This is a genomic window from Planctomycetota bacterium (assembly GCA_038746835.1).
Classification (GTDB): Bacteria; Planctomycetota; Phycisphaerae; order Tepidisphaerales; family Tepidisphaeraceae; genus JBCDKH01.
In genome coordinates this window covers 1-53601 of record JBCDKH010000005.1, presented here as the reverse complement: position 1 = coordinate 53601, position 53601 = coordinate 1, and the positions used below count along the sequence as shown (strand labels likewise).

The window sequence follows — 53601 nt, the reverse complement described above, 5'->3', positions numbered from 1 at the left end:
ATCGCCTTCGACAACGTCGACAAGACGGCGAAAATCATCGCCCACTCAACGATTACGAACGACGTCAACGCCGCGTACGACGAAGCCTGCCGCGCAGTCGACGATCTGTTCGACGAGGTCGACCGGTTCGCCGTCGGACGGGCGAGTGAGGAGATCGACCTGCGTGATCTGCCGACGCTGGCGATGGAGGAGAACCGCACTCGTGATGATTACGAACAGGCGGTCGCGCGGGGCGTCGAGTACATCCACGCTGGCGACATCTTCCAGTTCGTGCCGTCGCTCCGACTGCGAGCGCGAAGCAACGCAAGGCCGTTCGATGTCTATCGCGCCTTGCGTGTCGTCAATCCGTCGCCGTACATGTTCTACTTGAAGACGCCGGCCTGCACGCTGATTGGCAACTCGCCGGAAATCCTCTGCAGTGTCCAAGGCGGGAAGGTAACGAGCCGGCCGCTTGCAGGAACTCGGCCGCGTGGCAAGACGCCGGTCGAAGACGAGCAGCTCGCGTCGGAACTTCTTGGAGACGCGAAGGAGATGAGCGAGCACGCGATGCTTGTCGACCTTCACCGCAACGACGTCGGCCGGGTCAGCCGGGCCGACACGGTCCGCGTGACCGAGCAGGCGGTCGTCGAGCGGTACAGCCACGTCATGCACATCAGCTCGAACGTCGAGGGCGAGCTGCGTGAAGGGCTCGACGCGTTCGACGCTTTGCGTGCGAGCCTGCCGGTCGGAACCGTCAGCGGTGCTCCGAAGATTCGCGCGATGCAGATCATCGACGAACTCGAGCCGACACGCCGTGGCCCGTATGGCGGGGCGGTGGGTCACGCGGATTTCGGTGGCGATCTCGACACGTGCATCGCACTCCGCACGATCGTGCATCACTCCGGCGACTGCTTCGACGTCCAGGCCGGCGCCGGGGTCGTGGCGGACAGTGTGCCGGCCAAGGAGTTCGAGGAGTGCCGCAACAAGGCAGAGGCGATGCTTCGTGCCGTCGCCGCGGCAGATCGCGGCTTTGCCAGCACATTACAGGACGGCGCGTAACCTTTGCCGGTGCCGATCGACCCCCCGAGCCTGCTAGTCGCGACCGAGCAATCGGACGCGCAGGAGTTCCTCGCAACCGGTGGGCGGATCTTGCTGGTTCTGATCGGGGCGATCGTGCTCCTGCTGATCGGCCTGTGGGCCAAGCGGCACTTTTTAGACGATGACGAGCCCGAGGGGATCTCGATGAGCGGCTTCGGCATCGGCGAGCTGCGTCGCCTGCACAAGGACGGCAAGCTTTCCGACGCCGAGTTCGAGCGTGCCAGAAGCCGGCTCGTCGCGACCGCCAAGCGGGAGCACCTCGAAGATGAGGCTGAGGCCCCACCAGCCGACCGGCCGCGCGGGAAAAACCTCGACCTGATCCGAGATCTCGAGGAATCGTGACATCTGACGGCGTGACGAGGCAGGTCTGCCACGTTGTCGGGTGCGGCGGAACGTCCGGTAGCCGTGGCTTGTGATTGATCGGCTAGCGGTTCGGGTCGGCCACGTTTAAGGTGGGGGCGATCGACGTGCAGGAGCTTCCCCAGCCGGGCCGATGTTCCTCATGCGATGCCGCAGGCGCGTGCCGAGGCACTTTTGAAGTCCATCTCAACTTCCCGAGCCCAACGCACGATCAAACCCAAGACGGCGGCTTTTCGGCAGGCACGTGACCCTTCCCGAATCGCCGCTCCCAGGTCGAGGCCGTTGCCCGACCACCAACGACGCCCTGTGGCGTGGCTTTACCCCCTTCAAACACATGGCCCAGCGACGACGCCCGGACCCGAAGCAGCCCACCAAGCCCGAGCCTGCCGTGTCCAACGGCAGCGACGTCGAGGCCATGCGCGGTGACGGACGCGACGGCGACATTGGCATTCCCACGCCAGGCACCTTCGGCGGCGACGTCGGCAACAACGAGCACGGCCACGGCGGAGGTGGCGGCGGAGGTGGTGGCAACGGCGGCGGCGGTGGCGGGTTCCGAGGACGACGCGTGACCACCTGCTCCTTCTGCGGCAAATCCTCCCGTGACGTCGGCCCGATGGTCGAAGGACCCAACGACGTCTACATCTGTTCTAACTGCGTCGACCTGGCGCACAACATCATCCGCCAGGAAAAGCGCAAGCTCGCCACGGCCTCGCCGCTGTTCGAGAAGATCCCGACGCCCCGTCAGATCTGCGAGCACCTCGATCAGTACGTCGTCGGCCAGGACGATCCCAAGCGTGGCCTCTCGGTCGCCGTCCACAACCACTACAAGCGGTTGATGGCCATCCAGTCGGACGAGAAGGCCAAGGACGAGGCCGAACAGGCCGGCAAGAGCGAGGCCGACGCGAAGGTCGGCGTGGAGCTCGACAAGAGCAACGTGCTTCTGATTGGCTCGACCGGCAGCGGCAAGACGCTCATGGCCCGCACGCTGGCCCGCATCCTCAACGTGCCGTTCGCCATCGGCGACGCGACCACGCTCACCGAGGCCGGCTACGTCGGTGAGGACGTCGAGAACATCCTCCTGCGTCTCCTCCAGGCCGCGGACTACGACCTGGACGCCGCCCAGCGGGGCATCATCTACATCGACGAGATCGACAAGATCGGCAAGACCTCCGGCAACGTTTCCATCACCCGCGACGTCAGCGGCGAAGGCGTGCAGCAGGGTCTGCTGAAAATGCTCGAAGGCACCGTCGCCAACATCCCGCCTCAAGGCGGCCGGAAGCATCCGGAGCAGCAGTACATCCAGATCGACACCTCGCAGATCCTCTTCATCTGCGGCGGCTCGTTCGTCGGACTCGAAGACATCATCCGCCGCCGCATCGGCAAGCGGAAGATCGGGTTTGCCAACGAAGGCACCATCGGCAAGACGGCCGAGCTGGAGCGGGCGGAAGTCCTGCGTCAGGTGCAGCCTGAAGACCTCGTCGAGTTCGGCATGATCCCGGAATTCGTCGGTCGACTCCCCGTCACCGCGACGCTTGAGCCGCTGGACGTCCCGGCCCTCATCAACGTCCTGACGACGCCGAAGAATTCGATCGTCAAGCAGTACGAGCGGTTCTTCGAGCTCGAAGGCAGCACGGTTGAGTTCACGCCAGGTGCGCTGGAGCTGATAGCCGAGCGTGCCCTGAAGCGTGAGACAGGTGCCCGTGCCCTGCGTGCCGTGTGCGAGGAAGTGATGCTCGACATCATGTACGACCTACCCGACCAGCCAGCCGGCAAGTACGTGATCGACGAAGATGTCGTCGAAGGTCGTGGCAAGGTCTTCCAGCACCCTGCAGCGAAGAAGCAGCGCGAAGGACATCGTCGCAAGAGTGCTTGAGTCGCGCTCGACTCGAACCTGGACTCCTTCAGTACCTCAACCGAAGCCGTGTCCAGAGCGAAGCGTCGGACCGGGTCTGACGAGGGTTGAGCAGGCGCAACTGGTGTGCTTCCCGGACCCGACGCGACGCTGCGCTCTGCGTGCGGCTTCGGTGTTTCCTTCAGATCGATGATGTCAATGCTCGCGCAGTTCGGACGCGGGCATCTGTTTGATGACGGACGTGTGACACGAGCAACCGGTGTGCGCCCGACGCGACGCGACGCGACAGCACCGGGAGTTCCGCTCCCGTTCGAGGCAGACGCAGCAACGCCAGCACCGCGGCAAGCCCGTCGGAGTCGACCACCTCGACGTCGCCCGGAACGTCCTGGCCCACGTGGAGCGCGGCGTCCGACGGACTGAACGTGATCGTCTCTCCATCACGCAACGCCTGAACGATCGATGCCCCGTCGGCCGCGCGGCTTAGATCGGGGAGGATGCCCGCTTGACGAATCAGATTGAGCACGAACGCAAGCGTCACCGCCTCGCGTTTCTGTCGATCCTCGAGGCGTGCTATGAAGCGCTGAAACCCGTCGAAAAGCTTCGGAACGGGTTCGTGCTGTTCGATCAATCGATCCACGAGCTCGGCCGCGTAGCTGGCGAGATGCACGGTCCGCAGGCTTCGCCGAAGGTGTCGGTGACGGTCCAGGAGCTTCCACTCCGTCATCAGCGACAGCTCGCGTTCCGGCACGTGGGCGAAGAGGGCGTGGCCGAGGTCGAGCGGTTCGATGCCGCCGTCGAACTTGCTCTTGCCAAGCTTGGTGCGACGGCGGGCACCTTTGACCAGGAGTCTCACGCGCCCGCGCTCGCGGCAGAGGATCGAGACGACCTGCGACGTCTCGCCAAACGGCGTCGAGCGGAGGCAGACGGCATCGTCACGGGCAAGCGGCACGGCTCGCCGTTACGGTAGCGGCCGCCGATGCCGCAACGCCCGGACAAGCTGCTCGCCGTGGTCGGCGTCGTCGCGATCTTCACCGTGGTCTTGGTCATTCGTGTCGTCGCACCCAGCGACATCAACGGCACCGACCAGATGCGGACGATGAGCTACACGCTCGACATGGCCATCCGCGGGGGCGAACGGTTGATCCTGCCGGTGGACTCGTGGAGCTTTCCGGCCACCAAGCCGCCGCTCTACAACTGGATCGGCCTGCCGTTTCTCGAGTGGCTCGGACCGTCGACGTTCGTCTACAAGCTTCCGGCGATCCTGACGGGCCTGCTGGCCACGGGCGTCGTGGCCATCGCCGGTTGGCAGATGGCCAAGCCCGAGGACAGGCTCGGCGTTTCCATCCTCGCGGCAACGGCGTTTTTGACGGGCGAGACGATTGCCGAGCGGCTCTACTACGCCCGGCCGGACATGCCGCTGATCGCCATGACCGCCGGGGCGTTTCTGGTCGCGACGACGATGCTGCGCCGCGTGGCCGATGGCGATCGGCCGTCGATCGGGTGGGCGGCAGCCTTCTGGCTGTTTGTCACGCTCGGCCTCCTTGCAAAGGGTCCGCCGGCGCTGATTCCGGTCGGCTTTGCCGTCGTTGCCGCGAAGGTCTGCCTCGGCTCGTGGCGACACGTGAACGTGCTTCGCTGGTGGATTGGCCTGCCAGTCTCGGTGGCGATCTTCGGCGGCTGGCTCGGCTGGGCGGCGTCGATCGACGGCGATCATGCCGGCAGCGTCCTCGTGGGCGAGGAGGTCAGCCGCGTCAGCGAAGGCGCGGCCCGGATCGCGAAAGACGTCTACCGCATGCCGAAGTACTTCGTCGAGAAGTTTCTGCCGTGGTCGCTGCTCTTCTTCCTCGGCCTGCCGCTGGTGCGACGCGGGTCGAAGCGCTGGGACGGCCCGACGGGTCCGGCGGTGCTGTACGTGCTCATTTGGCTCGTCGTGCTGACATTGCCAGCGAGCAAGCGGAGCGTCTACCTCGGCCCGGCCTACGTCGCGGCGGCACCGGTCGCCGCGATGGGCACGTTCTGGCTTTTGAAGCGTTTTCGTCTGCCTCAACCGCTCGCGGTTGTGCCTGCCGTCGCCGGCTTTGCACTCTGCTGGTGGCATTTCATGATCGCGAGCCTTCCCGCGACCACACTGCGTGGCGAACGGCTGGAAACGTTCGCCCGGCAGATCGAGCTGGTCGCGGGCGATGACGAGATCTTGTTCGTCGACGCCGGCAATAATCCGTTGCAATCGCTCCTATCGCGCCACATGGCCGCAGACAAGCCAAGTATGCCGCAGTGGGTCGTCACGCGGCACGTTGACGAGTTCGCGGACGAGCCGATCGTGTCGGAGGAGATCTGGGACGGCGTCGGCGGCAACGAGGTGAAGGGCAACACGATGCGCCTCATCCTGCTGCCGATCGACAAGTGGACCGGGAGGGATTCGAACCCTCGACACTCCGGTTAAAAGCCGGATGCTCTAACCAACTGAGCTACCAGTCCTTGCAGGCCCGGGATGGGCCGCTGCTGCACACTAGGGCGGTTTTCGGCTGCGGACACGTTGCGTTCATCTTGCACGCGTCCCTTCAGATGTTAGATTATCGGACAGCCGCAAGAGGCGGCTTGTGTCTTCTGGAGGCAACATGCAGAGCGATCCCGTCCCGACGACTCGTCCGGCTTCTACTCGGCCAGCGGAGCAGGCCGCCAAGCCGGTACCGCGACCGTCTGGACCGTTCGCACCGCAGCCCAAGGCCCGCGATCCGAAGATCGACGCCCGCCATTGCGGACACCTTCTTCGCCGCGCTGCCTTCGGGCCGACGCCCGACCAGTACGAGCACTTCCTACCGATGACGCCCGAAGAGCGTGTCGACGCTCTGTTCGACTTCGACCCGGCCTCCGACGTCGGCGGACTCAACGCCTTTCGCGAGCAGGCACGTGCACTCTTCGACATCCGTCGCAACATCAACAGTGTCGTCGAGTGGTGGTTCCACCGAATGATGCAGACGCCGTTCCCGCTTCAGGAACGCGTCGCACTCTTCTGGCACGATCACTTCGCAACCAGCGGCTCAAAGGTCGGGCGGGCCGACTGGATGTTCGACCAGACTGAGCTCTTCCGCACGCACGGCCTGGGCAGCTTCCGCGACCTCGTGCTCCGCGTCGGCCGACAGCCCGCGATGCTGCGTTGGCTCGACGGCAACAACTCGCGGAAGGCGAGCCCGAACGAGAACTACGGCCGCGAGATCATGGAGCTCTTTTGCCTCGGCGTGGGGCAGTACGAGGAGCGCGACATCCAGGAGCTCGCCCGCGCCTTCACCGGCTGGCGCATCCGTGGCCGAAGCAGCGACTTCAACAAAGGCAACCACGACGACGGCGAAAAGGTCCTCTTCAAGGGCAAGCCTTACGAGCAGCGTGGCAACTTCAACGACGAGCAGGCCGTCGACGCGATATTGAAACACCCGGCGGCCCCACGATTCATCGCAAGGCGGTTGCTCGAGACCTTCGTTCATCGCGAGCCGAGCGAAGAGCACGTCGAGTACTACGCGAATCGCCTTCTTGCCGAAGACTGGCAGATTCGCCCGGTGCTCAAACAGATGCTCGCGAGCCAGTTCTTCCACTCCGAGGCGTCGCACCGAGCCCGGGTCAAGTCGCCCATCGAGCTGGCCGTCGGCGCGTGCAAGGCGGCGAGTGCGAATCCACGTGCCGGTTTCTTGCGTGACACGACCGGCCGAATGGGTCAGCGACTTCTCTTTCCGCCCAACGTTGCAGGTTGGGAGGGAGGCGCTGCGTGGATCAACTCGACGACCGTCATCGAGCGGTTCCGCTTCTGCCGGCAGCTCGGCGAGCACGGCTTCAACGAATTCGTCGAGAGCGGTCTGCGCTCGTACCTGCAGGGCTCGAAGCTCCAGTCGGCCGACGATGTCATCGACGCATTGGCCGTTCTGATGCTCGACGGCGAGATTGACGATGACCTTCGCGTTCGAATGCGCGACTACATGAACCTGAATCGCGAGAACAAGCCCGAGGACTTCCGACTCGATGGTCGGCGGTACAACGACAAGGTCCGTGGCCTCGTCCAACTCCTTGCAAGCAGCCCTGTCTACCAGCTCGCCTGAGCCTTACCACACTGATCCGATGAAGAAGCCCTCCTCGCGTCGTGATTTCCTGAAGGTCGGCCTGGGCGCGCTGCCCGCGATCAGCCTCGGCGGTACCGTTCCGCTGCTCATACCGAAGCTCGCCTTCGCCGACAACGAGACGCCGGGAACCGTCGTTCCCAAGGACAACATTCTCGTCGTCCTTCAGCTCTCCGGTGGCAACGACGGTCTCAACACCGTCATCCCGCACGGCAACGACATCTACCACAAGGCTCGCCCCGTCATCGCCCTGAAAGATGGGCTCCACAGACTCGACGACGACTGGTCGCTCAACCCCGGAATGGGCGCGTTCAAACAGCTCTGGGACGACGGCGAGCTGGCCATCATTCCGGGTTGTGGCTACCCGAAAGCCAACCGCAGTCACTTCGAGTCGATGGCCATCTGGCACGCAGCCGACCCACACGGCGGTGACGGCACGGGCTGGCTTGGGCACTATCTCGATCACGTCATCAAGGGCACGCGCAATTCGTCGATTGCTAACAACCCGCTGCTCGGCATCAACATCGGCCGAGAAGCGCCGATGGCGGTGATCTCGCCCAACGTCACGGTGCCGAGCGTCCAGCGCATCGACGACTTCGGCCTGTCGTTCCAGCGGAGCAGCAGCTTCGACAACAAGCTCGAACGCGAGATCATCACCGAGCTTCAGAAGCTCAGCGGCGAGAACCCGCAGCAGGACTACTTCGCACGTCAGGCAGCCGATGCGATCATCTCCGCAGACGAGATTCGCAAGGCCGCCGGTCAATACGAGGCCGACGCCAGCTACCCCGGCGGTATCGGTCAGCGGCTGCGTCTGATCGCCCAGCTCATCGGTGGCAACTTCGGCACGCGACTCTTCTACGCGGAGACCGGCGGCTACGACACGCACGCCAACCAGGTCCAAAGCCACCAGAACCTTCTCGGAAACGTCGCCAACAGCGTCAAGGCCTTCTTCGACGACCTCAAGGCCAAGGGCATTGCGGACAAGGTCACGCTGATGATCTTCAGCGAGTTCGGCCGGCGTGTTGATCAGAACGCCAACGACGGCACCGACCACGGCGCTGCCGGCCCGATGTTCGTCGTCGGCCCCAAGGTTCGACCTGGCTTCCACGCGCCGCATCCGTCGCTCAGCGATCTTGGCCGCGGCGACCTGAAGCACACGATGGACTTCCGCCGCGTCTACAACGGCATGCTTCGCGACTGGCTCAATGCCGATCCGTCCGAGGTCATCAAGGGCAACTTCGATCCGCTGCCGCTCATCCAGGGTGTCGGCTCGCCGGCGACGCGTCCGAGCACGCGGCCTGCGTGACGATCAGTCCAGTCTCGGAAACAGCGGAGATCCGGCACCGAGCTGGTGCCCGGCCGTCGGTGCGGATTGCCGTAAATCGTCGAACGTCCGGTCGGCGGTCTCGACCCCGAGCTGCTCCAAGCCGGCGGCGGCCTTGCTCGGCAAGACCGGCAGCAGTGCGACGAGCGTCTGGTAGAGCGCCGCCGTCGCAGTGGCCAGAACCGCGTCCAGCCGGGCAGACTGCGACTCGTCCTTGGCGAGCTTGAACGGCTCGGTCTGATCGATGTACGCGTTCATCTTCCGCGCCAATTCGACCGGGAGCGTGACGGCGTCTTGAAGACGCAGCTCCGTCCACGCCTCGGCCACTTCATCGCCGAGTGCGTTTGACGCTTGCAGCAGCTCTTCGTCCTGCGGTGTCGCGCCGTCTCGCGATGGCACAACGCCGTCCCGGTACTTGCCGGTCATCTTGAGAACGCGGTTCAGCCCGTTGCCGACGACGTTCGCCAGTTCGGTGTACGCCCGTGTCAACTCGTCACGTTGCCAGTCGAGGTCCGACCCGAATGGGGCCGCGCGGAGCATGTAGTACCGCACGGCATCGAGCCCGAACCGCTCCGTGACTTCGCGTAGCTCACTCAGGCCGACGAAGTTGCCGAGCGACTTGCTCATCTTGCGTCCCTCGCTCGTCCACCAGCCGTGGGCGTAGACCTGCTTGGGCAAAGGCAACCCGAGGCTCATGAGGATGCACGGCCAGTAGACCGTGTGGAACCAGAGGATCTCCTTGCCGATTAGGTGCACGTCTGCCGGCCAGAACGCTTCGCGCTTGTCGTCGGAGTCGAGGGCGGTGTAGTAGTTCGGCAGGGCATCGACCCAGACGTAGAGCACGTGGCCAGCATCACCCGGCATCGGCGTGCCCCATTTCAGGCTGCTCCGCGTGATCGACAGATCGCCGATCTTGTCGAGGTCTTTCAGGTCCTGGAGGATCTTGTTGCGTCGGCTGTCGGGCTGGATGAAGCCGGGGTTGGCTTCGATGTGCTCGACGAGCTTCGGCACGTACTTGCCGAGCTTGAAGAAATACGTCGGCTCCTCGTACTTCACCAGCGGCCGGCCGGAGACTTCCGACTTGTAGTCGTTGGCCTTGGCGTCGGTTTCGGTGACGAAGGCTTCCTCGCCCTCGTCGTACCAGCCGCTGTAGCTGCCTGAGTACACGTCGCCGTTCGCCTGGAGTTGCTCGACCATCTTCGTGACGGCCTCGACGTGTCGCGGCTGCCGCGTGTGGATGAAGTCGTCGTTGCTGATGCCGATCTCGGCGAAGTAGCCCTTGAACTTCGCTGTCATCTCATCGGCCAGCGTTGCCGGCTCGACGCCGAGCTCCTTCGCCGTGTTGTCCATCTTCTGGCCGTGCTGGTCGGTGCCGGTCAGAAGCCATGTCCGATCGCCCGCGAGGCGATGGAATCGGGCAACCGCGTCGGCGCAGATCGTCGTGTAGGCGTGGCCGAGGTGCGGCTCGCCGTTGGGGTAGTAGATGGGCGTGGTGATGTAGAACGTGCCGTCAGACATGCGGCAGGACGTTAGCGTGTACCGATGGCAGTCGGGCCGATGCTGTGTTCGCCGTGGTGGCTCCTGCCGGGACTGGCGGTGACGGCATGGCTGCTGTGGCGACGCCTGCCGTGGACGGCGGTCGTGGCAGTCCTGCTGACACTGGCGTTGTCCGGGCCAACCTGGCGATACCGCGCGACTCCGACCGTTGCGGTGTTTGTCGACCTCTCGCCGAGCACGCGCGGGACCGACTGGCGCGAGCCACAGCAGTTGACGCGGCTGCTCGACGGGCTGCCGGCAACCGTGTCGTCTCTCAGTGTCTTCGGTGAGAGCGCCGTCGAGACGACCCTCGACGAGTTCGACGGCACCGAGATCCCCGCCCGCTCGACAGCGCTCATCATCGACGCCGCCACAGACGCCGCCGTCGTTCTGACGGACGGCCTGCTGGACCTGACGTCGAACGTCGACACGCACTTCTTGGTCGACCCAACCCTTGACGATCCAGACGACACGGCTGCCGTCCGACTTCAACGCGACGGCAGTCGACTCCTCCGTCAGATCCGAATCGGCCGCGGACTGCGTGGCGAAGTTGTCGAAGGCACAGACGAAGCAACGCAACTCATCGCCGGCGACGGAACCGATCGCTGGCCGGAGAACGACGTTCTCACACTTCCGCCGGCTGTCGGTGACGGCTTGCAGCGGCTCGTCATTGGCGGGGCGATGGACGGCTTCGATCAAGCGGAGCCGATGACGCCGGCTTTGCTGCGTCGCGCGGGCGTCGTCGTTGTTCGTGAGCGCATCGACGCCTCGACTGGCGACTTGCTGCGGACCTTCGTCACCGACCTCGGCGGCAGTGTGGTCTGGGCGACCCATGAGCTACCACCGATGTCGCTGCGGCCAGTGCTGCCCCTGTCATACCAGCCGCCCGAGCCACGTGAACCGTGGACGCTGCTCGTCGATGTGAGTGGCAGCACCGCCCGACTCGGCGATGCGATGCAACGCGCGGTCGAAATTGCCGCGACAGCACTGCCGGATGCGACGCCGGTCGACGTCATCGCCTTCAGCGACGGTCTCTTCCAGCTCGCGGACGGCGTGCCGGCAGCGTCGCTCGACGTCACACTTCCGCCACCGAGCGGCCCGACGAGCATCGACGCTGCTCTGCAGGCGGTGCTCAACGAAGGCCGACCGCGGCAGGTGCTCGTACTGGTCGATGCCGAGGCAGAGGTTGAGCAAGACATCGCTGAAGCAGTGACACAGGCCGACGTCACGATGCACGTGTTGACTCCGGAAGGCGATCCGACACCGAGCGTCCGCGGCCTGGTCGACGCGACCGGTGGACGCCTGCTCATTGGGAACGACCTCGCGTCGCTCGCCCGTGAAGTCATTGGCGAAGCCGCTGCGGGTGGATTGCAGTCGGAGGAGCGAACCGTCGTCATCGGTGATCGCGCTGCGGCGATCGCCCCATGGCGAGAGGCTTGGTCGAAGGACCGGGCAACGCCCATCGGCGAAGGTGACCTGCCCGCAGCGACGTGGCGTGTGGGAGCAGGCCGAGCGACCGCCGTCTCGGCGTCGCTGCCCGCAGCGATGCTGGCGTCGATGGCCGAAGACGGCGGCGGGCGGATGGTCGATGTCCGCTGGGTCGACGGACCCGAGCTGGTCGTCACCGCCGCCGAGTTACCGACGGCCGAACGCGTTGAGCTGACCTTCAACGGCCGCACCAATCCGATGTGGCCGATCGCCGCCGACACGTTCCGGACGACGATCGCCGATGCTCGAGAACCTGGCGTTGCGGTCATCACCGTTGACGGCCAAACCCATGCCCGGAAGGCCGTCGCCGGCCGGTATGACCCGGAGTTCGAGGCGATTGGGAACGACGTCGAACGATTGTTTGAGTTCGCCGATCGTTTCAACGGCGATGTCCAGGCGGACCCGACGAAGCTGTCGATCGCGGGCAAGATCGTCGCGCTCGACCTAACACTGCCGATCGTCCTGCTGACAGCGATGGCCGCAGTGACCGCCGCCGTCCGCGGTCGGCCGTAACGTGCGACGTGGCGAAGGGTCGTGAGTTTCGGGGCAAACGCATCACCGTCGTTGGGCTGGGCCACTTCGGCGGCGGGGTGGCGGTCGCACGATGGCTCGCCGGGCAGGGAGCCGTCGTCACCGCGACTGACGCCAAGCCTGCGGCCGCGCTCTCCGACGACGTCGCGCGACTCGAAGAGATCGGGGTCACTCTGCGTCTCGGCGGGCACGACGCGAGCAACTTCACGCAGGCCGACCTGGTCGTCACGTCACCCGCGCTGCCGCCGAGGCACGAGCTGCTCGAAGCCGCCCGCGATGCCGGCGTGCGGGTGACAACGGAGATCTGCCTGCTCGTCGAACGCCTGCCGACGAAGCTCGTGCTGGGCGTCAGCGGCACCAAGGGCAAGAGCACGACGGCTTCACTGCTTGCTCGAATGCTCGGTGCGTGGCGACCGATGCCCGGCGAACGCGCGGAGAAGGTCCGCGCGAGACGCAGCAGTCTGATCGACCTCACCCGCGACGTCCCACGCCGCGTCTGGCTCGGTGGTAACCTCGGCGGATCGCTCCTGGCTGACCTCGAACGGATCACGCCGGACGACTTCGTCGTGCTCGAGCTGTCGAGCGCGATGCTGCACTACCTGGCCGAGCTCGAGTGGTCGCCGCACGTCGGCTTGGCGACCATGATCGGCGTCGACCACCTCGCTTGGCATGGCAGCGAGGCCGCGTACCACGAGGCGAAGGGCAACCTCGTACGGTTCCAGAACGAAAGCGACTTCGCCGTCCTGCCGACGACATCGCCGATCGCGCGGAGTCTGAAAGACGTCACGCAAGCAACCGTGGTCGAGTACGGCAAACGTGCCCATCTGCCAGAGGCCTTCGCCCCAAAGCTGTTCGGCAAGCACAACCGTGTCAACGAGCGTGGCGCGTACGCCGCGGCCGCGTTGTTCGGCATCTACCCCGACCAGGCCGCCGAGGCGTGCACCGACTTCGCCGGCCTGCCTCATCGGCTGAGTGAGGTGCATGTCGATGATCGCGGCGTCCGCTGGGTTGACGACTCCATCGCCACCATCCCCGAAGCCGCCGCTGCCGCGTGTCGTGCTTTTCCGAAGGGCACGGTCCTCCAGATCGTCGGCGGCAGCGACAAGGGCCTGGACCCGACGCCGATGCTCGACACGCTCGCCGACTGGTGCCGTGTCGTCCTCTGCATCGGCGACACCGGCACCATGCTTGCCGACCGCCTCGGCGATCGGGCCGTCGTCTGCCACGACCTCGCCACCGCCGTGGCCACAGCCCGACGAGAGTCCCGGCGCGGCGATACGGTGCTCCTCTCCCCCGGCTACGCCAGCTACGACCAATTCGCCAACTTCGAAGAGCGCGGACAGGAGTTCGCTCGATTGGCATCGGAGGCCGCCGGCTGAACCGCGAAGTTGCGAAGAGACGAAGGGCCGCGAAGACAGATGACTTGCGTCAAAGGAGACCTCGCTGCTGGGAAGCTCCTCATCCATCGCCGCTTTCTGCTTCGCGGCCCTTCACCACTTCGCTTTTTCGCGGTTCAGCTGACTGCTAACATGAGAAGACGTGAAGATCATTCTGGCCAACCCCCGCGGCTTTTGTGCCGGTGTCCGGATGGCCATCGACGTGGTAGACCAGGTGCTTCGCAATCAGGATTCGCCCGTCTACGTCTACCACGCGATCGTCCACAATCGCCACGTCGTTGAAGACTTCGAAAGCCGCGGCGTGACGTTCGTCGAGGACGTCGACGATGTCCCAGAGAACGAGACGATCGTCTTCAGTGCCCACGGCATTCCGCCGCAGGTTCGCACACGTGCCGAAGAGCGTGGCCTGACCGTGCACGATGCGACCTGCCCGCTCGTGACCAAGGTGCACAAGGAGGTTCTCCGCTACGCCAAACGCGGCTACCACATCATCTTCGTCGGCCACCGAAACCACCAGGAAGCCATCGGTACCGCCGGCGAGGCGCCCGACGCAATCACGATTGTCGAGACGCCGGAAGAGGTTGCCGAGCTGGTCGTGCCCGAAGACCAGCGGCTGGCCTACGTGACGCAGACGACGCTCTCCGTCACAGACGCCAACGAGGTGATCGACGCTCTTCGTGAGCGGTTCCCGCACATCGAGTCGCCACCCAAAGGCGACATCTGCTATGCGACGACCAACCGCCAGGACGCCGTCTCCGCCTGGGCACACGATGCCGATCTGGTCCTCGTCGTCGGCAGCCGGAACTCGAGCAATTCGAATCGCCTCGTCGACCGCGCCCGCGAAGCCGGCACGGCCGCCTACCTCATCGACGACGAGCGAGAGATCCGCCCCGAGTGGCTCGATGGCGTCGACACCGTCCTCCTGACCGCCGGCGCCAGCGCCCCCGAGGCCTACGTCGACGGCGTCATCGACCGCCTCGCCCGCGACTACGGAGCCCGCGTCGAAGAACGCACGCTGACCGAAGAGAAGGTCGCTTTCGCCCTCCCGCGAACCGTGCGCCAGCTAAACGTCGTTGCGTGAACCGGCCCAAAAGCCACGTCGCCGAGCGAGTTGTTAGTTGTTAGAGCTTAGAGCTTAGTAGAGAAGCGGTTAGCTGTTAGCGGTTAGGGCCTAGGCCGGAGCGGAACATGTCCGGCTCTGACCTAAGCCCTAGGCCCTAGCAACTAACAACTTCTGCGACGCCTCAAGCAGCAAGACGAACCGGCGTCTCCTGCGTCTTCTCGACGGGGACGACACCCGCGGCGGGCAGATCGACGCTGATCGGCGGGGTGGCCGGGCCGTTTTGGCCCTTGGCGTTCGACCAGAAGGCCGTGATCCAGGCGGTCGTGCCGGTCGTGCTCGGGGCGAAGGGCACCTCGACGGTCGTCCGCGAGACGTTGCCGGCAAAGGTCCAGTCGCTCACGCTCGCCGGCGGCTCGGTGCCGAGGTGCGTGAAGATCGTGGCCGTCGCGACGCCGTCCGGCTTGCCGCGACCTTCACCCGAATGCTCGAGCTCGATGGTGACCGTTCGGCCGATGACGCCGGTGACGATGATCCGTGGCGACTCGCTGGGCGTCGCGATCGGCCGACGGTTGCGGTCGTCGATCGTGATGCCCAGCGCCTGGAGCTGCTCGTCGCTGATGTTCGGCAGCCGCTTGATCATCTGCGCGTAACGCCTCGTGAGCTGCGTGATGACCGCGCGGGATTCGTTCTTGAGCAGGGTCGCTTTGGGCCCCTTGGTTTCGTCGGCGGTGGCGGCCAGAAGCTTGGCAGCGAAGTCTGCGGCCTTGATGCCGTACTGCGTGATGTCTTGCTCGGTGAGATTGAGCGTTTCTGGCGGAATGGACGCCAGCGTGTTGCCGAATTGTTCGACGAACAGTGCGAGCTGCGGATCGCCATTTGGCAGATAGTCGGCCACGTCGGCCTCCTTTGCGTTAAGGGTCTGATCGATGTCGGCATCGCTCCCGGGCCACCGTGGCCGCTGCGTCGCCGCAGGCCTTGTGTCGGCTTCGGCGGCGGAGGACTTTTGGTGAGTGGAAGAATTTTTTGGCCGTCACATCGAACATCGGTTGCGGGTTGGTCCCAGACCGGGGTTGAATAGACCTTGCGCATCACGTGCTGCGCATCTTTGTCGTGATCCTCGGCGCGCCGGTGGCGGTCAGGCTCTTTGACGCGCCGACGAAATGACCTCCGGGTTGATCATGTGGATCGGCTCGCCGCGGTCGTAGGCCACGACTTGTTCAAAGATATCAGTGAATTGCAGGTCGAACTCATCCTCGGTGACATAGCCCAGATGGGGGGTGGCAAGGACGTTGTCATGGGTCAGCAACGGATGCGACGTGTCGGTCAGGGGTTCGGTGTCAAAGACGTCCACCGCGGCGAAAATCCGTCCCCGGGCAACCTCCGCCTCGAGGGCACCGGGACCCACGAGGCCGGAGCGAGAGGTGTTCACGAAGAGGCTGCGATCTGACATGGCAGCGAGGTCCTCGCTTGTGATGATGCCCCGGGTTTCAGGTTTGAGTCGGACATGGACGCTGACGATGTCGGAGGTCGCAAAGAAGGCCTCCCGGCTCTCGGCCACGGTGACGCCCTCGGCCTGAGCCCGCGTGCGACCGGCCTCGGACGACCACCATTGCACATTCATTCCAATGGCTTGCGCGTAAGAGCTCACCGCTTTCGCGATGCGCCCGTAACCGTAGAGCCCCAGAGTGCGACCGCGTAAGGTACGCCCTACGCCCATCTGCCAATGACCCGCTCGCAGCGAGGCGACCTGCTGGGGGATCTGGCGGTAGCTCGCCAGCATCAGCGCGAGAGTGTGCTCGGCGGCAGCGTAGGACGGCGTACCGGCATGCGTGTTGGAGCACAAAAGGACGCCGTGATCCGTACAGGCCTCCACATCGATATGAGGGTAGACGGAGCGTTGGGAGATCAGTTTGAGCTTCGGGAGACGGCCGAGAAGGGACCGGGTGATCTTGGACCGTTCGCGAAAAAGGACGAGGGCCTCGGCCTCCGCCAGACGGGCCGCGAGGACGTCCTCACCCACGTGATCGGTCCAGATTGTAACATTTTGTACATCCAGAATCCGGTAGCAGGGCAATTTGTACAAAGTATTGAACCAGTCATCGAGGATATGAACCTTCATGGCTCCTCCGGCAAAAACAGGTGACCCTGGGCGATCTTTCGGGCGGTGCGGACGAGGCCCGCACTCTCGATCTCGAAGCCATTATGCAGCGTGAAGGCGGCCAGGACCTCAATCGTGCCGGAGGCATGTTCGATGACGATTTGGGCCGGGCTCTGGGCGGGGCGGTCAAGGAGCCCATCCGCGACGCTTCCCGGCGTGAGGGCACAGAAGGCGAGACACTGGGCCCCGGTGACGGCCATGGACGGATGCGTCGTCCAGGGCATGAAGTAGCGCGAGGCGATGGTACCGCCGTCTTGTGCGGAGGCGAGGAGGCCGAACTTCAGCGTCACGGATTTCGTGACGTCGCCCATGCCCATCCGGGCCCCGGCCTCGATACGAATGGCCTCCATGCGGGCGAAGAAATCGGCGTTGGCGTCGAGCGCTTCGCGGCTCTCGTACCCGGTCAGGTCGAAGTCCGTGGCGCGGGCAATGACCATGGGCATGGCGACATCCATGCAAGTGACCTCGATGCCCTGCGCGGTGTCGCGCAGATTGCCGGTGGGGAGAAACTTGCCGGTGGCGGACCCCACCGTGCCCCGGAACTGGAGGCCGATCCTTGCCGCGGTGCCCGGGACCCCTGCGATGGCCGTCTCACCGCCGTAGCGCACGCGACCTCCCGGCGTCTGGACCGTGGCCACCACGCGGGTGCCGGTATTGGTGGCGAGGATCTTGACCTCCGTCACGTCGCCCTCGGGCTCAAGCAGTCCCATCTCCAGGGCAGCCGGGCCCACGCCCGCGAGGATATTGCCGCAGGAGGGTTCAAAGTCGACGAGGCCGTCCTCGACGCTCACTTGCGCGAAAAAATAGTCGACATCGGCCCAGTCGTCATCGGAGGCCGACAGCATCGCGACCTTGGTCGTCACCGCGTTAACGTCGCCGATCCCGTCGATGTTGAGCGGGTGGCCGGAGCCCACAACGCCCACGAGAACCTTTGCAAGGTCATCGAGGTCTTCGGGCAGGTCAGAGCGCCGGAAATACGGCCCCCGCGACGTGCCGCCGTGCATGAAGTTGGGGGTTGGTCCCAGACCGGGGTTGAATAGACCCATGGGTCGCCGAGTGCCGCCCGCCATGCCGGACCCTAACGAGTAGGCGGATCGTTTGCAACTCTCTCTTGATAACGTTGGAAGGTCGGTTATTTTGCCAATGTCTATTCAACTCCGGTCTGTGACCTTCTCGTAACAAGAAGCAATATTCGCAGGTCATGCTCCACGGAGCACCCGGCCGCCCTCACGGAGCGGCCTTTTTCATTGATCTTCGGAGGCCTCGCGGGCTAAGGCGTGACACTGTTCAATACGAGGTGCTTCGAAAATCTGATGTGAGTTGATCGGCATTGTCGAGCCGCCCGCTCAGCACGATGACTTTGGGTGTCGTGGTATGTCACGGCGGACGGGTTCGGCATGACACGCCGCGTCGTGGCACCAGTCGGGCCGCCGCCGAGGATTCAGCGGCTGATTCCATGGACGCAGCGACTGACTCCATGGACGCAGCGACTGACTCCATGGACGCAGCGGCTGATTCCACGGCATCAATGACTGATTCCCGGGGATCAGTGACTCATCCCTCGGGATCAACGACTGATTCCTCGGAGCCAACGACTGACTCCTCGGGATCAATGGCTGATTCCATGGGATCAACGGTTGATTCCGTGGGATGAATGACTGGTTCCTCGGGATCAATCGCTGCCGCCAGGTCCGGGAATGCAAGCGATGCAGGCGAGGCCGAACCAGGGCGGCTTTTATTGGGCCAGGGCCGGAGGGGCCGTTGTTGGGACTCCGATCATGCCGGCCGGGCGGAGAGTGACTAGCTGTTAGCTGCTAGGGCCTAGCGGAAGAAGTTGCTAGTCGTTAGGGCCTAGGGCCAGGGGCAGAAGCGATTAGCTGTTAGCGGTTAGGGCCTAGGTCAGAACCGGATGGCGTCCACGTCTGGCCTAAGCCCTAAGCCCTAGTTACTAACGACTTCTGCAAACAACTTCTGCTGCTTCCGCTATGCGAAGGTCACTCTCCGTCGGCGCAGTGCCAAGCCGCCGAGGAGACATGCAGCGCCCGCGGAGAGCGGTTCTGGGATGACCGCAATTGCTAACGCGTTCACGTTGAATCCTGAGACCGTCGGGTCGGGGGACGGGGTGAAGCCGCGATCGGTCACGATGGTCCCGTCGAGGGTGGCAACCACGATCTCATTGCCGGCAAACGTGGTCCAGTACAGGAACTGGCTGTCGGTGACGAGGCCGAGTGGGCCATCTGACGGTAGGGCGTTTGTGTCGATCAGCTCGATCGCGTTGCTGCCGTCACGATCGGCGCGGTAGATGATGTCGGTCTCGATATCCGACCAGTAGACGTGCTCGCTGGTCGCGGTGATGGTGCCGGGAAAGTAGCTGCCGCTGCCGAATGTGCTGTCGAGGTCGACGATCTGTGTCGTTCCGGTTCCGTCGAGATTGCTTCGGAAGATGGCGTCGACGCCGGTGTCCGTCCAGTAGAGATCGTTGCCGACGACTTTGATCTCCCGAGGGCTCGTGCTTGCAGAAAGCGGTGTCACGAGTGCCGAAACCCCTGTGCGGTTGTTCGCATTGGAAAACAGTCCGGTGTCCGCCCGATAGATGGTCCGCGTCTCTCTGTCGGTCCAGAAGACGTGGTCGCTGTTGGCCGTGATGCCCTGAGGTCGGTAGTCGACTCCCCCGCCAAATGCGTTGTCCAAGTTCAGGAACAGGCCGCGCGGCGTTCCGCCGGGGCTGGTGCTCGCGAAAAAGATGCGGTCTTGGGCAGCTGCTGTGAAGTAGAGAAAGTCGTCGGCTAGCGCAAGCCCCGTGATGGAGTAGTTGGCTTCGCCAATCCCGGTGTCGTCGAGATCGCGAATCTTCCGTTGGCCGCTGCCATCGATGACGTTGGCACCAAACACGGCATCGGAATTGGTCTCGGACCAGAAGATCTCACTTCCGATGGCGGGGCTCGAAACAAAGGCCCAGGCGGAGCTAAAAGTCACGGGCACTAGCAACAGCTGTTTAAAACGCATTCTCAATCCTCAATACTGGTAGTTCAAACTGGGAGAGCAGGAGCGTAGCGGTTGGTCCGTATCGGGATCAACAGCGAATTGGTCTCGAGTCTCGCCAAATCACCCCGCGGATGCGTGGGCTGACGCAGATAGTAGCGGTGAGTCCACGCAACGACGAACGAAAGCGGCAGGCCGATTGCGGTCCTTTGTCTCCGCAAGAGCTACTGACAACGCCCACGATCACTGCAAATTGCAGCAGCTACCAAACGCTCGACGCTGCCGACGCGTCGCCAGCAACCCGCCCAGACCGAACAACGCGAGTCCAGCCGGCTCTGGGATCGCGACGGTGGCGGTGAATGCCGTGCCGCCGAAGCGGTCGTCGGCATAGTCGAAGAGGAAGCCGACGCCGTCGAAGAAGACGAACGAGCCGTCGTCGATGTTGTCGAAGACCTGTTCGGTAACAGCGCCGGCGAGATTATTCCCGATCGTGTCGTAGTCCACAAGGACGAACGTGTCGCCGATCTCGTAGCTCACGTTCGGGTCCAGATCGAGCACGAGCTCTCGGGTTCCGCTGCGGAAGCTGAAGTCGGCCGCATCAATCCGGCCGTTGGCCTCGTCCCCATTGCCGTCTTTCGACAATTGGAAAGTGACAACCGCATCGCCCGGCGTGATGTTGGGGTTGGAGTCGGAGTTGGTGACGACGAAGCGGTTGGCCGTGATCTGCGCTCCGACGCCGACAGTCAGCGGGCCGGTGTTGTTGTAACCCACGAAAAGCCCGTCGCCGATGTTGAGTGTGCCGTCGAACACGTTGAGCTCACCGGTCGAGTCGTCGCCGAGTGCGACGAAGATGTCGTCGAATACATTGACTTCGCCACCGTCTGTGATGTTGAGCGTGCCGTTGCCGCCACTGCCGAGGATCAGATCGCCCGCGCCGTTGCCGGTCGATTCGCCCGTTACCGATTGGATGATGTTCAGTGTCGTGCCGAAGCCGTCGACGTTGATGACGCCCGACGCGCCATTGCCGCTGCTGTCGTTGCCGACGTCGGTTCTGGCGAGCGTGACCTGCCCACCGCTGCGGATGTTCAACTCACCCTGAGCGGTATCGAATTGGGTGCCGACGAAGGTGCGGAACGGGGATGTTCCGTCGGGTACGTATTCAAGCGTACCGCCCAACAACACGTCCACGACGCCTGTGCTGCCATCGGCGCTACCGATGAAGAATCGCTCGTCGGCCGACGGCGCGACGATCTGGAAGACCGCGTTGCTGCCGACGGTGAGCGTCCCCTCGGTATCGCCGTTGACGAAGATCGAGTTGCCGGCCTCGAAGAGAGTGCCGTCACCGATGACGGTCAGTTCGGCATTGTCCGAGACGCCGATGTTGTCGACGACCTTCACGGTCGCGCCTTCGGAAACCACAAGCTCGGCCAGAGCGCCTGTGACGCTGAGGGATGCGGTGTTCGTGATGGCGGCATTCGGACCGGCGACGGAAAGAACGCTGCGGTCGGTTCCCGTTGTGCCGACGACGGTGGTTCTGCCGGAGAAGGTGTTGTTCCCGCTGAGCGTGAACGCACGCGTGTCGTTTTCGACGTCGACGACAAGATCGACAACGCCGCTGGTGCCGTCGGTGATCGAGCCGGCGAACTCGAGGTTGCCGAAGACGGTCAGCGTCGCATCGCCGCTGTTGGAGGTCACCACGCCGGTGCCTGCACCCAAGAACTGGCCGAGGGTCGCGTCGAAGCCGTTGAGATCGAGTGTGCCGTCGACCGTGGCAGCGCGAGAACCGATCGTTGCCGCGGCCTCGTTACCGAACACCAGCGTCGCGTTCTCGCTGACCGAGATCGCGTCGGCGCCGCCCAGAGCCAGATTGTCTGGAGCGAGCACGAAAAACGAGGACGTAACCCCGTCGCCAAAACGCACCCCACCGTTCAGCCCGAAGCTCGAATTGTTGAGCGTGACTGTCTCGTTACTCGAAGTCGTCAAGAAGCCATTTGTCACATTGAGGACATTTGTGAACGTGAGGTTGTTCTCAAAGTTGAGCGTGGCGGAGGTCGCCACCGTCACGGTGCCCGTGCCGACGCTGTTTGGCGAGGCGATCGACACGACGCCGTCGGACACGCGGAACGAACCGCTGAAGCCGGACGCGACACTGTCGCCGGTGAGTCGGATGGTCCCAGTGCCTTGCTTCTCGAACGGCGAGATTCCGCTGAGTGTACCGCTGAAGGTGGTGGAGGCGTTGTTGCGGCCGTGCCTGAACGATCCGCTGAGAACGATGTCGCCACTGCCAGCGAGGCTGCCGACGGTTTCGTTACCGGACAGGTCCAACGCACCGTTGACGATCAGGTCGCTCTCATCTCCGATGGCTCGGCTGCCGGAGATGGTCAGTTGGCCACTGGCGATCGTCGTCGGACCGGAATAGTCGTTCACGCGCGTGTTAGCAACGCTCGTGAGCGTGAAGTTGTTGCCGTCACCGATATCGAACGTCAGCCCGCCGGTGCCGGTGATTTGCCCGTCGTAACCGCCGGCCTCGGTGACGGTCAGCGTGCTCGAGCCCAGATCGACATTGCCCGCCCCACTCAACCCGCCGATGGTTTCGTCGACGTCGAGCGCAAGGGTGCCGTTGGTGCCGATCGCCACGTCGGCAGTGTCGGCGAGCGTGAAGCCACTCGCTTGGGCGAGCCGCAGCGTGCTCGTGCCGCTGACGTTGAACGTGCCGGTGCTGCTGCTGGGTCCGGTCAGCGTGAGGGCACCCGACCCGCTCAGGGTGAGGTCGTTCGATCCGACGAAAAAGCCGCCGAACGTGCGATCGGCCGAGTCGTCGATCGTGAGCGTGCCGCCATTAAGTGCCACTTGCCCAACGCCGGCCAGCGAGCCGATCGTCTCGTTGGCGTCGATCTGTAGCCGGTCGTTCACGACCACGGCGCCGGTGTCGGCGATCGCGCTTCCACCGGTCACGGCCAGGATGCCGGCATCGATCGTCGTAGTCCCGGTGTACGTGTTGGTTCCTGAGAGTGTGAGCACGCCAAAGCCCGACTTCACGAGCGACCCCAGGCCTTCGATGGTGCCAGCGAACGTGCTGCTGCCATTGCTTATGCCGGCGGTGAAGGACCCGCCGGCGTCGAGGTTCAGCGTGCCTTCACCGGTGAGGATGTTGGCGCTCAGCGCGTCGTCGGTTGAGACGCGGCCGGCCGGTTCGATCTCAAGACGGGCGATCGACCCGGCATTGCCGAAGTCGATTTCGCCGTTGGAAACCTTAAGAGTGCCCGAGCCAGATAACTGCCCTGCGACGTAGGTCCCGCCCGTGATATCCACCACGCCGTCATCGATCCTGAAAGCATCGAGCGTTCCACCCGCAGACAAATTGAGCGTGCCAGCACCGCTTTTGGTTAGTCTGCCGGGACCGATCCCAGTTAGCTGACCATCAAGGGTCACAGTGCTGCCGTTGGCGATGTCCCACCTTCCCGACAACCTGTAGTCGACGTCGCTGTTGAACAGCACGTTGCCGTCGAGCACGGTGAGGTCGCCGTCGATCAACGTCAGTGTGTCCCCGCCTGGGGTCAAACCGATTATGTAGTTCAGGTCCGGCTGGCCATCAGCAAGAGTAGCGCTGTCGAATGTCGCTGACAGCACTTGGCGATCACCGTTCAAGTCGATATTACGGCTGAATCGGTTGGCAAGGTCGGTGAAGAAGACCGAGTCGTCGAGGTTGGCGATCTCGGCACCAGTACCACCGGTCCAGTTGGTATCGAAACCGCCCGACCCCCCATCAAGGGCGTCCCACTCGTCCGTTCCGGTGCTGCCGTCCCAGGTCAGGGTGGCAGCCGACGCGTGGCCCGTCGCGATCAGGGCGACCGCAGCAGTGGCTTGGATGAGTTTGGCGGTGGTGGTACGGCTCTGCTTGATGTTGCGGGACATGTGCGTTTTCTCTCGGTGGCTTCCATCCAGTGCCAAGATGCGGCACGTCGTCGTGGGGGAAGGGCCGTTGAGGGTAAATGAACCGGAGCAATGCCCCAATCTTATTGGCCGTTTTAAATGTGTTGGTTGCTTGCGACTTGTTGGCGTCTCAGTCACGCTGACCCGCGCCCTCAGAGTGAGTCTGTTATCCGTGCAGGTTGACAGCCAGTCAGGACGCACGCATCGTCTCCGGAGCACGAGGTATCTGCCGATGGCTCGCTATGTCGGATGCACCTTTGGCGACGTCGCGTCAGTTGTCGGGAACGAACGAGTCCACCGGCCGGATCACGATGTAGTCGTGGCTGCGCTCTGCAACTCCGACCGCGGCGAGGAGGGCGATGACGGTCTGATTCTCGTCGACGTAGACCTGCGGGCGTTCGACTCGGCTGACGCTCAGCTCGGTGCCATCGTCGAGCACGATCGGGTCCCGTGGCGACCACACCGGCACGTCGGAGTAGAGCTCGTAGTCGATTCCGTCCTTGGAGGTGTAGTAGACCATCGCCTTCTGGATGCCGGTGACTTTGCCCTCCCAGTCGTTGCAGATCAGGTTGTACTGGTCATTGGCCCGCCAGAGCGTCGGGTCTTCCAGCTCCAGGTTGTACGGCAGCCGGTTGCGTCCTTCGCCGAGCGTGCGGTACGGGCCGTCGACGTGATCGGCGACGTGGGCCTTGAGGCACGCGTCCCACCGCCCGTCCAAGGTCGGCTTGGGTTTGTGCTTGGAGGCGAGGTAGGCCGAGCCGTCGTCGTGGACGAGCAGCGCGGGGTTGTTGGCCTTGACGACCGGCTCGGGCAGGATTTCCCAGGGCCCTTCGATGCTGTCGGCGTAGGCGAAGCCGGTCGACCACCGCGGGATGCCGAGGTGATAGAGCAGAAACCGATCGCCGACACGCGTGATCTTGGGGTTGTGCACGCCATTGGTTGCCCAGGGGTGATCCTCCGGGCGGAGGACGATTTCCTGAAACGCGTACGGACCGAAGAGGTTTTGGGAGGTCGCTCGGATGATGTGCCCCCGCATCCAGCCCTTGGCAAAGGAGTCGTCATCGGCCTTGGGCCAGCGGGAGCAAAACAGGTGGTACGTGTCGCCGACCTTAATGACGGACGGATCCCACAGACACCAGCCTTCCATCGAAAAGACCGCCGTCGTCGGCACGGGCCGCAGCGCCTCGCGGAGCGGATTCGAGCCCGGATGCGTCAGCACCGCGTCGGCGGGGAGCTGACGACCGACCTCGTCCGCACTCGCCGTTCCGCCAATCATCAACATCAATGCAGTTAGGACACCGTGAGTCGTTTTGAACATCATCAAGTCTGGCCTGCTTCTTCGAGTGGTTTTCGAGATTTGCACTCTAACGACTCCGAGGCCAGCGATGGGTTGAGACGATTCCCGCTGTCGCTTTGAGCTTTCCCTTGTCAATCGACACGTCCGCCAGGCCGACGACCCGTCACGCTCTTGAACGCCCGACTGAACGACGCCTCGGACTCGTACCCGAGTCGGTGCGCCGCTTCTGCGACGGTCAGTCCCTCTTCGCCCAGCCACGTTGCGGCGAGGTGCATCTTCCACCGGCGGACATATGCGACGGGTGTCTCGCCGACGACGGTCGCGAATCGCTCGGCGAACGCGGACCGCGACATGAGCACGGCGTCGGCCAGTTGCTGCACGCTCCACGGTGCTGCCGGATCACGCTGGATGAGCAGGAGCGCCTTGCCGATGTCTTCGTCTTTGAGCGCAGCCAGCCAACCGCTCTGCGCTTCAGGGTGCGCATCGATCCACGTCCGGACAGCGGCGATCACGAGGATGTCGGACAGCCGGGCGACGGTCGTCTCGCTGCCAGGCCGGTTGGCTTCGACTTCGGCCCTTATCAAGTCGAGGACGCCGCGCACGCGGTCGTCGGTCGCGTCGATCGTCATCTGCTTCGGCAGCAGTCGCATCATGTGCGACACCGACGGCGACTCGAACTGCACGGCGCCGCAGATCATCTGGCACGCCTCGCCTCCACCGCCGAGCCGGAGGATCTCGTACCGGCTGTTGACCTGCTTGCGATCGGTCTCGACCAGCGGTGTCATCGGCGTCGGCTCGTCGCCGAACAGCCAGTGCCCCTCACCGTGCGGCACGACGACGAGATCACCCAGGCCGAGCTGGCGCTCCTCTGCCCCCGGCACGCGAAGCCGACACGTCCCACGCGTCACCGCGTGGAACATGAGGCAGTCTTCCATCGGCGGAAGGTCGAGGCCCCACGGCTCACTGAACTCGCTCCTCGTGTAGAACAGACCGGTCGTCTGCAGTGACGCCAACAGCTCGCCGAGCGCGTCGGCGGGCTTCGGGAACGCCGGGCGAAGTGCAACAGGCGACGCCATTGGGCAGACGCTAGTGATTCGATGGCTTGCGTCCATCGCATCAATGTCGCGGAACAAGTCGTTGGTTCGTCGTCGAAGTGGTTTGGACGATCGGTCACGACTGCCGGACGACGCGCCATCGTTCGACCGCGACGGCCGATCTAATTTCCTCGCCATCGCTGAGGCACGTCGCCTCGGCACCTTCTTCCCACGCTGGAGACACAACGATGGCTGCTACACACACTCGCTCCAACTCGATCCGCCGCGTGCTCGTCACGGGTGGCACCGGCAAGACCGGCCGACGCGTCGCGGACCGACTCCTCGCTCGCGATGTTCAAGTTCGCGTCGGTTCGCGGTCGGCCACCGTGCCGTTCGACTGGCATGACGACGCCACTTGGACTGCCGCGCTCGACGGCATCGACGCGGTCTACATCGCCTTTTATCCCGACCTGACGGTGCCCGGCACGGACGCCTTGCTCGGACGCTTCGCGGCATTTGCCAGGGAGCAGGGCGTGACACGCCTCGTTCTGCTGTCGGGCCGAGGCGAAGAGGGTGCCGAAGCCTGCGAACGCACCGTCGCTGCCGCTGGTGTGCCGACGACGGTCGTCCGGGCGAGCTGGTTCATGCAGAACTTCAGCGAAGGACCGTTCCTCGACTTCGTCATGAGCGGCACGATCGCGTTGCCGGCCGGCGAAGCGCTGGAACCCTTCATCGACGCCGACGACATCGCCGACGTTGCGGTCGCCGCGCTGACCGAAGACGGCCACGCCGGCGAGACATACGAACTCACAGGTCCGACCGCGATCACGTTCGCCGACGCCGCCGCGGAAATGTCCAAGGCGACTGGCCGGGCGATCCGCTACGAAGACATTCCGCACGACGCCTTCGTCGACGGCCTCCGCGATGCTGGCCTGCCCGCCGACTACGTCGACCTGCTCGATTACCTCTTCACCGTCCTCTTGGACGGCCGCAACTCCGAGACGAAAGACGGCGTCCGTCGCGCTCTCGGTCGTGAGCCGCGGAGCTTCGCCGACTACGCCCGCGACGCCGCCGAGAGCTGGAAGGCGGTGACAGCATGAGCGATGTCCTCCTGATTCTCACCGTCACGTGCGCGGTCGGCAGCGGACTGATCGCAGGCGTCTTCTTCGCCTTCAGCAGCTTCGTCATGCCGGCCCTTGGTCGCACGACGTCGCCTCACGGTGCCGAGGCGATGCAGCAAATCAACGTCACTGTTATCAACGTGCCGATGATGGGCACCTTCCTCGGATCCGGCGTCCTCTGCCTGCTGCTCGCCGGCCTCACGCTGTGGCAGGGCGACGTTTCCGCCGCATGGCTGACGCTCACTGGCTGCGGCCTCTACGTCGTCGGCACCATCGGCGTGACGATTGTCTTCAACGTCCCGATGAATGAGAAGCTCGCCCTGATGCCCCTCGCCGAATCAACCACAGCCGACTACTGGCAGCACTACCTTCGCCGCTGGACCTGGTGGAACACCGTCCGCACGCTCGCCTCAACCGCCGCCTGCGTCGTCCTGATCGTGTCGCTGCTCGTCTGACGAGCCGCCGAGCGAGTTGTTAGTTACTAGGGCCTAGGGCCTAGGACAGAAGCGACGAGCTATTAGCGGTTAGGGCCTAGGCCAGAGCGGAAGGCGTCCGACTCTGACCTAAGCCCTAGGCCCTAGCAACTAACAACTTCTGCAAGCAGCTTCTGCTCTCACGCAGCCAGGCGCACGGGCGTCTCCTGTGTCGTCTCGAAGGGGACCGAAACCGCGGTCGGCCGATGACGCTGGCGACTGAGTATCCGCGTGCCTTCGCTGCTGGTGGCCGAGGTTAATCGACCGGCAACAGAAGCCCGCCAATCGACTCGCCCCGGACGATTGCCGCAACGAGTTCGTCGTGCGGCAGGCGGAACAGCGGCTTGCCGAACGTTGAATCGGTCGTCCCTAGCGCCCATGTGCCGACTTCCCGCGACCAGGTTGGTGCATAGCCGCGATCAGCGAAGTAGACGGCATTGCTCATCCCGCGATTCCGCTCGCCATCCCAACCGATCACTCGTTTGAAGCTGTTGAGCGATGGTGCTTCGAGCGTGGCAGTCACAAGTGCTTCTTCGGACTGCAAAATGCTGTCCCGAACGATCGCGTTCAGTCGTCCGCTTTGAGGCTCAAAGTCAAGAACGGATTCGTCCGCAACGACGGTGACGCCATCCCAGATCATGTCGGCGGTTCCGTCGACGACCGCTTGCATCCCGACACGCCCGACAAGGAGGCCACCGTCAAAGTCGATGCCGTCGCCTTCGATCGCGTTCCAACTGACAGCGGTGCCGTTGGGGGCGAGGACGTCGCAGTTTACCAACGACGCATCGTTGCCAGGGTCGAATCTCAGCCCGGACCCGAGGGTCGTCGTCTCGAATCGACAGTCCTCGGCGTCGAGGTCGGCGTCGACCAGATGAACCAGCACGAACTGCTCCGCCACGGAATGGTGACCGCCGACCCGACTGAGTTGGTCGTCCATGTCGAACGCGTCCTGAAACCGAAGACCCACAAGGCGAAGGGACCCGTAAAAGAGGCGGAGCAGGTATTCAGGTGCGGCGTCGTCGTCCGAATCGCGCAGGCGGATGGTCGGGCTACGTCCCTCGGCGGCGGCCAGCGTGAGCGACCGCCTGGCCACGAAGAGCGGCGGCACGAGGAGCGTGGCGTCCGTGTCGATTTCGATCCACGAGTCACTCGGAGCCGTCGCGATCGCCGTCTCCAACTCCGCCGCAGTCGTGACGACGATTCTGTCGACCGGGGCAGTCATCACTGGTGTCGACAGCACCTCGCCCGGCGCCATCGGCACCTCGCCTGGCGTCAGTCCCGGGCGAAGGACGCTGAACAGCAAGCCCGCCAATGCGAGGATTGCCGCTGCAGCAAGGGACGCAGCCACGATCCGCATCGGCCCCGGCTTGGCCCGAGTGTCGGCCCCTTCGTCGAGCAGCATGGCTCGAGCCTCGATCGCCGACGCCGGGCGGTCTTCGGGCTTCTTGGCCATCAACGCGGCGATCGCCCGTTCGAGCTGTGGCGGGATTGACGGATTCAACGCGCCCACGAGTGGGGGCTGCTCCGAGGCAATCCGGTGGAGCGTGATGAGCGGCGTGTCCCCTCCGAAAGGGGCCTTTCCGGTGGCCATCGTGTACAGCAAGCAGCCGAGGCTGAACAGGTCGCTCCGCTCGTCCGCTTCGGTGCCGATCGTCAGTCGCTCGGGCGCCACGTAATCGGGTGTGCCCGAAAGGTATCCGTGGTGGGTGAGCGCCGGCGTGCTCGCGACCGCGGCAAGCCCGAAGTCGGTGATTTTGACCGCGCCGTCTGCCGCGCAGATCAGCACGTTGCTCGGCTTGATGTCCCGGTGGATGACACCTTTGGCGTGGCACGCCTCCATCGCCGATGCGACGGCCGTGCCGATCCGCACGATCTCATCAGCCTCCATGGGCGTGTCGTCCCACAACCGGTCTTCCAGTGACGCTCCTTCGACGTGCTCCATCACGAGGTACGGCAGTCCGTCGACTTCCCTCACCGCGTGCAACGCCACCACGTTCGGGTGAACAACAGCGGCCATCGCCTTGGCTTCGCGGAGAAAGCGATCCCTCGCCCGCGGGTCGCGCGCCAGGTCTGGCAGCATCGCCTTGAGCGCGACCACCCGGTCGTTCCCCGGGTCGACAGCTTGAAACACCACACCCATCCCGCCGCGGCCGACACACTCGAGCAGCGTGAAGCCGTCGAGCGTCTCCTGACCACCCGGCTCCGACGACTGGATCCATCGTTTCAGGTCTTCGTACCGCAGGTCCATCCGGCCGCCATCGGCAGACATACCGCGGGTCGAGATTTCATCAATCGTCTCGATCAGCCGCACGGACGATGGGGATGCCACGGACAAAGCTCGACTGAGCGAGTCGTCCGAATCGACGTTCCGCGTCAGCTGTTCGAGCCGCGCCTGACACGCGGTGCACGACTCGATGTGCGCTTCGAGCCACGGGTCGCCGCCGCCCGCGTCGCCCAGTGCAATCGCGCGGTTCAAAACTTCGTCAGACGGACAGGTCGAGGCGGTCATGCGAGAAGAGGATCGTCTACCTGATCGAGCATCTGTCGCAGTCGGTTCAGCACGCGACTTTTGGCGATGTAGATCGCACCGACCGAAAGACCGCACTCCTCGGCTGCGCGCTTAGCCGACACGCCGTCAACCGCTGTCAGCCAAAAGGCCCGCCACGTCGTCTCGGTGAACTCGCAATGTACCCGACCTGCCGCCCAGCGAAACATGTGCTGGCGGTGCTCTTGGTCCCACGCGTCTTCCTCGTCCTCGCCGGGCGCACCCGAAATGACGAGGTGGTTTGTGGTTCCGCCCGTGCCGACGACTTGTCGTCGACTTCGTTCGAAGAAGCGTGAGAGCATTCGCCTGACAATGACACCGAGCCAGCCGCGGAACCGTCCGAGTTCGGGGTCGGGCTCGAACCGCGTGACCGAGCGGGAGACTTCCCGCATGACATCCTGAACGAGGTCGCACGCGTCGGCATCTTGCAGGCCACGTCGCCGCGCGATGCTGTAAACGAGCGGCCCGTAGAGCTGCACGAACTCGGTCCACGCCTGGGTGTCCCCGGGCGAACCGATTCGCGATATCAGGCTCAAGCGTGTCGTAGCGGGCATTTCGGGTACATGAGACGGTCGCCAGCCTCAAAGCATCTGATCGGCGGCCAAAGCCGTCCAGCACTTCGAAAAAAATCCGCGCAAAATTCCGACTTTGGTGAAAGACCCGGCCGTGATCAACGCAGGGTGCGGTTGGCGGGCACTCACGTGGTAACAGCCCCGCGCGACCGAAATGGAGAGACCGGCTGCGTGTGCCGGCGGCGTCTCGATTGCGCGGCGTGAACGGCGGTTCTTCCGCGTGCCAAGCCCGACCATCAGCGACACGTCCCAACATCGCTCTCGACCGAGCCCGCCTCAAGACTAACGGAGAGATTATGAAGATCCTGCTTGCCACCCCGATTGTCCTGGCGACCGCCGCCGTGACCGCAGCCGCCGCGCCGGTGACCTTTCAGACTATCGCCGTGACCGGCGAGACCGCGCCCGGCACCGGCGGGGGCGTCTTCGTGCCGTTCTTCGGCCTGCCCTCGGTGAACAACTCGAGCACGGTGTAGTTTTATGCCAACTTCTCCGGCGGCAGCGACCCCAACGTCACGCGCGGGCACTACACCGTCGGGCCGGGCGGCACCACCCTGCTACTCAGCCAGGGCGACGCGATCACGGGCACGAGTAAGACCTTCAATTTTGACAGCGGCATTGCCCTCGCCCCCATCAACGACAGCGGCACGCTCGCCCTCGCGCCGCAGCTGATCCCGGCACGCGGCGGAGGCGACAACTCGCTGCTGACGATCGCCCCGGACGGGACGGTCACGGTCCTGGCGATCGAGGACGACCCGGCCCCGGGCACCAACAACGAGATCTTCCGCCTAATCGATACGCCGTCGCTCAACAACGCCAATCAGATCGCCTTCGTCGCCGGGACCGAGGACGCGAGCGGCGACTTTTTCTTCGACGACACGCTCTACCGCTACGACCCGAACACCGGGTTCGAGCTTTTGGCCGAGGCAGGCGATCCGGCCCCGCTGCCGGGCAACGCCACGTTCGCCAACGACTTTCGTGACCCCATCATCGGAGCCGACGGCACGGTCGTGTTCGACGCCGGCGTGAGCGGCGGTGACGACGGCCTCTTCAAGGCCGACCCGTTCGGGACGATCACCGCGATCGCGCTGGAGAACTCGACCGTCGCGACGCCGGAGTTCGGCGGCAACGTGTTCAGCCGTTTCTCCTCGCCAGTCGTCAACGCTAGTGGCCAGGTCCTATTCGACGGCTCTGTGGAACAGACCGGTGCGGTCACCGAGGCGAACAACGAGGGCCTCTTCCTGCTTGACACGTCAGGCAGCCTCTCGCTCGTGATGCGCGAGGGCGACACGGTCCCCGGCGACCCCAACAAGACCTTCCAGGACCCCGCGGGCAGCGAACTGATATTCAACGACGACGGGACCTTCGCGTTCGCCGCCGAGTTTGACGAGGCGGGATTTGCCGAACGCGAAGGGCTGTTCTTCGGCGACACCGCGACGGGTGCGATCGACCTGATCCTGGCCGAGGGCGAATTGTTCGAGGTCTTGCCGGGCGACTTCCGCACGATCGACGGCTTCGACCTCCGCCCGTCCGGCGGTGCGGGCCGCTTCATCGCGCTCGACGTCGACTTCACCGACGACTCCGACGCCATCATCCTCGTGACGATCCCTGAGCCTTCGAGCCTCACGTTGCTCGGACTCGGCGGGCTGACGCTTCTGCGTCGCCGACGTTGACCTACGTGTCGACGAGGGCGAGCGACTCTCTTCTGCTCGCTATGCCCGGACGTGAAACTCAGATTCCATGAAAGAACTATCACGCGCGACCACAACGGTCACGCCGCACACACAAGAGACGGACTTGAAAATGCGATTGCGCTCTTTCGCCACCCTGGTTGCCCTGATTCTTCTCGCTGTCAGCCGACATGCGGATGCCAGCGTCGTACTGACCGTCGACGTCTCCGACCCTGGAATGGTGTCCATCCAGAGCACGAGCGCTTTCTCAGCAGTCGACGCCACGGGCTTGAGTTTCTCCGACGGCGTGAGTCTCGTCGGGCTACTCGGCACGGGGACAGTAGCCGCGAACGAATCCAGAGTATCCGGCGACCTTGCGGTTGGCGTATCACAGATCCAACTCGGCGTGCAGTTCGTCGATGCGAGCAACGGTCTATTCAACCTTTTCGGTGGGCCTGACACCACAATTGAGTTCTCGACAAACGAACCCGCATTCACGGGGCAAGGCCTGTTCAACCTCAGCCAGCAGCCCCTTGGCGCCCTGCCGCCGCTTGGACAGACTGGGGACGTCGTTCTCGGATTCAACGCGACATTCGACACCGTCATCGGCACCTACGTCGTGGTACCGGAGCCGACGTCGCTCGCATTCGCCGGATTCGGCATGCTGCTGCTCCGCAGACGGCGGTAGACGATCTCGCGTCAATTCGACGCGTGGGCGATCCGCGATTGTGCAAACCAAAACAGTGAAGCCACACTTCCTGAAAGATCCGGCACTGCCGACCGCCGTGAACGGACGAGGTGTCATCTGCGCCAGCCTGCCGACCAGGCCGACAAAGGCGGGCCGCAGACCGGACCTCACCGCTCGGCGTCGAGGTCCAGTTCCCGGCGGGCAACCGAACGTTCCTAACAAAGCTACCAGGAGAAAGAACCGGGCCATGAAACCGCATCCCACCGTCGTCACACTCGCGGTAACGCTTGTATCGACCCCGGCATGGGCCGGCACGATCCTACTTGATCAGTCCTACGACGCCTTTGCCGACGGAGCGACCGGCGGCGGGTCCATCATCGCCTCGCAGAGCAACGCACAGACATTTACCGTCGGCCTCGGGGGCACATTGGCACAGCTGGGCGTTCAGGTGCAGCAGAGCAATCTGCTGACGACCGGCGACTTGGTCATCACCTTCCTTGGGGTCGACAGTGGCGGCATCCCTGACATCGCGCAGAATCTCGGCAACATCTCGGTGCCACCGAGTCAGGTACCGCCGTTGGACTTCAGCAACGTGGTCTTCTCCGTCTTCGACGTAAGCAGTCTGGGTATCTCAGTGGCCCCAGGCGACGTGCTCGCTTTCGAGTTGTCTTACGCGGGCACCGACGAGGGCGCCTGTTTCGGGTTCGATTTCGACAACCTCGTAGCCTGAGGCGGCGGCGGCCTCGCGTCCCGCGTTCTGAGCGAGCCCTACACCTTCGTCAGAGACGATGATGACGTCGGGTTTCAGACGTTTGTTGCGGTCCCCGAGCCGACCAGCTTCGCCGCTGGCGTCTTGGGCGGACTGATTCTGCTACGCAGGCGGCGATAGACGAACTTGCGTCCCCGAAGTCGCGAAGTCCGCGTGGCGGGCAAGGCCAAACTCCAGCACGTCGCGCGGATGAGCGGTTTTCCCCGTGCTCGGGGCTTGTTCTGTCCATGCCGAGGAGAAAAAAACGCGCGACGCCTCGATTTAGTGAAAGACCGGCCCTTATCCGGCGCAGAAGGAGGTCGTGGACGGCCGTCCACCGCGCGCGTTCGCACCGCGCTGTCCCTTCAGCATCCACAGGAGAAGACCCATGCCATACACTAAACGCACTGGAATCGCACTGATCGCCGGCTCGTTGATGTTTGCAGCCCAGTCCGGGGCGGCGACGGTTGCTGACCTCGGTGGAGACTGGGCTGGTCCCACGACGGGCGGTACGGCGGCCGGTTGGTCGTACTTCGAATCCAACGCGCTGAGCGGAGGGACCGAACTGTCGCTCACACCAAACATCCTTGTCGGCAACGGCGGCAACCGCGGCTTCGCTGGAAGCAGTGATTTCCCATTCAACCTTGCAGCAATCCTGGGCGATCGGAATGACGGGGCCCAGTTCGAACTGTTCAGTGACGGCGACGCCAACTCTCCAGTCGAGGGCGTCGATTTGCTCTTTCACCCGTCTGCGAGTGCAGGTGGGCGGTACGTGATTGCCCGCCGGACCATCACCTCGGCCGACCTGACGAACGGAAGTCAGGCGACGATCACCGGGAGCTTTCGCAATCTCCTTTCGCCGTTCAATAGCGTGAGCGTCTTCGTCCTCCAGAATGGCGCCCAACTCTTCACGGCGAACGGGAACGACCCCACCGGTAGCGACGGGGACACCAGACGGCTTTCTGAGGCGGACGGCAGCTTCAACATCCAGACGTCGGTCGCGTTGGATGACACGATCGACTTCATCGTCTTCTCCAACGGCGACCGCAGCGCCGACGAGACTGCAGTCCGTGCGACGATCACCGTGGTCCCGGAGCCGACTTCACTCGCCGCCGGTGCCGTCGGGGGACTCCTCCTGCTTCGACGCCGACGCTAGCCGCCTGTCGCCTTCCATCCGGACCACCGCAGCCCAAGCTGATCGGGTCCGCGGGACCTCGATCGTGCGGGTTGAGTGGCCGAGTTGTGAGAAAATCAGGGTCTCGTGAAAGGCCCACAACCCGATCGTGCAGGAGTTGGTGGGGATGCCGTCGTTCGCGCGAGAGAGCCGTCCCAACGGTCCCCTTCGTCCTCTTTCCAACAAAACCACTTTGATCATGCGAAAACTCACGACCAGCCTCCCGGTTTTCTCCTTCGCGTCAGCGTTAGTCGTTGCGGCTTTATCCAGTGCCGCACCGTTGACCTTCGATGAAACAATCTCAGGCGATCTGCCTTCGGTGTCGGGAAGTTCCGGCCCGGGTGATCTCGGGACGCTCGATATTGATGGGGCAGTGATCACCGGCTCGATGGTCGGCGTGGACAACCGCGACTCCATCTTCTTCAACTCGCCGATCCCGTTTCGCCTGATCGTCGACTCGTTCGCGGGCAGTTCGGATGGGTTGGATGCGATCGGTCTCGCTCCCACGCTTGGCGGCCTGCAACTCGGCAGAGCGCAGTTCCTTCCGGGCATTCTGTATGATGGGATCGGTACCGGCGACAGCGCGCTGTTTGCTCCCGACGGCGTGTTGCCCGCGGGTGAGTACCGCTTCGACTTGCGTCCGTTTGCAGACGCAGGTGAGCTGACCGCTTACCAGGTGACGGTCGCCCCCATTCCCGAACCGACCGCCATTGCCGCCGGCGCGATTGGCGGACTTGTCCTGCTACGCCGATACCGCTAGGGCGTACCGAAATCAGTCGCATGCTTTACCGCCCGCGGCGAGCCAGACGGAGACGGAGGCGGCCGCTGTGTTGGCGTTCTTTTGTGACACGTCGCTACCCGCCTGGACCCCTCAATCAGCCGGTGGAGCCGATGACACCGCTGCGCTCGTAGCGCCGCCAACGCGGATTAGGGTGATGTGGCGGTGGGGGTCGTGGGCGAGGATGCGGTCGGCGGGTGGGTCGACTGTGACGGGCACGAGCTCGCCGAGGCGGGCAATGGCGGCCTCCGTCATCGTGGCGAGGGGTTCTTCCAGGGGCTTTCGCCGGGGTTGAGGCGGGTGGTGGACCAAGTAGAAGGCGTCGACGGCGTGGGCGGAGAGGATGCTGTCGAAGGTGGGCCAGTCGCCGGCGTGATACGCGTCGAGGGCGTCCTTCGCGCGGGGGCGGGCGACGCTCTCGTAGAAGCCGAGGTAGTAGGGAACGAGCGTCTCGCGGTTGACCAGCGTCGGCCGGCCGGTGGTCAGCGAGATGTGCTGGATCTCTTCAGGGTGTCCGGCGACGAGGAAGTCAGGCGCGGTGTTGCGCAGGTACTCCTCGACGACACGCGGCGGCTCGGGCGGACGCTTCAGGACCCGGCGGACCTCCTTGCGACGCTCGATCACGTCGGGGCGAAACTGCTCGCCGGCGTAGAACGACAGGGCGATCGGCACGACGACGGCCGTGGCAATTCGCCATGGGAGTTGGCCTCGATTCGACGGAAGCCGTCGTCGGGCAAAATCGTTCAACCGTGCGACGGCTGCGGGGGCCATGGAGGCGAAGAGCGTCGCGTAGGCCAGCGGCAGGGGCACGCGGACGTGGCGGTTCGGCAGGTAGAGGTGGAACGGCACGAGGTGGGCGATGCCCCAGAGCGAGACGCTCACGACGAGCATGATCCACGCGGCAGGCGACGAGGATCGCCACGCGAGTAGCACGAACGGCAGCAGCACGAGGGCGGCCTTGCAGAGTTCGGCAGGGTCGTGGCCGAGGCCGGTGCGGTGGTGGTGGTAGAGGAAGTCGCGTTCGTTCGCGACCCAGTACTGGCTGCGGCCGCCGTCCTGGAAGATCGGCATAGTGCGGGCCTGCTCGGCGGTGACGCGTGGGCCGTACTCGTCGGGGATGTCGCGCGACGCCAGCACGCCGACGGCGGCCAGCCCGAGGAGTAATGCGATCCACCAGCCGCGTGGAAGCTTGCGGTCGACGGCGAGCCGAATGCCTTCGTGCACGAAGGCCGTCATGCCGAGGACGGCGAGCGTGATCGGGTAGAAGAGGGACGAGCCGAGGATGGCGAGCCCGACGATCCAGACGCGACGGCTGACCAGCCCGTAGAGCCCGGCCGCCAGGAGGACGAGCGCGAAGTGTCGCTGCAGGATGATCGACCCGAAGGGCCGCTCGTTCTGAATCGCGAACCACATGAGGAACGCGACCAGCACGGCCCCGCCCCAGAGTGAGCCGGACGCACGCCAGCCGAGCAGGAAGAGAACGACGGCGGTGATGCCGATGAGGCCGATCATCGCCAGCTCGCCCATGAGCTGGATGTCGCCGAGCGATCCGAGCAGGAGCATCAGCCAGCGGTAGCCGGGCGGGGCCATCGCGTCGCTGGCGTAGAACTGGGCAAAGACGTCGTGTTCGAGCAGCGTCGCGCCCCACGACCGCTGTGCCCAGAAGCCGTGCTGCACCGCATCGCCGTCGTAGTTGAAGGGCGAGATGAGCGCGTTGGCGAGCTTCCAGTAGGCCGTGGACGCGGTCGCGCCGATGGCGATGAGGATCGGGAAGACGGTGTGGAACAGCCGGCCGATGCGATCGATCGAGTCGGGTGCCGGAGTGGGGGCGGGAGTGTCATCCACGTCCGGCATGCAACGAGTGACGGTACCGGCGGTGGCCGTTGCGGGCAAAGGACGCAGAGAAGCGATTAGCTGTTAGCGACTAGGGCCTAGGTCGGAGACAGACGCCATCATTCCGGCCTAGGCGCTAACAGCTAACAGCTAGTCGCTCGCCTCGCCGACGCGGACAAGAACACCGCGCTCGTCTCTCGCCAGAACACGGTCTTCGGGCGGGTCGGCGAGGACGAGGGTGGCGGCGGGTTGTCGGTAGTGGTCTTCGATCGTGCCCAGCGGCTCGTCGCGCGACGGGGGGCGTTTGCCGTTGGCCTTGGGGGGATTGACGTGGCGGTCGGTCCAGTAGAAAGCGTCGACGCCGTAGATGTCGTGGAGGCGGTCGACGTCGGACCAGTCGGTCGCGAAATAAGCGCGATAAACGTCGTGGGTGCGTGGCAGGTCGACCTCGACGTGGTGCTTGGGGTACCAGCCGCTGAAGGTCTCGTACGTGATGAGTGCGGCCCGGCCGGTCTCGAGCGGCAGGCCGTCGACGTCTTTGAGATGGCCGGCGATGAGTGTGTCGGGCGGCATGGAACGCAGGTGCTCGACGATGGCTGCGCCGGGGTCGTCGTCGAACAGGGCGTCTTCGAGACGCTCGCCGGCCTTGACGAGCATGTCGATCACAACGACGGCGAACACGACGCAGAGGCCACCCGCCGCCAGCTTGCGGCGCGGCTCGGGCAGGCGGAGTTGAACGGTGGCGGCGATCGTCGGCAGCATCGCGCCCGCCACTAGTCCGAGTGCCAGCGGTAACGGCACGGCCGCGTGGCGATTCGGCAGGTAGAGGACGAACGGGAAGAGAAAGGCGAGGAGCCACGTTCCAAGGCTGACGACGGCCAGCAGCGTCGGGAGCAACGGCGGACGCGTGCGGGTGACGAGGCCGAGAACGACGAGGGCGAGGCCACCTGTCAACACGTCGGCCCAGCCGTGCCCGATGCCGGCCCGGCCGCTGTCGAGCATCATGTCGAGCGTGTCGGGCGACCAGTAGGTCTGCCGGCCGTCGGCCTGGAAGTTGGGCAGGATGCGCGACTCGGCGACGGTCAAGCGATCGCCGTACTGCTCGGGCACGTCGCGCATCGCCAGTGGCACGAGTGCGAAGAGGCCGATCGGCAGCGCGACGAAGAACCCGCGCGGCAGACGTCGTGCTGCGATGAGTTGGCGAAGCTCGAACGCGATACCGGTCAGGCCGAGGACGGCGAGCGTGATCGGGTAGACGAGTGCGGCACCCACGGCTGCGAGCCCGGTGATCCAGAGCCTGCGCGACGCCAGCCCGTGAAGCCCGCCCGCCAGAAACAGCACGGCGAAGTGGCGTTGCAGCAGACCGGTACCGAAGGCGTTTTCGTGTCGATACTCGAGGAACAGCCAGACGGTGGCGCCCACGAAGCCTGACATCCGTGTGCCGCTGATCGCGTGTGACGCGGCGAAGACGGCGAGACACGTCGCGAGGATCAGGAGCACCATCGCCAACTCGGAGACGAGCTGGATCTCACCTGTGAACGCGAGGGTTTGAATGATCCAGCGCCAGCCGACCGGCGACATCGCGTCGCTTGCGTAGAAGCGGGCGATGTCGTCGTGGCTCAACAGGTCGGCGTCCCACGCCTGCTGAGCCCAGTAAACATGCTGCGACGCGTCGTTGTCGTAGATGGTCGAGGAGCACAGCGCCGGGAGCGATCGGTACGCCAGAAACGCCAACACGACGACGACGGTCAGGATGACGGGCAGCTTGTCGGGTCGGCACAGGTGCCTGAGCAGCGCCGTCGGCATCGACCCAACCTACGGCTGATGTCGCGTGTCGCAAAACCGGTCAGGCGTTTCCGCTCTAACGTGCAGGATGCCGGAGTTCGCCAGTCGTTTCGCAGCCGTCGGCGGGGTGAACGAAGAAGGGCATCACCCGCTCGACGCCGCCCGCGAGTCGGCCGAGGACGCGTACGTCGCCGACAACGCGTTCAAGGTCGTCAGCGATTTCGACCCGGCGGGCGACCAGCCGCAGGCAATCGACCAGCTGGCTAAAGGGCTCGTCGACGGGCAGAAGTATCAGACGCTGCTGGGCGCAACCGGCACCGGCAAGACCTTCACGATGGCCAACACCATCGCCCGCGTCGGCAAGCCGGCCTTGGTCATCAGCCACAACAAGACCCTTGCCGCCCAGCTGTACGAGGAGATGAAGGAGCTCTTCCCGCACAACGCGGTCGGCTACTTCGTCAGCTACTACGACTACTACCAGCCCGAGGCCTACATCCCGCAGCGGGACATCTACATCGAAAAAGACGCAGGCCGAAACGACGACCTCGACCGGCTGCGTCTTGCCGCGACGAGCAACCTGTCGACGCGGAACGACGTCATCATCGTCGCAAGCGTCTCGTGCATTTTCGGCCTGGGCTCGCCGGACATCTACAAGCAGTCCGTCGCCAGCATCCGCGCCGGCCGCGAGATGGAGCGGGACGATCTGCTCAAGCGGCTCATCGAACTGCAGTACAGCCGGAACGATCTCGACTTCAAACGCGGCACCTTCCGCGCCCGCGGCGACGTCGTCGAGCTCTTCCCTTCGTACGAAGAGTTCGCGTATCGCATCGAGTTCTTCGGCGACGAGATCACTGACATCACCAGCGTCGACGCCCTCACCGGCGAGGAGCTGGGCCGGCACGATCAGGTCTTCATCTACCCGGCCGTCCACTACGTCATGCCGGAGGAGAAGATGCACTCGGCCGTCGAGAGCATTCGCGAAGAACTCGACCAGCAGGTCATGCACCTCCGCAGCGAAGCCAAGCTGCTCGAAGCGCAACGCCTCCTCGCACGCACGAAGTATGACCTCGAGCAGATGGTCGAGACCGGCGTCTGCAACGGCATCGAAAACTACAGCCGACACCTCGACGGCCGAAAGCCGGGCGATCGGCCCTACACACTGCTCGACTATTTCCCCGACGATTTCGTCACGATCATCGACGAAAGCCACGTGACATTGCCGCAGCTCAAGGCGATGTACAACGGCGATCGGCAACGCAAGGTCACCCTCGTCGATCACGGCTTCCGCCTGCCGTCGGTACTCGACAACCGGCCACTGAAGTACGAGGAGATGCAGGACCTCCTCGGGCAGATCGTCTACGTCTCGGCGACGCCCGGCCCGGAAGAGCTCGAACGGACCGAAGGCGTCGTCGCCGAGCAGGTCATTCGGCCGACGGGGCTGCTCGATCCCGTCGTGGAGGTCCATCCCGCGCGAGGCCAGGTGCCGCACCTGCTCGCGGCGGTCAAGGAGCGCGTCGAGCGAGGCGATCGCGTGCTCGTCACGTGTCTCACCAAACGCCTGGCAGAGGATCTGTCGGGTTACATGGCTGAGAACGACGTGCGGACGCGGTACCTGCACAGTGAGATCCAGACGATCGAGCGCGTCGAGATCCTCAACGACCTCCGCAAGGGCGAGTTCGACTGCCTCGTCGGCATCAACCTGCTGCGTGAAGGCCTCGACCTGCCTGAGGTGTCGCTCGTCGCGATCCTCGACGCGGACAAAGCGGGCTTTTTGCGGAGTGAGACGTCGCTCGTCCAGACCATCGGCCGGGCTGCCCGGAACGCGGACGCGAAGGTGATTCTCTACGCCGACACGACGACGCCGGCGATGCAGGCGGCGATGGACGAGACGGACCGCCGCCGTGCGAAGCAGGTCGCGTACAACGAGGCCAACGGCATCACGCCCAAGACGATCAAGAAGGCCCTGCGGCAGTCGATCGAGAGCGAGGTCAAGGCCCGCAAGACGGTTCGCGAAGCCGTCAAGGAAAAGATCGAAGGCGACGACCTCGGCCGGGAACAGCTCATCAGCTTGCTCGAAGACGAAATGCTTCAGGCCGCGCAAAACCTCGAGTTCGAGCGGGCTGCACAGCTGCGCGACAAGGTGAACGAGCTGAAGGGTGCACCATCGCTCGTCACGCAAGGCGGAGACGGCAAGATGCTGCCGGCCAAGGCGGACGACGAGCCGTCGAAGGTTTGGAAGCCCAAGACCGGCCGCCGTCGTCGAGGCGGGCGCGGCGGTTGAGCGACACGCTCAGTTGCGGGCGTCGCGTGCTGCCACAAAGACGTCTACCGCGTCCCGATATTCGGGCGTCGGCGGCAGACTCGTACGCGTCGACGCGACGGCCTCGTTGACTGCGGCGAGCTCTTCGGCGGCTGACGTGTCGAGGCGAAGCAGCGCGCCAGTCCGGCCGCGGGTGGCGAGTCGGTCGATCCGATCGAGCGCGACATGTGCCTGTTCGACGTCGCCCTGGCCGAGGGCTGACGAGAGGTCGCCTTCGGGGTGCCGCATCTGAACGAGTGCGACCGCCGGCGCCGGGAAGTAGACGTAGAGCGTCAGGCCGACCCACGTCACAACGCCGACGATGCCGAGCGTTCGGAGCATCCACGCGGGTGCGAGCTTGCTCCGCGGCGACGCCATCCGCGGCAGCACGATCAGCAACACCAACACGCCGGCGGCGACGATTTTGCCGACCGACAGGGCGCGTCCCCAGAGCATCAGGATGCTCTCGACAAACCCCGCGTCGCCGACGAGCAGTTTGTGCGGTTGCGAGAGTCTGTCGAACGCGTGGGAGTCCTCGTCGATCGCCGGTACCAGCGGTGGCGCGAACTGCAGGGCGAAGAACGCGATCAGCACCAGCACGATCCCCGTCGCGAGAGACACGGTTGCAATTTTTCGTCCGACGAGCATGAACAGCAGAACGACGCTGCCGACCGTCACGCCGCCCCCGACGAGCATCACGAGGGCGGCCCCGCGATAGACGCCGGCGGCCGCTTCGCCGCTGAAGAGGGCGGCGACGTTCTGCGGGTAGAACGAGACGAGCGGCATGCCAACGCCGGACACAGCGTGGACAGCCGATGGCTCGACCATCACGTAGCCGACGAAGCTGCCAGGCAGGAACGACGCCACGCCCGCGAACACAAAGATCCCGATGAGCAGCGGCAACCACGTCGCGCGCAGCAGCGGACGGGCCTCGCCCAGCGCCGGCGGAAAACCTGGAGCGTCATCGCCGGTCACCGTCGTTGGCCCCTCGACTCTCGCAACGACGGCAAACAGCAGGACGGCAATCGCAAAGAGCATTGCGACCAGCACAAGAGCGGCCAAAGGCGACGCCCGTTCCATCAGATATGCGATCGACAACGGCCCGACTGCACCGCCGACAAACAGCGTCGCCACCACCGCCGCCGGACGGACACCGGCACGATGCAGCACGACCGCGATCGGCAAGATCCCAGCCGCACCGACCGGCCAAGCGATGGCGGTCAGAGCCGTCGTCCACGGCTTGGCGAACCAGCGTTGTAGCCGCACGTCGCCGACGACGTGCCGGAGCACGCCTGCCAGAAGCACGCCGACCAGCAGGTCCGGCACCGCCGCGATGACGGCTTCGCCGAGTCGAAGGACAAAGGTGCCGGCAACCATCATGAGGTGATCAGATTCGGGAGTGCAGGTGCGATCAGCGTGAAGGCGGAAATGCGCCGGCCGATCGAGGTGGTCAGACCGCGACGCTTGTCAGCAGGTCGTCGACGATCGGTGCCGCGTCGCCGTCGGCGACGCCGAGTCGCACGAGCAGGCACGGGCGGGCGACGTGTTGGACGTCGTCAACGGTGACGAAGTCGCGGCCGACGAGCGTTGCTTTCGCCTGGGCGAGTCGCTGCCAGACAAGTAACCCGCGCGGGCTCAATCCGAGCGTCACACGCGGGTGATCACGCGTCGCTGTCGCGAGGCGAACGAGGTAGCGTCGTACCGGCTCTTCACAGGCGATGGACGAGACGTGCTGCTGCAGGCCGAGCAGTTCGTCGTCGTGAAGGATTGGCGTCTGATCGAGCTTCGATCGTTCCCCACCGACGGCTCCAGCGAGCATCGCCATCGCGTGGTCGTCGGACGGATAGCCGACACTGAGCTTCATGCCGAAGCGGTCAAGCTGCGCCTCGGGCAGCGGGTACGTACCGGCGTGTTCGACGGGGTTCTGCGTCGCAATGACAAAGAATGTCGGCGACAGATCGCGGCGAACGTTGTCGGCCGTCACCTGTCCCTCGGCCATCGCCTCAAGCAGGGCCGACTGCGTCCGCGGGGTGGCGCGGTTGATCTCGTCGACGAGCAGCACGTCCGAAAACGCCGGCCCGGGCAGGAACTCGAACTCGCGGTTCTTCTGGTTGAAGACGCTGAAGCCCGTCACGTCGCCGGGCAAGAGGTCGGGCGTGCACTGAAGCCTGCCGAACGTGCCGCCGACGGCCGAGGCAAGAGCCTTGGCGAGCGTCGTCTTCCCAAGGCCGGGGACGTCTTCAACCAGCACGTGTGCCCGGGCGAGCAGGCAAGCGAGCACGTGATCGACGACGTCTTCCTTGCCGAGCAACGCGCTCGTCAATCGATCGCGGACCGCCGTGACGCGCGCAGCCGTGTCGACGGACTGGACAGGTTCGGGTGGCGGATGCGTCATCGGCAAGAGAGCGTTGTCGGATCAGCGGGCGTGGGCTTTGAACCCGACTCGGCGAAACAGGTCGACGCCGTGCGACGGCGGCGCGGCCTCGGTCGGCGAGAACATCGCCCAATCGGCAACCGGTGACAAGTCGGGCGAGTCGAGCCACGAGGAGTGCGACTGGTGGACCGGCCGTGGGCTGCCGCGTCGGCGTGCGCGGCGATCGAGCAGGCCGAGGGTTCGGATGACGAAGGTCCGGTCATCGCCCGTCGGCCGGATGCGCCAGACGAGGACGTCGACGACATCGGCGATGCGATGCCGAAGCACGATGATGCCCGCGCCGGCAACGCCGACGATCAGCAGCGTCGGCCATTCGCGGCCGGCCCAGGCGACGAGCGACGACCACGTCATCGTTGCCTGTTGAGCGAACGTCGGGGCACCGTCGGCGACGGAGAAGCCTGGCGTCGGTTCGAGGTCGATCCACTGTCCGCCGCGGGCCATGCCCTGCTGGTGATCGACGCGGCTGCTCGCGTAGCCGGCTTCGAGCTCGAGCCTGACCTGCGGCCAGATGTGGGCATGTGCACGCGTGATCGCGGCTTGCCCGGTGGCATGGTCGAGGTCGTCGGCCGCGATGTAGTAGCCGCCCGCGAGGCGTGCGTCGTAGCCGAGGCTCCGGAGCATGAGGACAGTCGACGAGGCGAAGAGGTGCGCATCGCCACGACGCGTGTCGTGCAGGAAGGTCTCGACCGGGCAGGCGTGCACGTGATCGTGTGCTGCCTCAAACGCTCGAAGTGTTGCTGATTGCTCAAACACCGCGTGGTCGCGAAGTCGAGAGACAACGGCGTCGATCTGCTGCCAGCCGCGTGGCAAGTGGCCGGCCCATTGCTGTGCGAGCGACGCGGCGATCTCGTGATGCGTGTCGTCGGCCTGGCCGTGGGCCAGAGGCTCGGCTGCGAGTTGATCGAGGACGGGTGGTCGATAGCCGACGCGGAAGACGCTGCCGGGCGGGACGCTGGTCCGGTTGATCCGCAGCATCGGCTCGGCGGCGCTGGCAAACACGTCCGCCTTGGTCACCCGGCCCATGCGGAACATGGTCATCGCGTTCGGCAGCGGCAGGATGTTTGCGTCGTACGTGCCGGTGCGAATCGTCACCTCACGCTCTTGGCCGAAGACCTTGCCGACGGGCTGATCGACGGGGTGGAAGAAGCCGTCCTCGTCGGCGTGGTCCATCGCCCGCATGACCTCCTCATCCGCCTCCTCGTGCCAGTGGCCTTCGCCCGGCTCGTAGTGGTCGAACGCGAGGATCGGCAGACGGATCGGAAACTGATCGCGATCCGCCTCGACCCACAGCACGGCCTCGGGCGAAGCCTCGCGGGAAGGACGATCCCGTCGCAGCGAGAACCGGCGTGGCGGACTGTCTTCCGAGCGTCCGGCACGGAGGTCCTGCTCGCGGTGCTCGCCGATCTGGTCTTCGGTCAGGCGGAGCCATTGGGTGCGATCGACGCGCGACGTGACCGTTGGCTGGCCGTAGTTTTCGACGAACGCATCATAGAGGCACTGTCCGTCGGTTTCGCAGAAGAAGTCGGACTGGTCGAAGCCGGCGTCGCCCGTCGGTCCGGCGATCTGGTCTGGCCCGTCACCGATGCCAGATCGCGCCAGCTCGTGCCCGTCGCCGTCACCGCCGGAGCTGTTGACGAGCCCGGCGAACAGGCCGTCGAGACGGACGCTGCCGTGGACGAACAGGCCGACCGTCCCAGCGACGATCGCCACTGCCGCGACCGCGCCCCACGGCGTCGCCGTCGACTCGCGTTCGCGCTGCGACAGCCAGATCGCCCCGAGCACCGCGTACAGCACGGCCATCGCCAGAACGCCCGCACCCTCGCCGAGCAGGCTGCACGCCAAGACGAGCCCGAGGCCAAGGCCCATCGCGATCGGCCCGATCTTCCGAGATGTCGGCACAGCGAGCATGGCGAGCGCTGCGTTCCGCATGCCCTCGACGACAAGCCACTCGGTCGGCGGCATGCCCTGGACGAATCGCCAGCCGAGACCGGCGACCACGACGACCGCGACGATGCGCTCCCACGCCGTCGCGCTAACCGGCTTGGCGAACCGCGTCAGGCCGAGTCGGACGAGCACCGCCGCAACGACCAGCACGACCGACGACGCCAGGACGTAGTCGGCAAGTCCGACCGCGATGACCGCGACGGCGAGTGCGAGCCAAACAAGCACGTCACGCGGCATGGGCACCTCGCGATCCAAGGGTTGACTCCGCAACGAGCCGCGACCGTGAAGAAGGGGAATCGCGGAACGCGATGTCTCGTGCGTCGACTGATGTCGGCTCCGCCGACTCCGCTCCCTCACGGTCGCGGCTCGTTGCGGATGCCAAGACGTCGACCGAAACACGTTCCGCAACCTGGGGCAGATCGTCGTATCGCAACGCCGCCAACACGTCGAGCGCCATTCGCGGCACGGCATTCGGAGGACAGGCGATACGCCGCTCGGCGAGCACCAACTCGACAACAGAGCCCGCACGCGTCCAGCCCTCGACTTTGGACGCCGCATCGCGGACGGCACGATCGAACGCAGCAGAGTCGACGTGACTGTCTTGCCCGAGCAACAGCCCGACGCGCACCTTCGGCGTCGCGTCGGCGAGCGTTTCGCGGACCATGAGTCGGTCTTGGCGTGCGGTCTGGGCCCAATGAACCAGGCGAAGCCGGTCGCCGGCGCGGAAGTCTCGCACGCCGCAGAACTCGCCACCGATGCCGACGCGGCGTCCGCCGTGGGTGCCGTCCGACGGGCCGGCGCAGTCAGGGACCTGGCCGACCTTGTGCGTGCGCGGCCAGACGAGCATCGACCGAGGGACGTCGACCGATCGTCGCGCCGTCCACAGGCCGAACGGCCGATCGCAGGTGAGCGTCAGTCGGTCGCCGACCGGGCCGAATCGCGAGGGCGTCCAGCGAACATCGTTCGTGCCGACGGAGACCTCGCGAGCGAGATCGGCCTCGCCATCGAGCCGGAAGCCGATCGACTTCCAGGGCAGTCGGCTTCGGACGTGCAGCCGTGCGTCGGCCGTGTCGCCTTCGCGCCCACGTTCCGCAGCAAAGGTAACCGTCGCCGACGCGGTCTTGAGAGCGACCCACGGCCAGACGGCTCCGACGACGAGCACGACCAGCGTCGCCGCCAGCCAGACGTAGCCGTTCGCGTGAACGAAGATGCCGCAGACCAACGCGACCACGGCGGCCGCTATGAGCGCGATGGGCAGCCGCCACTTCGGCGGTGGCAGCGGGATGAGCCTCTTCGCCGAGTCGCTCACACATCACCTCCGGCACGGCGATGAGCACAGCACGGTGCACGACACGGCACCAGGTTGAAGCCGTGACCGAAGACCAGCAGCAGCCCGCCACCCACCATCGCGTAAAACGGCCAAGGCCTGCCCGCGGGCTCTTCGATGGTCACCTCGTCGTTTTCGTCCACGACGACGACCGGAGCCGGACAGCACGCCGCACAGCTGCTCGTCACAGCAGGCTGCGTGGTCGGGGTGGCCTCAGAGATGACAGGCTCCTCTGCCGGGCTAGCCAGCGCCGGCTGGGCCGTTGCGACGACGACCAGTACGAGTCCTGCCAGCATCAACGGCGGCACGAAGAACCGACGGTGCCTCAAGTAGCCACGGAACATCGCCCACAGCCCCAGCGGCACCGCAATGCCAGTCAGCAGCCAGTGCATCGCCGGGTGCGTGTACGTCGCGCCCCATGTGGGCAGCGCGAGCAGCACGAACGGCGTCGCAAGGCAGTGCGCGGCACACAGCATCGACGCTCCTGCGCCAAGCAGGTCGGTCCACGAGGTTCGCTGAAAGATGGACAAGCCGAATTGAGTCATGGAGGGGTGGCCAAAAGACCTGCCACGGCGGTCGTGCCGCAGCAGGTCAGAGGATAAGCGCTAAACGCGTCGTCGGCGAAGCAATGCCGCACTGGCCAGTCCGAGTAGTGCCATCGACGTGGGCTCCGGAATCGGGGCGGAGGCCAGACCGAAGAAGATGACCTGCTCGTTCAGGCCGACGAGGTCCCACGAGGCGTCGGTCAGGTCGAAGCGGGCGATGCCGCCGAGGCGGACCGTGCCCTCCGGACCAGCCGGGTTGATGAAGTTCACGACGCCGAACAACGCGTCGAACTCGCCGTCGGCGTTTTCATCGACACCCGTCAGCCCGGCGTAACCGCTGAAGATGCCGTTGCCGACCAGGTCGACGCTGCCGAGCGCACCGATCACGTCGGCCGAGCCGTCGGCCGGGTCGATCTCGATCAGCGAGTCGGTCGAGAGATCGATGCCGTAGAGCAAGTCGCCGACACTGCCGAGCGAGATGATGAACGCGTCCGGATCGACCTCGCCAGCGAGCTCCAGGGCGTCGTTGACCAGGCCAGCCGAACCGACGGCCGACGCATTGCCGGTCGCGAGGTCGACGCTGAAGAGCTGGTCGTCGCCGATCGTCATGCCAAAGCCGACGCCGCCAGCAGAGACGTCGAACGCCGTCGCACTGAACGGCGTCGACGGGCCGGCCGGCGTGGTGGTGCCGGCAAACGGATCGACGACCTGAAGCGTGTTGCTCTGCCAGCCGTAGAGCGTGCTCTGCGTCGCACCGAGACCCGCGGGCAGTCCGGTCGTGACGGGGCTGATCGGCGTAGCGATGCCGGTCTCCGAGTCGATTTCGAAGATGTAGTTCTCGCGCGTGTCGTCGTGCCCCGGCTGGCCGGGCGGAATGCTCGGATCGCCGGGAATGAGCACCTGCCCACTGGCAAGCAGCGGCACCGCCGAAGCAGTGCTCGCGATGAGTGCCGACCCAAGGCCGGCGACAAGCAGGGGTTTATGTCGTTGATGCACTTCTGTGACTCCGGAAGAGTGGAAGAGAGACGTTGCGAAGGGCCGAGACGGGCGACACGCGAGCTCATTCGCGAGGGAACACCGCGATGCACGGTGCACCTGGCCTCGCCTTCGGCGGGATGCTTGACGGCTGGCCGTTCTCGACGGAGAGCCGGCCGCCCGACGCGGGCACGCAATTCCGAGGGACGGCGTGCCTGTTCGATCTAGATGGATCAGAAGGGTCCTTGCGACACGCAGCGACCACGGCAGCCAGGGCCGGGCAGTCCGCATCCACGCGACACCGCTTCGCCCTGGCTTCAACGCATTAAACTACCGGCGGCGCACGTGGCGATCCGGGCAACTCGTTCGGATCAAACGCGAGCAGTGCCGCGACCAGCACTTCGACCTCGCCCGCCGCCAACACCGGCTCCGCTGGCAACGCCGCGACCGGCGCCGGCCCGGCCGACTGCGTCAACACGGCCAGCAGCGAACACGTCTGGCACTCGCCCGACTCGTCCGACCGCGTGGGCTCGGCAGGGGCGTGCTTGTGCGGCACCCCATGATGCCCTGAACAGTCGTGATGCCCCCGCGACGTCCCCACCTTCCCCACCTCCTCCACTTCCCCCACCTTGGCCGCGTGAGCCACCGCATGGTGCCCAGCCGTCATCGCCGGCACCAGCACAAACGCCATCGCAGCCACGACGCACACCTCCGTCGCCAATCGCGACAATCCGGCTCGAACACTCGTGCGTGCACCACCCATGGCGTTAGCCGAAGGATACCAACACCCCCATTCAAAGTCGACGTTTTCAAAGCTTCACGACCCGCGCATGCAAACGGCGGCGGGCCCAAAAGCCACGCCGCCGTGCGAGTTGCTAGTTGTTAGAGCTTAGAGCCTAGTAGAGAAGCGATTAGCTGTTAGCGGTTAGGGCCCAGCCGGAGCTGGTTGCCTCGGCCTCCGACCTAACCCCTAGGCCCTAACAACTTCTGCTTCACTCACGCCGCGATCTTCGTCGGGGTATCAGAGGTGGTGCGGGTGTCGTTCGTGTCGGGCGTATCCGGCGGTAGCGGGAGCTTGAAGGTGACGGGGCTACGTCGTCGTAGTCGACCCGATCCGACGGCTGACTCGGCTGAACGGGCCGATCCGCACTGCGGTCGCCCTGGCGTCCGCCCACCCAGCTTGGCAATCCCGATTTCCGTTCCGATTGCCTTGCGATTCATTTTGCATCGCGTGTAGGTGCTTCTACCATTCCGCCGTGGCGGGGACCACCGATCGAAACATTCAGGCAAGCCGCGTGGTCGGGCACGACAACGTCGTCGTCCAGATCCACGGCGACGGCAACACGGTCGTTCCGGGCGTCCCGAGCCTGCACCTGACAACGTACCAAGCAGGCAGATCGGCTCCGCCCGCGACCGAGTTGCAACTGCTCGAGGCGTACCGACGGACGATTGATCTGGTCGGACGTGACAGCGTCATGGCCGATCTGAAGCAGTGGCTGCACGACGACTGCCCGATCGCCATTCGGACCATCAGCGGCCGAGCCGGCTCGGGCAAGACGCGTCTGGCCCTCGACCTCATCGCGTCGCTGCCGGCGGGCGAAGAGCAAGACGCTTGGCACGCCGGTTTCGTCAAAGGCCGGGAGATGCAGCGATTCGTCCACCAGCAGAGCCTATCGACGTGGGGCTGGCAACGACCCACACTCGTCGTCGTCGACTACGCGGCTGCGGCACTCGATCCGCTGCGGACGTGGGTCACCGACCTCGCCGATCATCCGAGACGGGACCTCCCGCCGCTCCGCTTGATCCTGATCGAGCGTGAGGCAGAGACCGACGGCGGTTGGCTCCAGACGCTCCGTTCGTTTTCGTCATCAGACACGCCCGCAGCCGACCTGTTCCGCCCCCTTGAGCCGCTGCAACTCGAACGGCTCGAAGGCACGGCTGCCCAGCGGTCCATCCTGGAACAGACCGCCACCGCCGCGGCCGACTTGCTCCGAGTCACCGCCCCGGTTCTGCCACCGCCGGACGACGCGACCTTTACCGAGCGCCTGGCCCGCCCCGGCTGGTCCGAGCCGCTGCCGCTGATGATGGCCGCGTTGCTCGCGACCGCCAGGCAGCTTCCGCTTCTCGACACGCTGGCGATGAGTCGGCCTGACTTGGCGCTCGAACTCGCTAAGCGCGAGCTCGCCCGAGTCGCCCGTTACGCCGACGATGGCCCTCTCGGCTCCACTGCCTCTTTTCTCGGCCACATGGCGGCGTGCTCCACGCTCGCAGGAGGCCTTTCACGTCAAGAAGCCGTCGCCGTCGTTGAGCGGGAGTGCGATGCCCTGCGACGAACGCACCCGAATGGGCCTGCAGCCCTCGCCGACCAAGCCGCCCTGGCCCTGCCGCGCCCCGACGGCGGCACCGCCCCGGTCCTGCCTGACCTAATCGGCGAAGCCCTCGTTCTCCATGTTCTCGCGTCACGCAACGCTCAGGCGGATGGCTCCGCCACAGTCCTCCGCGTCCTCGAAGGCCACGAGGAGGCCGTCGTCGCGGCCATCATCCGCATCGCCCAGAATTTCATCGGCATCGAAGAGGCGTCCAAGCACGGCGTCGCCCCCGAAACGGCCCTTCGATGGCTGGCGGGCCTGGTCGAGCACGCGGACGCCGGCAACATCGGCCTCCTCTTCTCAATTCAACAACTGCTCGACCAGCACGCCAAACAGACCCTCAGCCTCCGCGACGCGGCGGCAAGTGTGAACGAGCGACTGGTTACCCGGCTAAGACCATGGCAAGCTCAAGCAAAGGACGAAGGGTCCACGCGATCCTTGTCGGTCGCTGTCAACAATCTCGCCATCCGCCTGTCCGCGCTCGGCCGGCGCGAAGAAGCCCTTGCCGCGGCGGATGAGACGGTTGAACTTGATCGCCTGCTGGTGCGTTCCGATCCTGACGCCTTCACGCCGGACCTGGCGTCGTCGCTCAACAACCTCGCTAATCGCCTGTCCGACGTGGGCCGTCGGGAGGAGGCGTTGAAGGCTGCCGAGGAGGCCGTCGGTCTCTACCGGACGCTGGCGGCAGCGCGGCCCGACGCCTTCACGCCGGACTTGGCGTTGTCGCTCAACAACCTCGCTAACCTCCTGTCCGACGTGGGCCGTCGGGAGGAGGCGTTGGAGGCTGCCGAGGAGTCGGTCGGTCTCTACCGGACGCTGGCGGCAGCGCGGCCCGACGCCTTCACGCCGGACCTGGCGTCGTCGCTCAACAACCTCGCTAATCGCCTGTCCGACGTGGGCCGTCGGGAGGAGGCGTTGAAGGCTGCCGAAGAGTCGGTCGGTCTCCGCCGGACGCTGGCGGCAGCGCGGCCCGACGCCTTCACGCCAAACCTCGCGTCGTCGCTCGGGGCGAAGTCCCAGGTACTCGTCGCACTGGAGCGACCCGGAGAAGCCGCGGCCGACTTGCACGAGGGAATGCAATGCCTCCTCCCGCTTGCCCGCAGGAACACTGCGGCGTTCGCGTCGCTGCTCGCTGCACTGTGTCGGGACTACGTGGAAGCCGCCGAAGCGGCCGGCACCGAACCGGATGTTGCCCTGTTGACCGAGGCGGCGAAGCTGCTCGGCTACGAGGGCGACGACTGACTCCAAAACCTTCAAACGGATCACGACGAGGCCTCACCATGGAACCCACCGAGCTTGCCCAGCAGACGATCGACCTTCTCCAGACCGAAGCCGGCGAAGCGGCCGAAGCCCTGGCCGATCGGGCGGGCAACGCCGCCGTCGACGCCGTCGCGGGCGGGGCCGCACGGGTCTGGGTCTGGCTCAAGAGCCGCTTCACCGGCAGCGACGCCAACGTCGTCACCGACGCCGAAGCCGAGCCCGACGCCGATGAGCACTGGGACATCCTCCGCGGCAAGTTGACCAAACGCCTCAAGGCCGACCCCGACCTCGCCAAAGAGCTTCAAGGCCTGCTGGCGGAGGTCGCGCCGGAGCTTGCCGCGGGCGCGGTCCGGCAACACGCCGACGTCCGCGGCCGTGGCAATGTCACGACCCAGGTCGGCGGATCGTCCAACAAGGTCACGATCACCCGCTGATCCGGCGGGCGCCGGAAACAAACCGTTTGGTGGGGCCGGACACAGACTTTGCGCCAGTCAGTCCGAAAACGGCGTGGTTCTTCTGGGCCATTGCTTGGGGGGCGAGGTGGTTGCGCAGCTTGTCGGCCGCGCCGCCGCGACGGGTTGCGGGCGTGGTGTCGAGGTCGCGGAGGAACTGGTACTCGTCCGCTGAGGCGTGGCCGGATGGGGACACAACCCATATTCATTCCCGACGCTCGACACGGGTACCAATCGACGGTGACCGTCGATCGGCGACGAGCGGGGCGGAGATCGGTCCCGCAGCAGCGATAGAAAGCGATCGGCCGACCTGCGGCATCGTCTCCACCCCCACCCCTACCCTTGCCCGCCGCAACCGGCCTTCATCGTCGCGACCTAACTGTGGCACGATCTTCAGATCGTGTCGGGGTTCGGGTTTGCGGACGCACGATCTAAAGATCGTGCCACGGGGAGCGTCGCGGGCGGGATGCCCCT

General features: G+C 65.1%; 42 protein-coding genes and 1 tRNA gene. 19 read left to right on the top strand and 24 right to left on the bottom strand.

All coding sequences use genetic code 11. The features are described from left to right. The 3 genes from AAGI46_01425 to clpX form a co-directional block, all read left to right on the top strand. Nucleotides 1–1038, top strand: a 1038-nt coding sequence (locus tag AAGI46_01425) for a chorismate-binding protein (GenBank protein MEM1010861.1), incomplete at its 5' end; no start/stop codon positions are given. A 9-nt stretch (nt 1039–1047) separates the two neighbouring features. Then, entirely contained in the window at nt 1048–1419 is a 372-nt protein-coding gene (locus AAGI46_01420) for a hypothetical protein (protein MEM1010860.1), read from the top strand. 352 nt (nt 1420–1771) lie between these two features. Next, entirely contained in the window at nt 1772–3310 is a 1539-nt protein-coding gene (gene clpX / locus AAGI46_01415) for an ATP-dependent Clp protease ATP-binding subunit ClpX (GenBank protein ID MEM1010859.1), read from the top strand. 160 nt (nt 3311–3470) lie between these two features. Here the strand turns inward: clpX and recO are convergent, their stop codons facing one another. The 4 genes from recO to AAGI46_01395 all read right to left on the bottom strand — a co-directional run bounded on the left by recO (nt 3471) and on the right by AAGI46_01395 (nt 5767). Beyond that, a complete protein-coding gene (gene recO / locus AAGI46_01410; GenBank protein ID MEM1010858.1) occupies nt 3471–4238 on the bottom strand; it encodes a DNA repair protein RecO in 768 nt (255 codons plus the stop codon). Between the two features lie 446 nt (nt 4239–4684). Beyond that, nucleotides 4685–4819: a hypothetical protein gene (locus AAGI46_01405; protein ID MEM1010857.1), complete on the bottom strand. Its 135-nt coding sequence runs from the start codon at nt 4817–4819 to the stop codon at nt 4685–4687. A gap of 255 nt (nt 4820–5074) precedes the next feature. Continuing rightward, on the bottom strand, nt 5075–5209 hold the full coding sequence (locus AAGI46_01400; protein MEM1010856.1) for a hypothetical protein: 135 nt from the start codon (nt 5207–5209) through the stop codon (nt 5075–5077). 484 nt (nt 5210–5693) lie between these two features. Then, nucleotides 5694–5767: transfer RNA gene (locus AAGI46_01395), tRNA-Lys, on the bottom strand. A 140-nt stretch (nt 5768–5907) separates the two neighbouring features. On the opposite strand from AAGI46_01395, the gene AAGI46_01390 reads away from it, so the two are divergent. Beyond that, nucleotides 5908–7377, top strand: a complete 1470-nt coding sequence (locus AAGI46_01390; protein ID MEM1010855.1) for a DUF1800 domain-containing protein — start codon at nt 5908–5910, stop codon at nt 7375–7377. Nucleotides 7378–7396: 19 nt separating this feature from the next. Next, on the top strand, nt 7397–8701 hold the full coding sequence (locus AAGI46_01385; protein MEM1010854.1) for a DUF1501 domain-containing protein: 1305 nt from the start codon (nt 7397–7399) through the stop codon (nt 8699–8701). 3 nt (nt 8702–8704) lie between these two features. Here the strand turns inward: AAGI46_01385 and metG are convergent, their stop codons facing one another. Then, nucleotides 8705–10237 carry a methionine--tRNA ligase gene (gene metG, locus AAGI46_01380; GenBank protein MEM1010853.1) on the bottom strand — a complete coding sequence of 511 codons (1533 nt, stop codon included), beginning with the start codon at nt 10235–10237 and terminating at the stop codon, nt 8705–8707. Nucleotides 10238–10261: 24 nt separating this feature from the next. On the opposite strand from metG, the gene AAGI46_01375 reads away from it, so the two are divergent. From AAGI46_01375 to ispH, 3 genes are all read left to right on the top strand, one after another. Further along, complete coding sequence (locus tag AAGI46_01375; GenBank protein ID MEM1010852.1) at nt 10262–12256, top strand: vWA domain-containing protein; 1995 nt, start codon at nt 10262–10264, stop codon at nt 12254–12256. Nucleotides 12257–12264: 8 nt separating this feature from the next. Then, nucleotides 12265–13653, top strand: coding sequence for a Mur ligase family protein (locus AAGI46_01370; GenBank protein ID MEM1010851.1), 1389 nt, complete (start codon nt 12265–12267; stop codon nt 13651–13653). Between the two features lie 160 nt (nt 13654–13813). Next, entirely contained in the window at nt 13814–14752 is a 939-nt protein-coding gene (gene ispH / locus AAGI46_01365) for a 4-hydroxy-3-methylbut-2-enyl diphosphate reductase (protein MEM1010850.1), read from the top strand. A gap of 163 nt (nt 14753–14915) precedes the next feature. Here the strand turns inward: ispH and AAGI46_01360 are convergent, their stop codons facing one another. From AAGI46_01360 to AAGI46_01330, 7 genes are all read right to left on the bottom strand, one after another. After that, nucleotides 14916–15629: a hypothetical protein gene (locus tag AAGI46_01360; protein MEM1010849.1), complete on the bottom strand. Its 714-nt coding sequence runs from the start codon at nt 15627–15629 to the stop codon at nt 14916–14918. 240 nt (nt 15630–15869) lie between these two features. Beyond that, nucleotides 15870–16853, bottom strand: a complete 984-nt coding sequence (locus AAGI46_01355; GenBank protein ID MEM1010848.1) for a D-2-hydroxyacid dehydrogenase family protein — start codon at nt 16851–16853, stop codon at nt 15870–15872. Further along, nucleotides 16850–17896, bottom strand: coding sequence for a PrpF domain-containing protein (locus AAGI46_01350; protein MEM1010847.1), 1047 nt, complete (start codon nt 17894–17896; stop codon nt 16850–16852). Before AAGI46_01350 ends, AAGI46_01355 begins: the two co-directional genes overlap by 4 nt. Nucleotides 17897–18875: 979 nt before the next feature. Beyond that, nucleotides 18876–19898: a hypothetical protein gene (locus AAGI46_01345; GenBank protein MEM1010846.1), complete on the bottom strand. Its 1023-nt coding sequence runs from the start codon at nt 19896–19898 to the stop codon at nt 18876–18878. A gap of 219 nt (nt 19899–20117) precedes the next feature. Next, entirely contained in the window at nt 20118–23789 is a 3672-nt protein-coding gene (locus tag AAGI46_01340) for an autotransporter-associated beta strand repeat-containing protein (GenBank protein ID MEM1010845.1), read from the bottom strand. Nucleotides 23790–24078: 289 nt separating this feature from the next. Further along, the gene (locus tag AAGI46_01335; protein ID MEM1010844.1) at nt 24079–25083 is read right to left on the bottom strand and encodes a glycoside hydrolase family protein; all 1005 of its coding nucleotides are present in this window, start codon (nt 25081–25083) and stop codon (nt 24079–24081) included. Nucleotides 25084–25235: 152 nt separating this feature from the next. Continuing rightward, on the bottom strand, nt 25236–26180 hold the full coding sequence (locus tag AAGI46_01330; GenBank protein ID MEM1010843.1) for an AraC family transcriptional regulator: 945 nt from the start codon (nt 26178–26180) through the stop codon (nt 25236–25238). 206 nt (nt 26181–26386) lie between these two features. Between AAGI46_01330 and AAGI46_01325 the strand changes: the two genes are divergently transcribed. After that, complete coding sequence (locus AAGI46_01325; protein MEM1010842.1) at nt 26387–27238, top strand: NAD(P)H-binding protein; 852 nt, start codon at nt 26387–26389, stop codon at nt 27236–27238. Then, complete coding sequence (locus AAGI46_01320; protein ID MEM1010841.1) at nt 27235–27714, top strand: anthrone oxygenase family protein; 480 nt, start codon at nt 27235–27237, stop codon at nt 27712–27714. Before AAGI46_01325 ends, AAGI46_01320 begins: the two co-directional genes overlap by 4 nt. Nucleotides 27715–27988: 274 nt before the next feature. Here the strand turns inward: AAGI46_01320 and AAGI46_01315 are convergent, their stop codons facing one another. Together AAGI46_01315 and AAGI46_01310 are read right to left on the bottom strand one after the other, a co-directional pair. Beyond that, the gene (locus tag AAGI46_01315) at nt 27989–30241 is read right to left on the bottom strand and encodes a serine/threonine-protein kinase (protein MEM1010840.1); all 2253 of its coding nucleotides are present in this window, start codon (nt 30239–30241) and stop codon (nt 27989–27991) included. Next, nucleotides 30238–30831 carry a sigma-70 family RNA polymerase sigma factor gene (locus AAGI46_01310; GenBank protein MEM1010839.1) on the bottom strand — a complete coding sequence of 198 codons (594 nt, stop codon included), beginning with the start codon at nt 30829–30831 and terminating at the stop codon, nt 30238–30240. The genes AAGI46_01315 and AAGI46_01310 overlap by 4 nt, the downstream gene beginning before the upstream one ends. Before the next feature lie 314 nt (nt 30832–31145). On the opposite strand from AAGI46_01310, the gene AAGI46_01305 reads away from it, so the two are divergent. The 6 genes from AAGI46_01305 (at nt 31146) to AAGI46_01280 (ending at nt 35886) form a co-directional block, all read left to right on the top strand. After that, a complete protein-coding gene (locus AAGI46_01305) occupies nt 31146–31322 on the top strand; it encodes a hypothetical protein (protein MEM1010838.1) in 177 nt (58 codons plus the stop codon). 78 nt (nt 31323–31400) lie between these two features. Next, nucleotides 31401–32519, top strand: a complete 1119-nt coding sequence (locus AAGI46_01300) for a choice-of-anchor tandem repeat NxxGxxAF-containing protein (protein ID MEM1010837.1) — start codon at nt 31401–31403, stop codon at nt 32517–32519. Nucleotides 32520–32649: 130 nt separating this feature from the next. Then, on the top strand, nt 32650–33204 hold the full coding sequence (locus AAGI46_01295; protein ID MEM1010836.1) for a hypothetical protein: 555 nt from the start codon (nt 32650–32652) through the stop codon (nt 33202–33204). 247 nt (nt 33205–33451) lie between these two features. Further along, on the top strand, nt 33452–33934 hold the full coding sequence (locus AAGI46_01290; GenBank protein MEM1010835.1) for a hypothetical protein: 483 nt from the start codon (nt 33452–33454) through the stop codon (nt 33932–33934). A gap of 406 nt (nt 33935–34340) precedes the next feature. Continuing rightward, on the top strand, nt 34341–35108 hold the full coding sequence (locus tag AAGI46_01285) for a hypothetical protein (protein MEM1010834.1): 768 nt from the start codon (nt 34341–34343) through the stop codon (nt 35106–35108). 217 nt (nt 35109–35325) lie between these two features. Continuing rightward, on the top strand, nt 35326–35886 hold the full coding sequence (locus AAGI46_01280) for a hypothetical protein (GenBank protein ID MEM1010833.1): 561 nt from the start codon (nt 35326–35328) through the stop codon (nt 35884–35886). A 111-nt stretch (nt 35887–35997) separates the two neighbouring features. On the opposite strand, the gene AAGI46_01275 is transcribed toward AAGI46_01280, so the two are convergent. Beyond that, nucleotides 35998–37758: a hypothetical protein gene (locus tag AAGI46_01275; GenBank protein ID MEM1010832.1), complete on the bottom strand. Its 1761-nt coding sequence runs from the start codon at nt 37756–37758 to the stop codon at nt 35998–36000. Nucleotides 37759–37887: 129 nt separating this feature from the next. Beyond that, nucleotides 37888–39543 carry a hypothetical protein gene (locus AAGI46_01270; GenBank protein MEM1010831.1) on the bottom strand — a complete coding sequence of 552 codons (1656 nt, stop codon included), beginning with the start codon at nt 39541–39543 and terminating at the stop codon, nt 37888–37890. A gap of 67 nt (nt 39544–39610) precedes the next feature. Here AAGI46_01270 and uvrB point away from each other — a divergent pair, with 67 nt between their 5' ends. Next, nucleotides 39611–41803: an excinuclease ABC subunit UvrB gene (gene uvrB / locus AAGI46_01265; protein MEM1010830.1), complete on the top strand. Its 2193-nt coding sequence runs from the start codon at nt 39611–39613 to the stop codon at nt 41801–41803. 9 nt (nt 41804–41812) lie between these two features. Here uvrB and AAGI46_01260 read toward each other — a convergent pair whose 3' ends face one another. The 7 genes from AAGI46_01260 to AAGI46_01230 form a co-directional block, all read right to left on the bottom strand. Beyond that, nucleotides 41813–43201: a hypothetical protein gene (locus AAGI46_01260; protein ID MEM1010829.1), complete on the bottom strand. Its 1389-nt coding sequence runs from the start codon at nt 43199–43201 to the stop codon at nt 41813–41815. Nucleotides 43202–43271: 70 nt separating this feature from the next. Beyond that, complete coding sequence (locus tag AAGI46_01255) at nt 43272–44216, bottom strand: AAA family ATPase (GenBank protein ID MEM1010828.1); 945 nt, start codon at nt 44214–44216, stop codon at nt 43272–43274. A gap of 21 nt (nt 44217–44237) precedes the next feature. After that, complete coding sequence (locus AAGI46_01250) at nt 44238–46436, bottom strand: transglutaminase domain-containing protein (GenBank protein MEM1010827.1); 2199 nt, start codon at nt 46434–46436, stop codon at nt 44238–44240. Next, nucleotides 46426–47508 (bottom strand): DUF58 domain-containing protein, encoded by a 1083-nt coding sequence (locus AAGI46_01245; protein ID MEM1010826.1) that lies wholly within the window; start codon nt 47506–47508, stop codon nt 46426–46428. Before AAGI46_01245 ends, AAGI46_01250 begins: the two co-directional genes overlap by 11 nt. After that, on the bottom strand, nt 47505–48071 hold the full coding sequence (locus tag AAGI46_01240; GenBank protein MEM1010825.1) for a MerC domain-containing protein: 567 nt from the start codon (nt 48069–48071) through the stop codon (nt 47505–47507). The genes AAGI46_01245 and AAGI46_01240 overlap by 4 nt, the downstream gene beginning before the upstream one ends. A gap of 60 nt (nt 48072–48131) precedes the next feature. Continuing rightward, nucleotides 48132–48995: a PEP-CTERM sorting domain-containing protein gene (locus tag AAGI46_01235; protein MEM1010824.1), complete on the bottom strand. Its 864-nt coding sequence runs from the start codon at nt 48993–48995 to the stop codon at nt 48132–48134. Nucleotides 48996–49371: 376 nt separating this feature from the next. Beyond that, nucleotides 49372–49809, bottom strand: coding sequence for a hypothetical protein (locus AAGI46_01230; protein MEM1010823.1), 438 nt, complete (start codon nt 49807–49809; stop codon nt 49372–49374). 493 nt (nt 49810–50302) lie between these two features. Here AAGI46_01230 and AAGI46_01225 point away from each other — a divergent pair, with 493 nt between their 5' ends. Both AAGI46_01225 and AAGI46_01220 read left to right on the top strand, forming a co-directional pair. Further along, nucleotides 50303–52657, top strand: coding sequence for a tetratricopeptide repeat protein (locus tag AAGI46_01225; protein MEM1010822.1), 2355 nt, complete (start codon nt 50303–50305; stop codon nt 52655–52657). Between the two features lie 38 nt (nt 52658–52695). After that, entirely contained in the window at nt 52696–53109 is a 414-nt protein-coding gene (locus AAGI46_01220; protein ID MEM1010821.1) for a hypothetical protein, read from the top strand. Here AAGI46_01220 and AAGI46_01215 read toward each other — a convergent pair. Continuing rightward, nucleotides 53099–53323, bottom strand: a complete 225-nt coding sequence (locus AAGI46_01215) for a hypothetical protein (GenBank protein ID MEM1010820.1) — start codon at nt 53321–53323, stop codon at nt 53099–53101. The two genes, AAGI46_01220 and AAGI46_01215, sit on opposite strands and share 11 nt — an antisense overlap. Between the last annotated feature and the right edge of the window lie 278 nt (nt 53324–53601).

Bases quoted from the DNA above. Each gene is read 5' to 3' on its own strand.
- AAGI46_01305 (MEM1010838.1), top strand. From the start codon at position 31,146: ATGAAGATCCTGCTTGCCACCCCGATTGTCCTGGCGACCGCCGCCGTG.
- AAGI46_01345 (MEM1010846.1), bottom strand. From the start codon at position 19,898: ATGCGTTTTAAACAGCTGTTGCTAGTGCCCGTGACTTTTAGCTCCGCC.
- AAGI46_01330 (MEM1010843.1), bottom strand. From the start codon at position 26,180: ATGGCGTCGCCTGTTGCACTTCGCCCGGCGTTCCCGAAGCCCGCCGAC.
- AAGI46_01350 (MEM1010847.1), bottom strand. From the start codon at position 17,896: ATGCACGGCGGCACGTCGCGGGGGCCGTATTTCCGGCGCTCTGACCTG.
- AAGI46_01340 (MEM1010845.1), bottom strand. From the start codon at position 23,789: ATGTCCCGCAACATCAAGCAGAGCCGTACCACCACCGCCAAACTCATC.
- AAGI46_01240 (MEM1010825.1), bottom strand. From the start codon at position 48,071: ATGACTCAATTCGGCTTGTCCATCTTTCAGCGAACCTCGTGGACCGAC.
- AAGI46_01230 (MEM1010823.1), bottom strand. From the start codon at position 49,809: ATGGGTGGTGCACGCACGAGTGTTCGAGCCGGATTGTCGCGATTGGCG.
- AAGI46_01270 (MEM1010831.1), bottom strand. From the start codon at position 39,543: ATGCCGACGGCGCTGCTCAGGCACCTGTGCCGACCCGACAAGCTGCCC.
- AAGI46_01320 (MEM1010841.1), top strand. From the start codon at position 27,235: ATGAGCGATGTCCTCCTGATTCTCACCGTCACGTGCGCGGTCGGCAGC.
- AAGI46_01375 (MEM1010852.1), top strand. From the start codon at position 10,262: ATGGCAGTCGGGCCGATGCTGTGTTCGCCGTGGTGGCTCCTGCCGGGA.
- AAGI46_01310 (MEM1010839.1), bottom strand. From the start codon at position 30,831: ATGCCCGCTACGACACGCTTGAGCCTGATATCGCGAATCGGTTCGCCC.
- uvrB (MEM1010830.1), top strand. From the start codon at position 39,611: ATGCCGGAGTTCGCCAGTCGTTTCGCAGCCGTCGGCGGGGTGAACGAA.
- metG (MEM1010853.1), bottom strand. From the start codon at position 10,237: ATGTCTGACGGCACGTTCTACATCACCACGCCCATCTACTACCCCAAC.
- AAGI46_01355 (MEM1010848.1), bottom strand. From the start codon at position 16,853: ATGAAGGTTCATATCCTCGATGACTGGTTCAATACTTTGTACAAATTG.
- AAGI46_01390 (MEM1010855.1), top strand. From the start codon at position 5,908: ATGCAGAGCGATCCCGTCCCGACGACTCGTCCGGCTTCTACTCGGCCA.
- AAGI46_01385 (MEM1010854.1), top strand. From the start codon at position 7,397: ATGAAGAAGCCCTCCTCGCGTCGTGATTTCCTGAAGGTCGGCCTGGGC.
- AAGI46_01285 (MEM1010834.1), top strand. From the start codon at position 34,341: ATGCCATACACTAAACGCACTGGAATCGCACTGATCGCCGGCTCGTTG.
- AAGI46_01315 (MEM1010840.1), bottom strand. From the start codon at position 30,241: ATGACCGCCTCGACCTGTCCGTCTGACGAAGTTTTGAACCGCGCGATT.
- AAGI46_01400 (MEM1010856.1), bottom strand. From the start codon at position 5,209: ATGAGCACGTACAGCACCGCCGGACCCGTCGGGCCGTCCCAGCGCTTC.
- AAGI46_01255 (MEM1010828.1), bottom strand. From the start codon at position 44,216: ATGACGCATCCGCCACCCGAACCTGTCCAGTCCGTCGACACGGCTGCG.
- AAGI46_01290 (MEM1010835.1), top strand. From the start codon at position 33,452: ATGAAACCGCATCCCACCGTCGTCACACTCGCGGTAACGCTTGTATCG.
- AAGI46_01275 (MEM1010832.1), bottom strand. From the start codon at position 37,758: ATGCCGGACGTGGATGACACTCCCGCCCCCACTCCGGCACCCGACTCG.
- AAGI46_01335 (MEM1010844.1), bottom strand. From the start codon at position 25,083: ATGATTGGCGGAACGGCGAGTGCGGACGAGGTCGGTCGTCAGCTCCCC.
- AAGI46_01325 (MEM1010842.1), top strand. From the start codon at position 26,387: ATGGCTGCTACACACACTCGCTCCAACTCGATCCGCCGCGTGCTCGTC.
- AAGI46_01250 (MEM1010827.1), bottom strand. From the start codon at position 46,436: ATGCCGCGTGACGTGCTTGTTTGGCTCGCACTCGCCGTCGCGGTCATC.
- AAGI46_01280 (MEM1010833.1), top strand. From the start codon at position 35,326: ATGCGAAAACTCACGACCAGCCTCCCGGTTTTCTCCTTCGCGTCAGCG.
- AAGI46_01295 (MEM1010836.1), top strand. From the start codon at position 32,650: ATGCGATTGCGCTCTTTCGCCACCCTGGTTGCCCTGATTCTTCTCGCT.
- AAGI46_01260 (MEM1010829.1), bottom strand. From the start codon at position 43,201: ATGATGGTTGCCGGCACCTTTGTCCTTCGACTCGGCGAAGCCGTCATC.
- clpX (MEM1010859.1), top strand. From the start codon at position 1,772: ATGGCCCAGCGACGACGCCCGGACCCGAAGCAGCCCACCAAGCCCGAG.
- AAGI46_01220 (MEM1010821.1), top strand. From the start codon at position 52,696: ATGGAACCCACCGAGCTTGCCCAGCAGACGATCGACCTTCTCCAGACC.